This window comes from Hyphomicrobium sp. CS1BSMeth3, assembly GCF_900117415.1.
Classification (GTDB): Bacteria; Pseudomonadota; Alphaproteobacteria; order Rhizobiales; family Hyphomicrobiaceae.
Genome location: NZ_FPEI01000003.1, coordinates 225,707 through 282,163, shown reverse-complemented (window position 1 = coordinate 282,163; position 56,457 = coordinate 225,707). Strand labels below are relative to the sequence as shown.

Here is a 56,457-nt window from a genome sequence, read left to right as displayed (position 1 = left end):
TTCGTGCAGGAAGCTCAGGCTGCAATCGGCCAGCAGGTACAGATGCCAGCCGGATACTGGCTCGGCTGGGGCGGCCAGTTCGAACAGCTGATTTCTGCATCCAAGCGGTTGGCTATCGTCGTGCCAGTAGCGCTTGCACTCATAGCTTTGCTGCTGTTCACGAGCCTGGGCTCCATGAAGGATGCTGCAATCGTGTTCACCGGTGTTCCTCTTGCGCTAACGGGAGGCGTAGCTGCCTTGGCGTTGCGGGATATTCCAATGTCGATCTCAGCCGGTGTTGGATTCATCGCCCTTTCAGGTGTCGCCGTGCTGAACGGGCTTGTGATCATCGCCTTCATCAAGAACCTGCGTCGTGAGGGCATACCACTCGATCAGGCCATTCACGACGGCGCCATGAAGCGATTGCGACCAGTGCTCATGACCGCGCTTGTGGCGTCACTAGGCTTCGTCCCCATGGCAATTGCAGTAGGGGCGGGCGCGGAGGTGCAACGACCGCTGGCCACGGTAGTGATCGGCGGCATTGTCTCCTCGACGCTACTGACACTCCTCGTGCTTCCCGCACTCTATCGGATGTTCCATCGCGAGGGCGATCTCGCGATGGAAGAAGACCTCAACCTCGATGAAGTGGAGACTATCGATGCGCGTTCGTCTGCTCACTAGTGCGTTCATGATCGGCGTAGCCGCTGTCTTTGCGGTCGCTCCTGCAGTCGCTCAGAAGGCTCACGATCATAAAGACGGCAAGCACACGCACGCCAAGCCTCAGCATGGCGGCGTTCTGGAAGATGTCGGCGAATTTCATGTTGAACTCGTGGCCAAGGACGGCAAGATTACACTGTATGTTCGAAGCGAAGACTCGAAGGATGCGGCTACGGATGGCTTTAAGGCCAGCGTCCTGCTGACTGCAGGCTCACAACGCGTTGGCCCCGTTCAGCTCGCCCCCTCGGGCGGCAATAAACTGGAGGGCGCAGCCAGCAGCATTCCTGCGGGAGCGACTGCAATCCTGACGCTGACGGACAAATCCGGCACCACAGCTCAGGGAAGATACAAGCTCAAGTGATCAAGCGCGCGTGTCGCACCTCTGTGCGGCGCGCGCCACTTGCATCATCGCTGTAAGGTCAAGCGTCGTGAATAGAGCAAGCACGGGCATACCAATGGTGGCAGCAATAGCTCTGGCTGCGACTTGGCTGTTACCTTCAGTGACTGTGGGACAAGGCGGAAGCGCCCAGCATTCGCCACCTCACAATCCTGCTCATGCCGAGCGTGCTGTCGGCTGGTGTGCTCACCATCTTGCTCGCGGCGAGCTCGTAGCGGCGCTATCGGATTGCGACTATGCCGTTGCACTCGAACCGCAGAACTTGGCCGCCCTATCCAACCGCGGATCCGTGTACCTGCTCGCTGGAGAGCCTGCTCGAGCCCTGACTGATTTCAATGCTGCAATAGCGCTCGCTCCCGCCGACCCCGACCTACACTTCAACAAAGGGATTGCGCACGGGAAGCTCGGCATGAACGAGCAGGCTGTTGCCGACTATACGCAAGCGATCCAACTCAGGCCCAACTTTGCGATCGCTTACCACAATAGAGGCTATGAGCATGAGGTGATGTCGAGGCCGGACGATGCTCTCGCAGACTACCGACATGCGCTGGCTCTCAGGCCGGGCCTCAAGCAATCCTTGGACGCGATAGAGCGGCTCCAGAAGCAGCGCAAGGGACAGTAGCGCATCAGGCACTGCGTCCGTGCAACATCGGAGCGATCAACGTCGCCCGCGTCGTTACAATCAGATCCACGCGCTGTCGCTTGGCAGAGGATGGCAAATAGTGACACGAAAGCTCCGATTGGACATTCCTGTCTTGCTTCCGGCCCTGCCGGATGACGCAGATGCTTGCGTGTCTCGGCTGATCTCCGAAATTCAAGGCCTCAACGGCGTCGCTGGCGCTCACATCTTAAGAAACGACAGGACGCAGGTTAGCCAGCTTTGCGTCCACTACGATCCCGAACTTCTACCTCTCACTCGAGTTCGCGAAATTGTCGAAAGCGCCGGCGCTCGAATCAGCGCTCGTTTCGGACATGTGCTTTGGAAGGTGGATGGTGTCGCTCATCAGAGACGCGCACGCACTGTGTCTGCGCGCCTGCGCGAATTGCCCGGCGTGCTGGAAGCGGAAACGTCCGCCGCCGGCTTGCTTCGCGTGGAGTTCGACCGAGAGATATCCTCCGAGAACCAGATCCGAGATGCGCTTGGCCAGATCGGGGTGAAGCCAAGCGAAGACATTGCAATTTCTACATCGCAGAAGCACGCGCACGGCGAAGGGGGGCATAGCGAGGAAGATGCGCACGCTCACGGCGGATTGCTCGGCGAAAATACCGAGTTGATTTTCTCCGTGCTGTCTGGCGCACTGCTTGTGGTCGGCTATCTGATCGACGCCTTCCTGGCGTGGCCATCGTGGGTGCCGACGGCTTGCTACGTTGGCGCTTATTTCTTTGGTGGCTTCTACACACTCCGCGAGGCGATCGACAACATTCGCCTCCGCCGCTTCGAGATCGACACTCTCATGCTCGTGGCCGCCGCTGGTGCGGCTGCCCTCGGCGCATTAGCAGAAGGCGCACTTCTGCTGTTCCTCTTCAGCCTCGGTCACGCTCTCGAGCACTACGCGATGGGGCGCGCAAAGAGAGCAATCGAAGCGTTGGCGGAACTCGCGCCACGCACAGCCTCCGTGCGGCGGGATGGCGAGACGCGCGAAGTGCCCGTCGAGCAGCTCGTCGTCGGCGATATTGTTATCGTCAAGCCGAACTCACGCCTGCCTGCTGACGGTTTTATCATCAAGGGTGAGACAAGCATCAATCAGGCCCCAGTCACGGGAGAGAGCGTTCCCGTTGACAAGCGTGCGGTGTCCAATGTGGGCGAGGCTCGAGCCCAAGCAGATAGGGTGAGCGCGGAATACCGCGCCTTTGCGGGTACAATCAACGGCAGTGGCGCCATTGAGATCGAGGTGACGCGCGTCTCATCAGACACCACGCTTGCCAAAGTGGTGAAGATGGTCCGAGAGGCTGAAACGCAGAAATCTCCAACACAGCGCTTCACGGAGAACTTCGAGCGCGTCTTCGTTCCCGCTGTCTTAGCACTGGCGACGGTACTGCTGATGGCGGGCCTAGTAGTCGATGAGCCATTCCGCGATACCTTCTATCGAGCTATGGCGGTATTGGTAGCGGCCAGTCCATGCGCTCTCGCGATTGCAACTCCGAGCGCTGTGCTGTCAGGTGTCGCACGTGCCGCACGAGGTGGTGTGCTCGTCAAGGGTGGCGCGCCGCTCGAAGATCTCGGCTCAATCTCGGCAATTGCCTTCGACAAGACTGGGACACTTACAGAAGGCACGCCTCGTATAACTGATATCGTGACAACCCCGGGAGTTTCCGAAGACGAACTTCTGTCAGTGGCAGTTGCTGTCGAAAGCCTCAGCGACCACCCCCTGGCGGAAGCCATCGCGCAGGATGGGCGGCAGCGACTGGGCACTAAGCCCATCCCCGAGGCGCACGATTTGAGTAGCCTTACTGGTCGCGGTGTCTCCGCACGGTTGGATCAAGACGTTGTGCTGATCGGCAAGGCCGAAATGTTCGGCTTGGATGACGTCGCTCCTCTTTCCGACGCCATGCGGACAGCAATCGAGAATTTGCGAGAGAGAGGACGCACGAGCATGGTGGTCCGCCGCGGCACGCGCGACTTGGGTGCGATAGGTCTGATGGATACGCCGCGCGCGGCCGCGAAGAAAACTTTGGCTAGGCTTCATCATCTCGGCATCAAGCGACTGATTATGATTTCCGGTGACCATCAGAAGGTCGCGGAAGCAGTGGCACGCGAGGTCGGAATCGACGAGGCCTGGGGCGACCTTATGCCCGAGGACAAAGTCGAGGCGGTCAAAAAGCTTCGAGCCGAAGGAAAGGTTGCAATGGTTGGCGACGGTGTCAACGATGCGCCGGCGATGGCTACCGCAACGGTCGGTATAGCCATGGGTGCTGCCGGCTCAGATGTCGCCCTGGAAACAGCTGACGTCGCACTTATGGCCGATGACCTCTCGCACCTCCCTTTGGCGGTAGGGCTAAGTCGGACCACACGCTCGGTGATTCTGCAGAACGTGGTCGTCAGTCTCGGCGTGGTCGCGTTCCTCGTGCCGGCGACGGTGCTTGGCCTGAGTATCGGTGCTGCGGTCGCGCTACATGAGGGCTCAACCATACTCGTCGTCGTGAATGCACTAAGGCTGCTCGCCTACCGTTCCACCGAGTGAGCAATCGCCGACGCGCGCGATGTCGATCTCTGGCGCGGCCATCGTGGCTATTAGAACCGATTTGCGAACCCTATAAATGGATTGATGCGGTCGGAGGTCGGCGTGACGCCAAAATTTATTCCGGCGTCCAGCTGCAGATTGCTGGTGACTGCATAAGTCAGCCCCGTACCAATCATCACGATCTCACGGCCACGGGGATCCGGCACATTGAATCTGGCTCCGACCTCATAGTACGTGCCGAATTTGTCAGTCCAATCGTACGCGAAAGAGGCCGTCATCAAGTGCTCCATATGGTAACGGTCATCTTGGCCGCCCCTCGTCCAGCTCGAGCCGAAACTCAGGCCCAACCTCGCCTCCTTTGTGAACTGCATCGCCAGGGGGACAACAATGCCGCTGTCGACATACTCGGGGCTGATGCCATTCCGACGATCCGTTGGCAGCGACACATAGGGCAGGAGCGCTAACGCCCAGCCAACTTTCTCGAAGTTGTCGTTACCCCAAATATTGAACTTGGCACGCAGATCGATGCCGCCAATACCAGCGTCGCGGCGGCTGCCGCCGCAAGCGGAGCAGCGAGTTTGGATAACTCCGTAGGGCTGCCCGACGACATTGAACTCGGCGCTATTGGTAAGGCCGACCCTCATATTGACAGAGGATAGCTCATAAGAATCGCCGACCACGCCAGCTTGATCGCGCCGCGATCTCGAATATCCGAACAGAGTAGATTCAAACTGTATGTGCCCCGCATCGATCGTGAAGGGGCTCTCCGTCATATCCGGTCGGTCAGTGGTCATCTCGCGCATTTGTCGCTCAGGCGTGGGATTGAGCAGCGAGTATTGACCATTGTCTTGAGCGCTCGCAGCCCTGACCATAGCTAGCAGTGCAGCCATGAAAGTGGTCACGCGTCCCATACGCCCGACTCCCCCGTCAACAATAGTTCAAGCACACGGAGCAGCAATTTGTTAGCCCATGCTAACATTGTTGTCAAATCCGAACTGCGCTGTATATTCTTCGGCGTATGCATCGGAGGCTGGATGAATTCCGACGAGGATCGCGATCGGGTGGCCGCAAAACAAGCTGAGCGCTTTCAGCGTGTTCGTGAGGCGCATCAGACGGAGATGGCAGAGGACTATGTGGAGCTTATTGCCGATCTCATTGACGAGATGGGTGAAGCGCGATTGGTCGATCTTGCCCAGCGGCTGGGAGTATCGAAACCCACCGTGAGCCACGCATTGGCACGCTTGCAGCGCGATGGCTTGGTGAAAAGCGAGCGCTACCGCTCGATCTTTCTGACGCTGAAGGGGCGCAAGTTAGCAATCAGCTCAAGGGAGCGTCATATCACCGTGCGGGAATTCCTTATGGCACTTGGCGTCGATGCTGAGACGGCTGACGCCGATGCGGAAGGTATAGAGCACCACGTGAGCGCGCGGACGATCAGGGCGTTCCGGAAGTTTTTGAGCAGCAAGCGCCAACCGACGTCATCATAGGCGTCGCCGGTTCCATGGCGTCACGCGCGCGGAAGTCGGTGCCCTCACGCGCTGTACCTCGGCGGCATTCCGCTCGCCAACGCGGCCAAGTGCGAACCGTCATTGAATTCAATGCAGGTTTCATCGCCCGCCCGGGGTGAGAGACGCCTATCGGCGTATGGCAGAAGGGGTGGATCAAGGGACAATCGATAGGATGGGCGTGTTCCATCTGTGGCGACTGTGCACCGACGTGCACAGTCGTTACTGTGCGGCCAGTCTAATACTTGACAGGGTGAGTACAGTATTCATTAAGTTCTTCAGACGAGCACAGGCAGCCAGGCTTCGATTCCCCAGCCCCCCAACTCGCACACTCTCGAGCGCCGGTTCCGATCGGCGCCTACAGGGGACAGTTGCGCGATGGCGCACACCAGGGGGCTATATGGCCATAAGCAACGAAGGAAATTGCGTATTCGCGGGTGAGGAGGCTTCTCCTGCCAGCGACAGGAAGCTCGCTACTCAGCTTTCAATTGGCGTCGCAGCATCCATGTTGATGGCTTCGGCCGCATCTGCGCAGACGACACTGCCGCCGCTCGCCGTCGAGACCAAGAAGGCGCCGGCCAAGGCAAAGGCCAAAGCCGCGCCCAAGGCGAAGCAGGCGCCGCCCCCCGTGGCCGAGGCGGCGCCGGCCGGGCCGGTCGATCCTTCAACCCTGCCTGGAAGCTACACGACGAGCACGGCCAGCTCCGCTTCAAAGCAGACGGCGCCGCTTCTCAATACGCCACAGACCGTCTCTGTTATTCCGAGCACTATCATCGAGGAGCGCCAGGCGACTACCCTCGGCGAGGCGCTGCGCAATGTCCCAGGCATCAGCTTCAACGGTGGAGAAAACGGGTTCGGTACTGGGGGCGCAAACTTCCAGCTCCGCGGCTTCGATTCGAGCGCCAACATCTTCGTCGATGGCGTGCGCGACTCGGGCGTCTACACGCGCGACATGTTCAACGTCGATCGCATCGAGGTCTTCAAGGGTCCGGCAGCGGACAACGGTCGTGGCGGCGCCGGAGGCTACATCAACATCGTATCGAAGTCGCCACAGCTCGAGAACTTTGCTCGCGCTGAGGTCGGTGTCGGCTGGGACGAGTACGATTCGGAAATGCGCCGCCGGGCGACATTCGACGTCAATCAACGCTTCGGCACCACGGCCGTCCGCATAAACGGCATGATCGAGGACAGTGGTGTCGCAGGCCGGGATCTGGCTGAAGCGAAAGCCTGGGGTTTTGCGCCGACGATCGCCTTCGGTCTCGGCACCGATACGCGCGCGATCTTCTCCTACTACCGCCTCGATCGCAACGACCGGCCGGACTGGGGTGTCCCCGGCGCCATGGTCAAGGGGACGATCAACTACAATCCGATCGCCGGACGGGCCTCACGCGACAATTTCTATGGACTGCGCTCGGACACCGATGACGCGACGGTCGATGCCGTGACTGCGCGGTTCGAGCACGATCTCGCTCCTGGGATCACGATCAGTAACCAGACACGCTGGTCGCAAGTGGACCGGTACTCGGCGTACACGTGGCCGGGTGCATTCACGGCTCCCAACACGGTCGCGACGATAAGAAACTACTACGACAGGCTAGGCACCAATCTGACCAATCAGACCGAGGTGACAGCCAAGTTCTGGGCGGGCGGCTTCAAGCATTCGCTCGGCGCCGGTATCGAGATTGGCCGAGAGGACTCCGACTCCAATCGCTACGCGAACAATCTTTCGAGCGGATCGCTTCCGACGAATATCTTCGATCCCAATCCTGACCGTGCTGCTTTCGGGCCGCCGACGCTGACACAGCGCGCTGGCATCGGCATCGATACGATCGCCGGCTACGTCTACGACACGGTGGACCTGACCCGGCAACTCCAGCTCACTGGCGGCTTGCGCGTGGAACGCTACAGCGTAAGCGTCGACAGCAAGACGGCCGCTGGCGCCCCGGTCGGAAATTTCGACGGGTACAACGAAGACTTCACGACGCTTGGTGGCAAAATCGGTCTCGTCTACAAGCCGGTCCAGGAAGGCAGCCTGTACGCCTCGTTCGGCACCTCCGGCATGCCGCCGGCAGGCGTGCTCGTGTCGTCGCCCGATATCTCTCGCGAGGGCGACAATGCCTTCCCCGGTTTGGTGAGGGGCGCAGACCCAGTTCAGCTGTACAACTACGAAATCGGCATGAAGTGGAACTTCTTCGGCGGGCGTTTGACGACGTCAGCTGCGCTGTTCCGCACCGAGAAGCAAAAGGTGGCGATTACCGGCTGCACAGTACTCGTTTCTTCGGGCACGTGCGCGGGTAATGGTGGCGCGGAGACACTGGGTTACGGCAAGCAGATCGTCCAGGGATTGGAGCTTGCCGTGGCTGGAAGCCTTACCGAGCGATGGAAATTGTTCGGCGGCCTTGGCCTGATCGACAGCGAACGTCAGCATAGCGCCGAACTGGATGCTCTGCGCAGGAATGCCAATCCGGGCGACTATGGATCAGCTTTGCGTACAAGCGGTGATGAGCTGGCCTTTACACCGCGGTTCACCGCAAACTTCTGGTCGACCTACAAGGTGACAGACGCCTTCACACTCGGAGCTGGCTTCCAGTATGTCAGCGAGGCATGGCTAGGTCGTCCAGACGATGCCTTGCGCCTCATTCCGAACGGCAGGTTTGGCAAGCTTCCCGACTACTTCGTAGTCAATGCCATGGCATCCTACGATGTTACGGACAACATCACGCTCCGCCTGAACGTCGATAACGTCTTCGACGAGCTCTACGCGACGTCGATGAACTGGGCTGGGGTACGCGGACAGCTCGGAAATCCACGCACTTACTGGCTGAGCGCGAGCTTCAAGTACTGATCAGCGCAACAGCGGAGTTTGGAGATTGCCGGGCGTTCCCGGCAATCTTCGCGTTTTGGAGGCACGATGCTTGTAACAATTCCAGACGTCCTTACGCCGGAGGAGATCGCGCAAACTCGCCGCGGGCTCGAAAGAACACCGTGGATCGACGGACGCGCGACCGCCGGCGATCAGGTGGCTGGCGTCAAGAACAACCTTCAGGTGCCGCTCGACGCGCCCGAAGCGCAGGATCTCGGTCAGATCATCTTGCGTGCGCTCAGCCGCAATCCGACTTTCACGACAGCCGTGCTGCCGCTGCGCGTTCTGCCACCGATGTTCAATCGCTATGACGTCGGTATGACGTTCGGCGCACACGTCGACAACTCTATTCGCGCGCTGCCGAACGGTCAGCGCCTCAGGACCGATGTGTCAGCGACGCTATTCCTGACGCCGCCCGAAGACTACGACGGCGGTGAGCTTGTCGTGCACGACACTTACGGTACGCACACCGTCAAGCTGCCGCCGGGTCACATGGTGGTCTATCCCGCGACGAGCCTGCACAGCGTCACGCCGATCACGCGCGGGAGCCGCTGGAGTGCCGTCTTCTGGACCCAGTCCATGGTGAAGGGCGATTGGCGCCGCAACATGCTCTACGACCTCGATATGGCGATCATGCGAACGAGAACGCTCGTGCCGGACGATGATCCCGCCGTCTCTGCGCTCATGGCGCACTACCACAACCTCCTTCGCCACTGGTCGGAGATGTGACGGGCGGGATGCCATGACTCGCGAACCAGTGTTCACATGGGAGACAGTGCCGCAGTTCGAGGCGCGTCCGGGTGTCTTGTGCCGTGTGGATCAGTGCCTTCGACGAGATGCAGCCGACGTTGAGGCATGTGCCGCTGAGAGAGCCGGCTTCGACGAGCACCGTGTTGAGGCCGAGCGGCGCCGCACGGATCGCGCGGACATATCCGCCGGAGCGCAGTCACGAGCGCTCGGCGCGCACTTGGGCCTCACGCCGAAGGTGTACCAATCCGGCCCCATCGATAGGGACAGGCACATCACCAAGCGTGGCGACATCGACGTTCGAACATCGCTTTGCGAGGCGACCGCCAGTCTGCTCATTCGCGTGCAGAAGTGGTCGGAACTCAAGGTTGGGGAGCTGCGTATCGCCAAGCGCTTGATCTTGATGAACGTAGTTGTTGCGGTGGCCCGCAAACTGGCTATCATCCTTCATCGTCTGTGGCTTGAAGATCGCGACTTGCAATGGGCCGCCGAAGAGGCTTGCCGCCAATAAGCGATGACACGCGCCATCGTGCGTCATCTGATCCACGGAACAGGTTCATGCCAGACATGGCGATAGAGATCCGCAAGCGCGGATAGGCGTCCCTTAGGTGGGGTCGCTGAACGAAACAGGTCCGATATCCCGACTGCTGTGCTTTAACGCGACTGCGAACTTAGGATGCTTTGGACGGCTCTGTTGCAGAAATATCTGACGGAGAGAAAGGGGTGGGCCACACCTCGATGCTTGACCATGACGACCCAGAGTAACGCTAGGACACTGCCTAATGAGATACCTTTCACGATGCGCGAAGGAGGCGGCGACGAGCAAATAGAGCGTAGGCGTGGGCCGATGACACTGGATTAGGCGTTGACGCCTTCGCGTTTCCAGTTCCACGGCAGCAGCTCGCCGACGCGGCTTGCCGGATGGCCATCGACCATGCAGCGAAGCACATCGCTCAAGTAGGCATAGGGCTCGATGCCATTGAGCTTCGCCGTCTCGATCAACGAGCACACCGTCGCCCATCGAGCGCCGCCACCATCCGAGCCGGCGAAGAGGTGGTTCTTGCGCCCGAGCGTGATGGGCCGGATGGCACGCTCAACCGGGTTGGTGTCGAGCTCGACGCGGCCGTCGTCCAGGAAAAGGCTGAGCGCCGTCCAACGCGAGAGTGCGTAGCGGATCGCCTCCGCCAGTTTGCCGCGTCCTGGGATACGATTGAGCTCACGCTCGAGCCATGGCTTCATTGCCGCGATGAGCGGACGTGATCGACTCTGGCGCGCGGCCCTGCGCTCCTCGGTAGACTGTCCGCGGATGTCCGCTTCGATCCTGTACAGCGCGGCGATGCGCGCCAGGGCTTCGACCGCGATCGGCGAGCCGGTCGCCTCTGCCAGCTCGTAGAACTTTCTCCGCGTATGCGCCCAGCAGGCGGCGAGCGTAACGCGACCGCTGCCGGCCAGGCGCTCGAAGCCGGCATAGCCGTCGACTTGCAAAGTGCCGCGGAAGCGTTCCAGATGCGTGGCCGGTCGCTCGCCCTTGCGGTCCGGACTGAACAGATAGACTGCAGCCGGTGGATCGAGACCATTCCATGGCCGGTCATCACGCACGTAGACCCAGAGGCGCCCGGTTTTGGTGCGCCCGCGGCCGGGATCGAGCACCGGCACCGGCGTGTCGTCGGCGAAGAGCTTGCTCGAGGCGAAGACGTGCGCCGCAAGCCGCTCCTGCAACGCCTCGAGCCACCAGCAGGCTCCGCCAACCCATCCGGCGAGTGTCGACCGGTCGATCGCCACGCCGTGGCGCGCGAAGATCTGGGATTGGCGGTACAGAGGTGTGTGGTCGCAGTACTTGGCGACCAGTACCTGGGCGAGCAGGTTGGGTGTGGCCAGTCCCTTGGCGATTGCGCGCTCCGGTGCCGGCGCTTGCTGGATGTTACCGCAGCTCCGGCACCCATACTTGGGCCGGCGAATGCGCAGCACGCGCAGCGAGGCCGGCACCCAGTCGAGCATCTCACTGACGGTCTCGCCGATCACATGCAAGGCCCCACCGCAGCATGGGCAGGCCGTTCTGTCGACGTCATGGAGGATGTCGTGGCGCGGCAACTGCTCGGGCATCTGACGCCGCGGGCCACTGTGCTCGCGCACCACCTCGGTCTCCTCGGCCGGCGGTTCTTCATGATGCACCTCGGCACGGCCGATGTCGGCCTCGAGATCCTCGAAGCCGAGCGCCAGTTGATCCGGATCGAGCTTCTCGGAGCGACGCCCGAACTGGTTGCGCTGCAGCTGTTTGACGATCAGCCTGAGCTTCTCGATCTCGCTGTCGCGCCGCTCCATGCCGGTGACGAGCTCGCGCACGAGCCTCTGCAGCAGAGCTGGATCGTCAGGCAGGGCATCGAGATCGAAACGCATGTGCGCAGTCTATGGCGCCCTGCCGATTCGATGAATCCCATCGCCTCACGGTCATCGAGGATTTTCCAGGATGTTGCGGCACGGACTCGTTCAGCCCGCGCGCAGCGGACGCCAGCGCCGCTCCGGCATTCGCCAGTTGATCCCCTCGAGCAGCATGCCGAGCTGGGTGCGGGTGATCACCACAGTCTGACCCGGCGTCTTCATCGCCGGCCACCAGAACTCGCCCTGCTCAAGGCGCTTGGAGAAGAGGCATAGCCCGCTGCCGTCCCAATACAGGATCTTGAGCATGTCCGCCTTGCGCCCACGGAACACGAACAACTGGCCCGAGAACGGATCCTGCCGCAGCATTTCCTGAACCAGCATGGCCAGACCGTCGAAGCCTTTGCGCAGGTCGGTGTAGCCGAGCGCGAGGTGGATCTTCACGCCCGACGGCACAATCATCATCATGATGCTCCTTCCAGAAGGCTCACCAACCGGCGCACCGCCTCCGGATCGGCGCCGGCTTCGACGCGCACGCGCTTGCCGTCCTTCAATGCGATCTCCATGCCGCCACTCTGCTCTTGGGGCGGCGGCATCGGCCTCAATCCGTCGAGATCGAGCTCCGCAATTGGTGTCGGAGCGGCACCGTCGTCGGCGACGGTCACCGACGCGAAGCCGGCGAACGGTGCCGGGCCTTCGCCGAACTCCTTTCGCCAGCGAAACAGCAAGCTCAGCGCCAGGCCGTAGCGCTCGGCGACATCGGAGAACGACGAGCCGGGCTGACTGGCGAGCTCCAGGAAATGGCGCTTCTCCTCGCCCGTGAACCGCCGCCGGCGGCGCACCAGGCGCTCGGCGAGATCCAGCTCATGGGACGTCAATTCCCTGGGCTCGTCTCCCTTAGTCCTATGACCAGCGCCGGCGTAAGTCATAGGACTTGTCCGTCGGCGACGTCGGCACTGGGCGATCTTGATCCGCTCCTCGCGGGCACGGTCTTCGCTGAGCCAGATCCGCCACCTCTGCAGCAACGGCCGCGATATACCGTGGCGCTCGCAATACTCGCGCTGATTGAATGGACTGCGCATCCAGGCAGCCACATGCCGTGACCAAAAAGCCCGCACTTCCGGGTCGTTCCGCTTGCGTCGCGCCATCGCAATCTCCTCGAGCCAGCGACATCGCAACGATCGCGATCTGCGTGGCGGGAAACAAGTGTGCGCTCAGGCCCCGCTTACAATAGAGCTCTCGCACGAACAATCCGCAGGTGACAATCTGCGAAGCGCCGAATAGGGTTCTTTGTGGAAATGACGCCCGATTAGTAACATCAAGATAAAGAGATGGTGCTGGTTGCCTTTTAATTCATTGAATTTATTTGATTTATATGTCGGCAAGCGAATACGCCTTGTCGACAATATGTGCCCATAATCTGGAATCCACTAACTCAAACATGGTATTGAGCTTGCTTCGGGCGGGGAAAATCTTCAGTTCGTCGTTATCAGAATAGCAGTTCGCGATATGTCGTTTCCAGATGCTTTTCTGGGGCGGTCCGCGGCCGAAGGTGGCCGCGGTCGGGTGCTATCGCGCGGCGTTCCGCTGCGCGACCGAGCCCCGCCTGCGGGTCTCGGCCCATTCGGGTGACGCCTCCTCCGCCGGGTCCGCGATGCCTTAGATATTGTGTGCATCCCGCGACCAAGGTGCAACACAACAGGCCGCCAGCAACGCCCTGATGGCCCCCGGCATTTCCCCATCCTGCCACCGTGCTCGTGGCCGTCAAGACCAAGCCTGCGGCGGCTGGGACAGCCGGTCTTGACGGCCACTTGCGCGCGGCGGCGCGCCCTTCGCAGGGTCGGGACGGAAGGATGGCCCAGGTCGAACAAAAGGATTGGGCCTTCCCGCCGACCCTGGATCGGCCGTGAAGCCCAGTAGTCAGACAAAGAGCTTTTTAGAATTTGCCCTGCTGAGGGGAATAGGATCGGGTTGGGTCCGAAATGGAGTCAAAACACGATCCACAAAAGATCTTCCCGAAAATACTGCGATCTACCTGTCATTTACAAAATACCCTATTTACAAAATGGCTCTGAGAACGCATCATGAACGCTGCGTTTGCAATTAATCACGGGGAAAATGTCATGGCGTTCACTCCGTCGTTGCGATCGATCAGCACTGCGGCCTTTCTCGCGCTGTCGGGCGGGCTATGAAAACGAAGATCGGCATATATCTGACCGACGATGTAGCGAGACGTCTCGACCGAGCCGTACGCGCCGGCGGCACCAAGTCCGACATCGTCAACACAGCCCTTGAGCGCTTCCTCGATCCAGCATCCGCGAAGGGACCGTATGCCGAGGTGCTCGCACGGTTGGAGGCGCAGAGGAAACTCCTTCGGCGCATCCGTCGCGAAGTGGAAGTGACAGCAGAGGCCTTCGCGCTGTTCGTCCGCTATTTCCTGATGGTCACGCCACCGCTGCCGGAGAGCGAGCAGGAGGAAGCTCGCCAACTCGGGCGCGCGCGGCTCAAGGTGTTTCTCAAGGAGGTCGGTCGGCGGGTTGCCTCCGACGGCAGTTGGTCAAAGGATGTCCTGCAGACTGCTGCGCGAACGCGTGGCGCCGACGGCTTCAAACCGCGACATTCCGCCAACCCTCCGAGGCCGGCGGACCCGGCCAAGGGCGGGTCGCATGGCTGAGCACGAGTTCTCGCCCACGCGAGGCGTCCTTCCGTTGACGAGCCGGCTCAGCGCGCTGGCGCCCGTTGCGGGCGCCGCCGTCACTTTCGGCACCCTGGGCGCGGTGCACATGGCAGCTGCCGTGCTGATCGGTGTGCTGGCGACATTCGTTGCTTTCGCCGGGCTGCTCATGATCTCCGACTGGCAGGTCGAAGTGCAGAGCCGTCAGGAGTGGGCGCAGCTTGGGCTCACACCGGCTCACCTCAGCCGCGCGGCGGAGTTTGTATGCGAGAGGGGTCTCGATCCACGCTATCTGGCACCCTCGCGCGATGAGGCGCTGCGGCAGGAGTTCCGAATCTATCGGATCGCGGCGCAGACGACGTGCAGCAGGCAAGCGCCTGAGCGACCCACCGGCTTCCCGTCCGCGCAGCTCGCGTCAGACGATGTGAGCGCCATCGGAGCAGCATCGAAAGCGGATGTGGCTGAGGGCGCTTCACCAAAGGTTGTCGGCACGCGGACAGCGGCAACGAGGACCGCCTCCCGGAAAGGCAGAGCGAAGGTCGTGGCTCCCCGAGTGCGCCTTGTCGCCAACGGCAATGCTTGGCCGTTCTGGGCAACGCGCATCGGTCCGGTAGCGCAAGGGCCTGCTGAAGTTGTCGTTCTGGGCGCCGGCCTCGATGAACAGGGTCAGTCCCAGCCGAAGGCCCCCATTGACGCCAGCAAAGCCGAGCGCACTGAACCAGCCAACCTCCACAGCACGACGAACAATTCGGACACGTCCGCCCCGAGGCGGGTAGGTCGTCGCGTCGTCACCGACGATCTCGGCCCCAAGATCCCCATCACCCGCGAAGAACTCGACGCGATCGAGAACTATCTTGAGGCAGACCTGCGCAAACTCTTCACGTCGCGGAAGTCGGGAGGCGCCCCGGAGGATATTTAGGCACAGCCGCCAGCAGGTTCTGTCCGTGCACCCTTGCATCGCCGGCTTTCACGGTTAGCATCCACTCTCGCGGCTCGACATGCGCCAGAGAGGGATCAACATGACCGATATCGAAGCAAAGCGAGAAGCCGCACGGAATGCTCGGCGGCGTGTCACCGCAGAAGCCGATCGGGCCGTTGATCTCGCATCGGCCTCGCGCGCCGCGATCTACCTGCGCGTTTCAACAGGCCGACAGGCCGAGCATGATCTGTCCATCCCGGATCAGAAGGCGCAGACCGAAGCTTGGTCAGCGCAGCGGGGGTGGAGCATCATTGCCGAGTACATCGAGCCCGGCGCTTCGGCGACCGATGATAGGCGTCCCGAGTTCCAGCGGATGATCGAACGCGCGTGTGACGGCGAGCACGCCTTTGATGTCATCATCGTGCATTCGTTCTCGCGCTTCTTCCGCGATGCCTTCGGCCTCGAGTTCTATGTCCGCAAGCTGGCCAAGCATGGCGTCAAGCTGGTCTCGATTACCCAGGAGTTGGGAGATGACCCGGCGCAGGTGATGATGCGCCAGGTCATCGCGCTGTTCGACGAGTACCAGTCGAAGGAGAATGCCAAGCACGTGTTGCGCGCCATGAAGGAGAACGTGCGGCAGGGGTATTGGAACGGATCATTGCCGCCCTATGGATACGTCACGGTCGAGGCCGAGCGACGCGGCGCGCGCGTGAAGAAAAAACTGGCCATCGAGCCCGTGGAGGCTGAGCTGGTCCGGATGATGTTCAAACTGTTCCTGCAGGGGATCGACGGCTCAGGCCCGCTGGGCGTCAAGAAAATCGTGGAATGGCTCAACACGCGCGGCTATCGAACACGCCTGGAAGCCCGATGGGGCACCAGCCGCGTTCACGCCATACTGTCGAACCCCGTCTACGGAGGGCGGTTGCGGTTCAATCGCATCGAGTCGCGCACGCGTCGCCTGAAGTCTGCGACCGAGTATGTCTATTGCGATGTGCCGGCAATTGTCGATCCGTCCGTTTTCGAGCGCACCCAGACGTTGCTTTGGCGGCGCAACCCCCGCGTGACCCCGCCGCGGACCACTAGCGCACCAGTTCTGCTGACGGGACTTGCCGTCTGCGCCCATTGCGGTGGGGCGATGACCATGCGCACGGGAACCGCGCGGTCGGGACAGATCTACCGCTACTACAGTTGCGCGAGCTTTCTGAGCAAGGGACGCACCGCCTGCAAGGGACGGTCGATCCGCATGGACAAGCTCGACATGGTGGTGACTCAGCAGGTGATCGAACGGCTTCTGGAGCCCGAGCGACTTGCCGACACGCTATCCGCGCTCGCCGACCGTCTCGCCGCCAAAGCGGCTGACTTTGCGCAACGCATCGGCGCGCTCCAGAAGCAGGTGTCTACGGTCGAGGACCGCTTGCGCCGACTCTATCGCCTGGTAAAGGACGGAAGCGCGGAGGCAGATGATTTGCTGAGGGAACGCATGGCCGCGCTTCGCGCCGACCGCGATGCAGCCAAAGCAGCGCTGGACCGAGCAGTGAGCGGCAAGGTGCCCGCCTCCAGGATGGATCCGGCCATGCTCGTGCGGTTCGGGCAAATGATGCGCGAGCGGCTGACGACGGGTGAGATTTCCTTCCGCAGGACGCAACTGGCATCGTTCCTCGACAGGATCGAGGTGGACGAGCACGCAGTCCGTATCGTCGGGAGAAAAGACGTTCTGGAACAGGCGGTTATTGCCGGCGGCACTGCGACGCCCGCGGTTCGCAGTTTTGTACCCGGTTGGCGACCCCGGCAGGATTCGAACCTGCGACCATCCGCTTAGAAGGCGGATGCTCTATCCAACTGAGCTACGGGGCCCTTGCGTGCCAAGGCAGTGGCCCCATCGTCCAGTGCCCGCGGAAAAGCGGACGCTGAAACTCGGGTCCATGAGCCGGCGCCAGCAATAACTGAGGGCGGCTCCTGACGCAACGCTGCGCTCTACTCGGCGGCCTGCTGCGAGAGTGCAGGCCGTCCGCCCGTCGAGGCGCGATAGTGCAGCGGTCCGCCTCTGAAGGGCGCGAAGCCGGTGCCGAAGATCACGCCCGCATCGACGAGATCTGCGCTCTCGACAATGCCCTCTTCGAGGCACTTCTCGCACTCGCGGATGAGCGGCTCGACGAGCTCGCGGCCGAGACGCTCGAGCTCGCCCTTGTCATAGGGCTTCTCGGTCTTCACAGGCTTGCCGTCCTTCCAGACGTAGAAGCCCTCGCCCGTCTTCTTGCCGAGCTTGCCGGCCGAGACCAGCCGCTCGAGGCGCGAGCCCTCGGCGGAGAAGCCGAGAATGCGCCCGACGTGCGCGCAGATGTCGAGGCCCACGGTGTCGGCAAGCTCGATCGGGCCCATGGGCATGCCGAACGTGCGCGCCGCCTCGTCGAGCAGCTCCGGCGCCTCGCCTTTTTCGAGGCGCTGCATGGCACTCATCATGTAGGGCGCCAGCACGCGGTTGACGAGGAAACCGGGATTGCTCTTCACGATGAGCGGGAACTTGTCGATTGCGGTGACGAACGCGCAGCCCTTGCGCACCTCGTCCTCGCGCGATTGCTTGCCGCGGATCACCTCGACGAGCGGCATCTGCGCGACGGGATTGAAGAAGTGAATGCCGATGAGGCGCCCCGGATCGCTCAGCCCAGAGGCGATGTCCTCGATCATGATCGAGGAGGTGTTGGTCGCCATGACGGCGCCGAGCTTCATCCTGCCTTCGAGGCTCTTGAAGAGGTTCTGCTTGACCTCGACCTTCTCGACGATCGCCTCGATGATGACATCGGCGTGCGGAATGCCATCGCCGTTCGGATCGGCGATCAGGCGCGCCTTGGCGGCGTCCTTGAGCGCTTTCGTGCGGAAGCGGCGCGAGAAGAGCTTGCTCTGGGCCGCGATGCCCTTGGCGAGCTGGTCGGCCGAGAGATCCTGCAGCGTCACTTCCATGCCTTGGGCCACGCACCAGCCGGCGATGTCGGCGCCCATGACGCCGGCGCCGATGACGTGCACGCGCAGCGGCTTGAAGGTGATGTCCTTCGGCGCTTGGGCCTTCAGCATTTCCATGAGCTTGAACACGCGGCGCAGATTGCGCGAGGTGTCGGACACCATGAGCGGTGCAAAGGCGCGCGTTTCGGCGGCCTTCATGGCATCGAGGTTGCCGCCGTGCTGCTCGAAGAGATTGATCAGGCGGAAGGGCGCAGGATAGTGATCCTCGCGCACCTTCTTGGCGGTCTCGGCGCGCATCTTCGAGACGAGCAGATTGCGGGCCGGCCAGAGCCGCGCGAGATTGCGCCAGCCGCCCATGGGCTTGGAGCGGCGCTTCTGCGTGATGGCCTTGCGGGCCGCCCATGTGAGGTTCGAGGGGCTTGGAACCAGCTCGTCGATGAGGCCCATGCCGCGCGCCGCACTGGCTCGGACCATGGAACCGGAGAGCATGGCCGGCATGGCGGCCAGGGCGCCGGCTTGGCGGATCGAGCGGGCCGTGCCGTTGAAGCCTGGAAAGATGCCGAGGCGGACCTCGGGAAAGCCGACGCGCGTGCTGTCGTCGCGCGTCGCGATGCGATAGTGGCAGGCGAGCGCCAGCTCGAGCCCGCCGCCGAGGCAGAAACCGTGGATGCCGCACACGACCGGAACCGGCATCTTCTCGATGCGGTCGAGCATGTCGAGCACGGGGCGGATCGCTTCGCGGACTTCGTTCTCGCTTGTGAACTGCTCGAATTCGCGCACATCGGCGCCGACAATGAAGCCCTTTTCCTTGCCGGAGAGGATCGCGAGGCCGACGATCGAGCGGTCGCGTGCGCCCGCTTCGACGCGCTCGATGATGAGGCCAAGCTCCTCGAGTGGGCGGCGGCCGAGCGCGTTCTGGCTCTCGCCTTCGCGGTCGAAGATCGCCCAGGCAATCTGCTGCTCGTCGATCGAGAAACGCCAGTCTTTCAGGCTGCTCATGTCGGTCATGGGAGACCTCCCACTCTGATTACTCTGCGGCGCTGCGCTGTGCGGCAGCGGCGTTGTGGCCGGGCTTCATGTAGTGCGGCTTGAGCTCTGCCGGATCGAAATGATCGACGGCAATCACGCGCGCCGTCAGAGTTTCGACCTCACGGAGCTGGTCGACTTCGGCTTTGGTGAGCACGCCGGCCTTCTCGGCATCGGCGAGCCAGTCGATGCCGTGGTAGCGCCGCACGGTCCCGGCGCGGATCGCGCGTTCGAGTTTGCGCTCCGCATCCTCGGACGCGACCACTTTCTCGAGTGTCACTTCGAGAAGCCCCGTCGGATCATTCACGTCACGCGAAACATAGATCTCGCGCGTCAGGCGGTCGCGCACCTCGCCCGGCTCGATGGCGAGCGCCACGACCTGATGGCCGAGACGATCGCCTGCCGGCTTATACGGACGGCCGAACGGGAAGACGATGGCGCGAAGCTTCGCGCGCACGAGCCAATTGGGGAAGTTGTCGATGGTGCCGGCAATGGCCTGCTGGAAGCGGTAGAGGCTGTTGCGCGCACAAAGCTCGACGATCAGGCGGTCGCCGGCGGGCTTGCCGTCATCCTCGTAGCGTTTGAGCACACAGGAGAGCAGATACAGCTCTGAGAGCGCATCGGCGAGACGGCCCGTGATCTTCTGCTTTGTCTTCAGGCCGCCGCCGAGCACGGCGACGGTGACGTCGGCGACGAGCGCGAAATTGCGCGCCGAGCGTCCGAGCTGGCGGTACCACTCCGCCGTGCCATAGGCCTTCTCCGGGACAGATGCGAAGAGGCCGCCTGTGACGTTGTGGAAGAAGGCACCAAAGGCGTTCGACAGCGAGAAGGCAACGTGATTGCCGAAGGCCGTATCGAAGGCGATGAGGCCTTTCCGCGGATCGGGGTTCTGCGCGGCCTTGATCTCGTCGTAGAGATGCGGATGTGAGCGCAGTGCGCCCTGCGCGAAGGTGATCAGCGAGCGCGTGAGAATGTTGGCACCTTCGACGGTGATGCCGACGGGCACCATCTGGTAGGCGGACTGGAGATAGTTCGTCGGGCCATCGCAGATGCCACGACCGCCGTGCAGATCCATGGCGTCGTTGACCGACTGGCGCAGGCGCTCGGTCGACTGATACTTCATGATCGCCGAGATGACCGACGGCTTCTCGCCCGTCGAGACCATGGCCGCCGTGACGGCGCGCCCCGCTTCATTGACGTAGGCCGCCTCGACCATGCGCGCGAGCGGCTCCTCGAGCCCTTCCATCTTGGCGACGGGAAGGCCGAACTGCTTGCGAATGCGGCCGTAAGCTGTCGTCACGCGCAGCATCATCTTGGCGCCTGCTGCACCGGTAGATGGCAGCGAGATCGCGCGGCCTGCGGCGAGGCACTCCATGAGCATCCGCCAGCCCTGGCCGACCATGCGCTCGCCGCCGATGACCCAGTCCATGGGAATGAAGACGTCCTTGCCCCAGTTGGGGCCGTTCGGGAAGCCCGCGCCCGAGGGGAGATGCCGCCGTCCTATTTGGACGTCCGGATGATCGGCCGGGATGAGCGCTACGGTGATGCCGATGTCCTCGCCCTTGCCGAGATGGTTCTCGGGATCGAACAGGCGGAAGGCGAGGCCGACGAGCGTCGCCTTGGGGCCGAGCGTGATGTAGCGCTTCTCCCACGAGAGCCGGATGCCGAGCACTTCCTTGCCCTGATGCACGCCGCGCGTCACCCAGCCGATATCGCGCATGGTCGCCGCATCGGAGCCCGAGGTCGGCCCGGTGAGCGAGAAGCAGGGCACCTCGAGGCCCTTCGCGAGGCGCGGCAGATAGTGGTGCTTCTGCTCCGGTGTGCCGTACTTCTCGATGAGCTCGCCGGGGCCGAGCGAGTTCGGCACCATGACGATCGTGCACACGTCGGGCGAGCGCGAGGCGATCTTGCCGAGGATGAGCGACTGCGCCTGTGCCGAGAAACCGAGGCCGCCGTGCTCCTTGGAGATCAGCATGCCAAGGAAGCCGTGACGCTTGGTGAAGTCCCAGATGGCTTCGGGGATCTCGCGCTCGGCGTGGCGCACCTGCCAGTCATTGATCATGCCGCAGAGCTCGGCGGTCGGCCCGTCGAGGAAGGCGCGCTCCTCGGCCGTCAGCTCGATCGCCGGGACGGCGCGAAGGCGATCCCAGCTCGGCTGACCGGAGAAAATTTCGGCGTCGAACCCGACCGTGCCGGCTTCGAGAGCCTGCTGCTCGGTTTCGGAGACGCGGGGCAGGACCTTCTTGATCTGCTCGTAGATCGGGCCCGTGAGCCATGTGCGTCGGAGAGAGGGTATGGACAACCAGCCGAGCACGATCGCGGGCACCCAGCCAAGGAGGCCGAGCCAGCCGAGCTCCGGCATATGGAACTCGCCGTCGATCAAGCCCGTCTGCCAGACGGCAGCCGCGACTGCCGCCGTGACCGTCCAGGCCACGAGCGAGGCCCGCCGCATGGCCAGGACGAATGCCGCGATGACGCAAGCCAGAACGAATACCAGCTCAACCATAGTGCCCGCCTCCTCGAATCCGACAACGCCCGCATGATGGGCCGGTTGCCTTTCGATCCGGTATCCAAGCCGCCTTAGCTGCGCACGGGGCATCGCGCCCGGTGAAATGGACGCACAAGATGCCGCCGCCGCTCCGCCAAGCGTAGCTGCACATCGCCTGTCTTATACGCGCTCGGCAGCCTCAAGGCGAAGCATTTGACAATAAGAGCAGCAAATACAATGCAAATGGGGGCGCCGAGACGTTCGGCACCCCCAGGTATTTGCTTTGCTAAAACTGCCGTTGCCGGATGCGGCACCGACAATAGTCTTATTTCGCGGCGGCCTTGAGGACCGGCGTGATGCGGGCGACCTCGGACTCCACAAGCTTCTGGAGACCTGCCGGGCCGCGGTCCGCGCCCTTGGGCGCCGTCGAGCCCAGATCCTCGTAGCGCTTGATGATCGCCGGATCGTCCAGAGCCTTGCTCAGGGCATCCAGCAGTTTGTCCTGGATGTCCTTCGGCAGCCCCTTGGGCGCCACCATGGCGTTCCAGGCGCTGAAGATGAAGTCGACGCCGAGCTCTTTCGTCGTCGGCACGTCAGGGAGGGCGGCAATGCGCTCGGGATGCGCGACCGCATAAGCCTTGATGGTGCCGGACGTGATCTGCGGGATCACGTTGAGCGACTGGTCGACCATGTAGTCGATCTGCCCGCCGACGAGGTCGTTGAGCGCGGGCCCGGTGCCCTTATAGGCGACGAGCGCCGGCTTGAAGCCGAACTGCGCATTGAAGACGAAGCCCGACACGTAGGAGATCGAGCCGACGCCCGCATGGCCGTAGTTCAGCTTCTCGCTGTTGGCCTTCAGGTAGGCGAGCAGCTCCTTGAGGTCCTTGGGCTCGAGCCCCTTCTTCGAGACGATGGTCTGCGGCGTGAAGTTGACGACGCTGATCTGGGTGAAGCTCGTCGCCGGATCGTACTTGAGGTTGGGATAGAGCGCGGGGGCTGCTGACTGCGTGCCCATGTTGCCGACCGCGATCGTGTAGCCATCGGGGGCCGCCGCTGCTGCGCGGCTCATGCCGATCGTGCCACCGGCGCCGCCGATGTTCTCGACCACGATCTGCTGGCCGAGTGTGCGCGACATGTGCTCGGCGACGAGGCGGGTGACGACGTCAGTCGGACCGCCGGCCGCGAAGGGGACGATCGCCGTGATCGGCTTCGTCGGGTACTGCTGCGCGACCGCGGGAACGGCCGTCACGCCGAGTGCTGCGATCGCGGCGATTGCAGTGCGCCGTGTGAACTTCATTAGATAAATCCTCCTGTTGCACTTGCTGTGTGGTTTTCTCTGGCCGTCGACCGAGCGGTCGCGGCAGTTTGTCGTTATTCAGTGAAAACGGTCTCTCGCCTCTTGCTGATGGCCGGTAGCGCCGACACGACGAGAATGACGAGCGTGAGGGCGAGCAGCGTCAGAGAGACCGGGCGCTCCATGAACGTCCACAGGCTGCCGCGCGAGATGACCATCGCCTGGCGGAGCTTTTCCTCCATGAGCTTGCCGAGGACGAAGCCGAGCAGCAGCGGCGCCGCCTCGAAGCCGAGCTTGATGAGGGTGTAGCCGAACAGCGCGAAGGCCGCCGTCAGCACGACCTCGGTCGGCGAGTTGTTGATCGAGTAGATGCCGATGCAGCAGAAGATGATGATCGCCGGGAACATCAGCCGGTAGGGAACCTGGAGCAGCTTCACCCAGATCCCGATCAGCGGCAGGTTGATGATCAGCAGCATCAGATTGCCGATCCACATCGAGGCGATCATGCCCCAGAAGAGCTCGGGCTGCTTCGTGATGATCTGCGGCCCCGGCACGATACCGTGGATGGTCATGGCGCCGATCATCAGCGCCATCACGGCGTTGGGCGGAATGCCGAGCGTCAGGAGCGGAATGAAGGCCGTCTGCGCGCCGGCGTTGTTCGCGGACTCCGGTCCCGCCACGCCCTCGATGGCACCCTGGCCGAAGCGCGAGGGATCAGCCGCGATCTTCTTCTCGACGGAATAGGACGCGAAGGGACCCAGCACGGCGCCGTTTCCAGGCAGGAAACCGAGCAGCGATCCGATGCCCGTGCCACGCAGGATCGGCGCGAGCGACACCTTGAGGTCCGCCATGTTGGGGAGCAGGCGTCCGATCTCTCCGCTGACGACGGCGCGCGCCTCCTTGTTCTCGAGGTTTCGCAGAATCTCCGCGAACCCGAACATACCCATGGCGATCACGGCGAAATCGATGCCGTCCGCAACCTCCATCCAGCCGAAGGTCAATCGTTCTTCACCGGTCTCGATGTCGGTACCGACGACCGAGAGCAGGATGCCGAGGAGGATCATGGCGATCGCCTTCGGCACCGAGCCGCGCGCAAGGACGACGGCGAACATGAGGCCGAGCACCATGAGCGCGAAGTAGTCGGCCGGGCCGAACATCAGGGCGAGCGTCGTGAGCGGCTTTGCCGCGGCGGCGATGATGACCGTCGCGATCGTGCCGGCGATGAACGAGCCGATTGCCGCGATGCCGAGCGCGATGCCGGCGCGGCCCTGCTTGGCCATCTGATGGCCATCGAGCACGGTGACGACGGCGGTCGCTTCACCCGGGATGTTGACTAGGATCGCGGTCGTCGAGCCGCCGTACTGGGCGCCGTAATAGATGCCCGCGAGCATGATCAGCGCGCCGACGGGATCGAGCCCGAAGGTCAGCGGCAGCAGCATGGCGATGGTCGCAATCGGACCGACGCCCGGCAGCACACCGATGAGCGTGCCGATCAGGCAGCCGAGAAAGCAAAGGCCAGCGTTTTTGAGTGATCCAGCAACGCTGAGGCCGAGCTGAAGATTGGAAATCAGGTCCCACATAGCGCGCCCTCAGTAACCGAGCAGCGGCGGAAGCAGGGGGATCGGCAGGTGCAGCACGACCTTGAAGAGCAGGTAGCAGCCCGCAGTCATGAACGCCGTGAAAATGACGATCTCGAGCGGGCGGGTATCCGGATCCGCCATCGACGAGATGAGCATCGCGAGGGGACCGGCGACGAGGAGACCGAGGGGGCGCACAGTTGCGGCGAAGGCGAGGATGGCGCCGAGAATGAAGATGGTTCCGCGGAGGGAGAAGCCGTCGATGCGCTCGTGATTGCCGAGAAGGCCGATCACCATGAGATAAACGCCGAAGGCAGCGAGGCCGAGGGAAACAGCTTTTGGCAGGAGGCCCGGGCCGACACCCGACATGGATCCCGCATCGAGGGGGAGCGTTCCAAAGTAGCCGACTGCTGCAGACACGATCAGGAACAGGCCGGCGAAGACCTCCCTGTTGAGCCGTGTCCTCGGTGTAGCTCCGCCGGCCGACCGATCGGCCGGGTCTTCAACTGCCATATTCCCTCCCGGTTTTCCCCTTGGTGGCGGCGATGGCGAGAACTGCCACGCGCCTTCTTATTGCGCCGGCGCATCCTAGCGCCGTTGTTCCGGCGCCGTCTACCCGCTGAGGCACAACGAGAAAGTGCTTAGTTTTCCACAGCGAGGAATAAGCCGGGCACGGACGGCTACTGCGTCGGCGGCGGGCTGCCGCGGTAGGCGCTGAGCTTGGCCCGCAGCTCCTGGAGGGCACCGGCGACGGGTGCGAACTCGAAGCGAATGGCATGGCGGCCGGGGCCGACGGCTACGGCGCGGAAGAGGACATTGGCTTTGAGAATGCGCGTTGGCTTGCCGTCGATGCTGGCGAACCACCACGGGTGCCAGATGTCATTCAGGACGACGAAGCCCGGATTGCTCGCGTCGACCTCGATATCGATTGCCGTGTTCTCGTAACGCACGATTCGCACGGTCGGCGCCTTCCATTCTTCCGGGGCATTGGGCACCGGTTCCGGCGGCACGATCGGCCGCTGGTCGAGGAGTACCGTGTAGCGCGGGTCGGCTGCCGGCCAAGCGCCGTCGCGCATGATGCGGGCGAAGTCGGCGATCTGCCAGTTGTAGACGAAGAGGACGCGCGGCAGGGCTTCGGTGTTCTCGTACACGTAGCCGTCCGGCGTCCGCCCCATGAAGCGGAGGTCGGTCGATTTGACGGTGCGGTCGATCCGATCGATCGGAACCGGCGAGACGATGTAGCGAAGGCCGAGCAGGTTGGCGAGGCGGCAGCGGTACGACGGGAAAAGGGGCGTGAAGCGGCGCTGGTTCGGTCCGATGATCGAGTCTTCGGCGCCGACGGCTCGGGTGAAATCGGCGAGGCGCAGCGGATTGTAGCCGAGCGTGTGGTCGAACCCGTGCACCATGGCCGTGTTCGGCCACTCGAAGCCGAGGCCGGCGAGCTCCACGCGGTCGCGCCGCGGCGAGCCGGGCGGCTGCGTGGCGAGCGACTTGATGAGGCGGATGGTCTCGCTCCGCGTATCGGGGTCGAGCATGGTGAACTGCTCGCGCGGCAGCGCGGTCGACTCGTTCGGGCCGTTGTTGAGGGCGAGATCCACCGTCAGGACGGTGGCAAGCGTGGTCACGATCACCCACGATCGTTGCTGGCCAAGGCGCGTAACCAGCAGAAGGACGCCGACGCTCACGGCGAGCCAGGCAAAGCTGATCACCATCGGGCGGAGTGCGACGTCGAGCCTGTTTTGCGAAAGAGCGACGGCGATGGCCGCGGCCGTAAGGGCCAGAAGCAGGTACACCTTGAGATGCAGGCGCGGGCGATCGGGTGCGGCAAGTGCGGTATTCGTCATCCAGCGGTGCACGAGATAGCCGCTCAGGATCGCCAGCAGTCCTCCGACGAGGAACGTGGCATCAGCCGGGCGGCGGAACAGCGAGACCCCGGGGAATACTTCGTAGAGCAGACGGAAGAACGGTGTGTTCGAGCCGAGTGCGTAGAGCGTTATGAAGACGGTGGCGATCGTATAGAAGCGGATCTCACGAGCGAGCAGCAGGCGCCGGGACAAACCCAACCCGAGCAGGAGAGCGATCGGCAGGGCGCCGATATAGAGCTGGCTCATGTTCTGCGAGAGCGTCACCTCATTGGGGTTCCACGTCCAGCTAAAGGGCCCCCAATACTCGACGGCCTTATCGAATGCTCCATAGAGGTCGCTGAACAGCAGCGTCAGTAGCGAGGCCGGGTGCAGCGAGCCCCGCGTCGCCTCGGCGAAAGGAATGCTGGACCGGCTTGACGACATCACGAAGAGAATGGTCATCAGCAACGGCAGCGCAGACAGAACGACGCAAGTAAGACCTGCGGCGAGCAATGGCCGCAGGCTCGCGCGGAGGCGCTGCTTGCGTTCTGCGCCATCGAGCCAGTGATGGAGCACGTAGCCGATCAGGATGAGGCCCCCGAGATAGGCCACCTGATCCGGCTCGACGATCATCAGCGCCATGGCCGCGCCCGCGGCGATGCCCCACCGGGCCGACCTGCGATCGAGCGCGCGCACGAGGAGCCAGAGGGCCAGCGCAAAGCAGGCAAAGGACTGGATCTGCCCGACATGCTGGACACGCCACGCGGCAGAGGCGCCGAAAGCGAAGGCGAGCGCGGCGACGATGGCGCCGGCCGGGTGCCAGCCGCGATCGCGGAACAGGAGCAGGATCGAGAAGCCGCCGAGCGCGAGCAGGCCGAAGGTGTAGCCGTCGACGAGCTGGAAGCTCGGCGAAGGATCCAGCAAGGCGAGCAGGACGGCCGGCGAGATGACGAGGCTCTGCGGATCGGCAATCTGCGGCGAGCCGGCAAAGATGTGCGGGTTCCAGAAGGGCGATTGCCCCGTGTGGATAGCATTGGCGAGGAACTGCACCTGGGCCTGGAAGTGGGCCTTGGCGTCATAGGGGATGGCGTAGTTGCCGAGCAGCCATGGAGCGCACAGCACCAACCAGCCCGCGGCGAGCGCGAGCGCAGCAATCCCGTAGCCGGACGTCGCCGAATTGGTCTTCACGGAGGTTACACCGCAGGAAGCGGAGCAAAGGGCTGGAAGAGAGAGCCGGAAAAGTAGGCAGAATCGCGGTGGCCGGCAATCCCCGATCGTAGGGCCCGTCGGCAGGCAGGGGGCGGCGGGGGCGATGCGTCCCCGAGGGGTTGCCATGTCGTGAGGTGATAGCGCTGGCCGAGCCAAATGCGGTTAGAGTGCGCCCGCAAGACCGAGGAACGCCCAGGAGCCGACATGCCGACCGAAGCCACGCCCCCGACGCTGCGTACCCTGATCGAGGGCGGCATTTGCACGATCGTTGCCGACAATCCCGCCCGGCTGAACGCATACACGCGCGACATGTGGGAAGCCCTGCCGCGACTTATCCGTGAGGCGGAGGCCGATCCGGCCGTGCGTGTGATCGTGCTGCGCGGTGCCGGCACCAAGGCATTCTCCGCAGGCGCCGATATCTCGGAGTTCGAGGGCAACCGGACGGGCGCGGAAGCGCGGCGCTACGACGAGATCAATCACGAGGCCTTCGAGGCGGTCGGGCGGGCGAAGAAGCCCACGATTGCCATGGTGCACGGCTACTGCTTCGGCGGTGGCTGCGAGCTCGCCATCTGCTGCGACATGCGCTGGGTTGCCGAGGACGCGATCTTCTCGATTCCGGCGGCCAAGCTCTCGATCGGCTACAACCCGCGCTGGATCAGGCCGATGCTGGCGGTTATGTCCGCGGCCAAGGCCAAGGAGATGCTCTTCACGGGGCGGCGCTACTCGGCAGCCGAGGCGCTCGCCATGGGAGTGGCCAATGCGGTTGTTCCGGCGGCCGAGCTCGAGGCGGCCACGCGAAAGGTCGCCGAGGAAATGGCGATCAATGCCCCGCTCTCCATCCGGGCCGCCAAGGAATCCATCGACGAGCTGTTCGCGCACCCGGAGAACCCGGACCTCGCCCGCCTCGACCACTTCGTCGAAGCCTGCTTCGAGAGCGAGGACTATGCCGAGGGCCGGCGCGCCTTCATGGAAAAGCGCAAGCCGCAGTTCAGGGGCCGCTGAGCACAGCGAACCGCTCAAGGAATGCCTGTTGGGCAACGGCGACCGGCGACGGCTCGAGGCGTGATAGCAGCGCTGCGAGATCGGGCGGGACGGCTGGAATGCCAAAGTAGCGGTCGGCCTCTGCCTTGGAGAAGCCGGCGAGCAGCGTCGCCTCGTAGTAGGCGGCAATGCGGTCGGCCTGTTTGATTGCGGCCGTGATCTCGGCGGGGAGCTCTCTCGGCAATCCGAAGCGTTCGTGAATGGCGCCGAGCAGTCGGTTCTCGATGCTCTTGTAGTCGAAGCCGATTGCCGCCTTGAATGGGCTGATCAGGTCGCCGATCACGTACTCGGGCGCATCGTGGAGCAGGGCTGCGAGCTGCCACCGCATTTCCCACTCGGGATTGAGAGCGCAGGTAATCTGCTCGACCACGACGGCGTGCTCGGCAACCGAGAAGGCGTGATCGCCGCGCGTCTGGCCGTTCCAGCGCGCCACGCGCGCAAGGCCATGGGCGATGTCCTCGATGGCGATGTCGTCCGGCGAGGGCGCAAGCAGATCGAGGCGGCGGCCGGACAGCATCCGCTGCCACGCGCGCGGCTTGTCGTCGATGTGCGGCGCGCCGCTCATTTCTTCGGTGCCTTGAACTTGCGCTGCAGCTCGGCGCAGGGACCGTACCGGTGGCAGTCGACGACGTGGTCGTTCACGAAGCCCGAAGACTGCATGAAGGCATAGACGGTCGTCGGGCCAACGAAGCGGAATCCCTCCTTCTTGAGTGCCTTGGAGATGGCCTTGGACTCGGGGCTCTCGGGCGGGATGTCGCGCATGGTGCGCCGCTCGTGGATCTGCGGTTTTCCATCGAGGAAGTCCCAGAGGAATTTGGCGAGACTCGTGCGCTCTCTGATGCGCAGGTAGGCCTGCGCATTCTCGATCGTCGCCTCGATCTTCGCCTTGTTGCGGATGATGCCCGCATCGCCCATGAGTCGCTCGACGTCACGCGCCCCGAAACGCGCAATGCGCTCGGCATCGAAGGCGTGGAAGGCCTTGCGGAAGTTCTCGCGTTTCCGAAGGATCGTCAGCCAGGAGAGGCCGGCCTGGAAGCCCTCGAGGATCAGCTTTTCGAAGAGCGCGCCGTCATCGGACTTCGGCACGCCCCACTCCTCGTCGTGGTAGCGTGTGTACTCGGTATCGGAAATGCCGACCCAGCCACAGCGGACGAGTTCTGCTTTTGTCATGGTGCGGAGGCCCTCGCGGCAGCGCTCGCGCGGTAGCGATCGAGCGCTGCGGTATCGACGACGATCGTCGCTGCGCCGGCAGTCAGCGGCTCGCCTTTGTCCGCGGCCTCGGCAGCACGATCGATCCTGAGAAGGGCGAGCCCGTGCGGGCCGGCGACAGAGCCGACGGTGCCGATGACCGCCGCACCGATTTTGATTTCGGCACCCGTCGTCAGTGGCTCCGGCCCGGTGACGAGCGTCACGCGCTTGCGCACGACCGTCTTGTTCTGCATGCGCGCAACGACCTCCTGGCCGACGAAGCAGCCCTTGGTGAAGGACACGCCATGCAGCCGGTCGTAGTTCGCTTCATGCGGGAATGTATCGCCGAGCGCATAGTCGAAGCCACCTTCGGCGACACCAAGCGCGACGCGGCGCTCGTGATAGAGCGCTTCCGGTACAACCTGGCCCGGGAGGCTCTTGAGCTTCGCGCGCGGGACGATGAGCCGCCAGCCGAGGTCAGCATTGCGCGGGTCAGCATAGCACCAGCCATCCTCGATGGACGGCGCCTCCGGTCCCCACGCCGCTGCGACGCCATAGTCCGGCGAGACGTCGGCGAGCGTGATCTTCGCGCGCAGCTTATACATCGTGAGGCGCTTGAGGAGGTCCGCAGCGCGATCGGCGCGCGTATCGAGCAGAAAGCCCTCTTCGGTTCTCAGCGCGAAGAACTCGAAAAGGATCTTCCCCTGCGGCGTCAGCAGACCGGCGAAACGCGCCTCCCCGACACGGATGCCCGAAAGGTCGTTCGTGACGATATTGTCAAGGAAGTCGGCGGCATCGGTGCCCGACAGCGACACGACGCCGCGATCGGGGAGCAGCGCGACAACAGTGGTGCTCATTTCATTGCAACTCCCGCTCTGCGGGGCCTACCGCGCGATATCGGGCGGCTGGCGCACCCCACTCTTCTGCGGTATCTCGCGCCCGGGGGAAGCCGCGTTCCTGGAGGCCGTCATGGCAGATCACTTCGACCTTATCCTCAAGGGAGGAACCGTCGTCAATCATGACGGCGAGGGCGTCCGCGACATTGGCGTCGTGGGGGGGCGCATTGCGGCGATTGGCGATCTCTCGGGGGGGAGGGCGGCCGAGGTCATTGATGCCAAGGGGCTCCACGTCCTTCCAGGTGTGATCGACACCCAGGTCCACTTCCGCGAGCCCGGCCTCGAGCACAAGGAAGACCTCGCGACGGGTAGTCTCGCGGCGGTCAGTGGTGGTGTCACCGCCGTCTTCGAGATGCCCAATACGAAGCCGCTGACGACGACGGAGGAAACGCTTGCCGACAAGGTTTCGCGGGCACGGGGGCGTATGCACTGCGATTTCGCCTTCTACGTCGGCGGAACACGGGAGAACGTGCCCAATATCCCGCATCTGGAGCATCTCGAGGGCTCGGCCGGTATCAAGGTGTTCATGGGGGCCTCCACCGGCGACCTGCTGATCGAGGACGAGGCGACGCTCGAGCGCGTGATCGCAGGGATCTCGCGGCGGGCGGCCTTCCATGCCGAGGATGAGGCACGGCTCAGGGAGCGCGCAGGCCTCCGCCGGCCGAACGATCCGTCATCGCATCCCGTGTGGCGGGACGAGGTGGCGGCCATGATGGCGACGGACCGCCTCGTGCGCCTTGCCGAGCGCTATCACAAGCGGGTCCACGTGCTGCACGTCTCGACGGCGGAGGAGATGGCTCACCTCGGCGAGCACAAGGCCTGGGCAAGCGTCGAGGTCACGCCGCACCACCTCACGCTCATGGCGCCGGACTGCTACGAGCGGCTTGGCACCTACGCTCAGATGAACCCGCCGGTGCGCGATGGCCGGCACCTGCAGGCGCTCTGGGCGGGCATTGCCGACGGCACGGTCGACGTCCTCGGCTCGGATCATGCCCCCCACACGCGCGAGGAGAAGGACCACCACTACCCCGAGAGCCACTCGGGCATGACGGGCGTGCAGACGCTGGTCCCGGTCATGCTGGACCACGTCAATGCCGGCCGTCTGACGCTACAACGTTTCGTTGATCTGACGAGCCACGGCCCGGCGCGGCTGTTCGGGATCGTCGGCAAGGGCCGCATTGCGGTCGGCTATGACGCCGATCTGACGGTCGTCGATCTCAAGCGGACGATGACGATCACCAACGACTGGATCAAGTCGCGTTGTGGGTGGACGCCCTATGACGGTGGCAACGTGCGCGGGTGGCCTGTCGGCACGTTCGTGCGCGGTCATGCGGTCATGTGGGATGGCGAGATTCTGACCCCCTCGATCGGCGAGCCGGTGCGCTTCTACGAAGGCGGATAGTCAGCGCGCGACCTGCGACCGATTAACCAATAGGATAAACAAGACCTTAACATCGCCCCAAGTTGCCCCTACCCCTGGTTACGTCAGCGGGGGCTGCACACGCACGGACCAAGCAGATCGGCAGCGGACCGGTCTGCACCCCACGGTCCGTCGCCACAGGGGAGTACGCAAGCAATGCGTGCATTCATCGAGAACTGCCGCCGTATGGCGGCGGTCGCGGGCACAGTCGTGCTCGGCGTTTGGATCATTTCCGCTCTATCGGTCCGTCCGGCTTCCGCGGACGAAAACTACCAGTTCCCGGGGCGAGCCTCGTCTGAAGGCGTCCGCACCGGCGGAGCCAAGAAAATGCGTCTCGGCGCCTACGATCGCAAGGAGCGGCGCGAGAGCTTGAGCGGCGGCAGCCGATCTATTTCGCGCGCCAAGACCTCGAAGACGAGGACCGCCAAGTCGAGGAGCAAGACAAGGAAAGCGAGCACGGCCAGGCGCAGCCGCGGCATTCAAGTCGCGAGCCTCGGCGATACCTACGTGCCGAAGCCCGAAGTCGGGACGAACCTTGCCGGCGGCGGCGTGAAGTGGGTCGCCAACTCGGGGTGTCTGAATGCAAGCCTGCGGTCGGTCATCCATCAAGTTGCGAGCGCGTTCGGTCCGGTCACCGTGAATTCGACCTGCCGCAGCCGCAGGCATAATGCGCGTGTGGGCGGTGCGCATCATTCGCACCACCTCTCCGGCAATGCCGTCGACTTCAGGGTGCATGGGCGAAACAACCGTGCGGTGTTCGCCTTCCTGCGCAGCCACGGATCGGTCGGTGGGCTCAAGCTCTATCGCGGCGGCTACTTCCACATCGATACGGGCTCACGCCGCTCCTGGTAGGAGCTAAGGTGCTGCCAGGCGGCGCTGATCTGCTTGGCAGATGCCAATCATATGCTACGTTGCGCTCATGACCGGACGGGCCCGGGGGCCCGCCCGGCACAACTGTTTGTGCACACCCAAAAAATGGGGGGAGGCCACTGTGTCTCTCTCGTGGCGGAGGGAATACCTGATGAGACGATCCAAGACATTTCTGACGGCCGTTGCAGCGGCGGGCCTGGCTCTCGCTGCGCCGATTTCGGCATCGGCCAAAGATCTCAGGATGGCGCTCTCTGCCGAGCCGTCGGCTATGGATCCGCATTTCCACAATCTGACGCCGAACAACGCGCTCACGTCGCACGTCTTCGAGCGCCTCGTCCATTTCGACGAGAAGCAGACGCCAATTCCTGGCCTCGCCACGAGCTGGAAAACCATCGACGACAAAACCTGGGAGTTCAAACTCCGGACCGGCGTCAAGTGGCATGACGGCTCGCCCTTCACGGCTGACGATGTGCTCTTCACCATGGGGCGGGCGCCGAACGTCGAGAACAGCCCCGGCAGCTTCGCGCTCTACGTGCGCGGCAAAACCTTCACCAAGGTCGACGACCACACGGTTCGCGTGACGACGAAAGAGCCGTATCCCCTCATGCCGAACGACTTGGCGACGATCGCGATCATCTCGCAGAAGGCCGCGACGGGCGCCAAGACCGACGATTTCAACTCGGGCAAAGCCGCGATCGGAACGGGGCCCTTCAAGTTCTCGGAGTTCGTGAAGGGCGATCGCTATGTCGTCGTGCGCAATGACGACTATTGGGGCACCAAGCCCACGTGGTCCAAGGTGATCATCCGCCCGATCAAGACCGGCCCGGCGCGCGTTGCGGCGCTGCTTGCCGGCGACGTCGACGTGATCGAGGAAGTACCGACGACGGATATCGCGCGGCTGCAGGGCGATGCGAAAGTCTCGCTCGGCCAGGGCCTGTCGAACCGCGTCATCTTCTTCCATATGGACCAATGGCGTGACGAGACGCCGTTCATCACGGCCAACGACGGCTCGAAGATCAAGAATCCGCTGAAGGACGTGCGCGTCCGCAAGGCGCTCTCGAAGGCCATCAATCGTCCGGCGATCGTCGATCGTCTCATGGAGAAGGCCGCCGTGCCGGCGTCGCAGTTCCTGGCTGATGGCTTCTTCGGCGTCTCGAAGAAGCTGAAGCCCGAAGCCTTCGACCCGGATGGAGCGAAGAAGCTGCTCGCGGAAGCCGGCTTCCCGAATGGTTTCAAGATGACGCTGCACGGTCCGAACGGCCGCTACATCAATGATGCACGCATGGCCGAGGCCGTCGCGCAGATGTTCACGCGCATCGGCGTAGAGACCAAGGTGGAGACCATGCCGCCGGCCGTCTTCTTCAACCGCGCGTCGGCAGGTGCCGGTGGCAACCCCGAGTTCAGCTTCATCCTTGTTGGCTGGGGCTCGGGCACGGGTGAGGTGTCCTCGCCGCTGAAGTCGCTGGTCGCCACTTTCGACAAGACCAAGGGTATGGGCACGGCCAACCGCGGCCGCTACTCCAATCCAGTCCTCGACAAGGCGATCGACGAGGCGCTTGCGACGGTCGACGATGCCAAGCGGGCGGAGATGCTCGCCAAGGCGAGCGAGATCGCCATCGAGGACGTTGGCGTCATCGTCAGCCACTATCAGCTCAATACCTGGGCGACGCGGAAAGGGCTGAAGTACACGCCGCGCACCGACGAGTACACGATCGCGACGAGCGTGAGCGAGCAGTAAGGCTGCGCGTAGCGCACGCCGTCCCCGCTTGAGTGCGGGGGCGGTGTCATCTCTATTCGGAGCCTCGTGTGATGATCGAGAAATTCACCACATCTCGGGACGCCGGCATCGAGGTGGGGCGAACTTCGGCATCGGGACACTAGCTTGACCGCGTACATCATCCGCCGCCTCATGCAGAGTGCTGCCGTCGTGCTGGCGATGTCGATCATCGTCTTCCTCGGTTTGCACGTCGTCGGCGATCCGATCTATCTGCTGATAGATCCTCAGGCCGATCAGGCCGAGATCGAGCGCACGATCCGGCGCCTCGGCCTCGACCAGCCGATCTACATCCAGTACTTCAACTTTATCGGGAACGCGCTGACCGGAAATCTCGGCACGTCCTTCGTCCACGGCACATCTGCGCTGAAGCTGATCGTCGATCGTATGCCGGCGACGCTCGAGATCGCGATTGCCGCGACGCTGATGTCGATCTTCATCGGCATTCCCCTCGGCCTCTATGCCGGCCTCAAGCCCGACGGCTTCATCTCGAAGTCGATCATGGCGACGTCGATCCTCGGCTTCTCGCTGCCGACCTTCTGGGTCGGCATCATGATGATCATGGTGTTCGCCGTCATGCTCGGCTGGCTGCCCTCGACCGGGCGCGGGCCGACGGCCACCTTCCTCGGCATTACATCGAGCCTCTTCACGATCGACGGCCTGCGCCACATAGCCATGCCGGCGCTCAACCTCGCGCTGCTCAAGATCAGCCTCGTGATCCGCCTGACACGCGCCGGTACGCGCGAGGCCATCCACCAGGACTACATAAAGTTCGCCCGCGCCAAGGGCATCTCGACGAGCCGCATTGTCGGTGTGCACCTCCTGAAGAACATCATGATCCCGGTCGTGACCGTGCTCGGCCTCGAGTTCGGCAATCTGGTCGCCTTTTCGGTCGTCACCGAGACGATCTTCGCCTGGCCGGGCATGGGCAAGCTGTTGATCGATTCCATCCAGAGCCTCGATCGGCCCGTGATCGTCGCCTACCTCATCATTATCGTGCTGCTGTTCGTCATCATCAATCTGGTGGTGGACATCCTCTATTCGATCTTGGATCCGAGGGTACGCATCGGGGAGAAATCCGCATGAGCGTGACCGATGCAGGCGCCGTGAATGCCACCGTCCGCCGCCCCGCAGCGCAGACGCCGTTCCAGAGGTTCGTCGCCGACTATACCGAGAGCAGGCTCGCCACTATCGCCTTCATCCTGCTCATCGCGACCATGGTGCTGGCGCTGATCGCGCCCTGGATCGTGCCGCAGAACCCCTACGACCTCGCTCAGGTCGACATCATGGACAGCCGCCTCAAGCCCGGCACACCGGCGTCGAGCGGCAAGTACACACATTGGCTCGGCACGGACGGTGCCGGCCGTGATCTCGTGAGCGCCATGCTCTATGGCCTGCGTATCTCGCTCGCCGTGGGTGTCATGTCGGGTCTCATTGCCATGGCGCTGGGCGCAGCCATCGGGCTTGTCGCGGCCTATGTCGGCGGCCGCACCGAGAGCCTCATCATGCGCATCGTCGACCTGCAGCTCTCGTTTCCCGCGATCCTCGTTGCACTCATGCTGATCGCTATCCTCGGCAAGGGCGTCGACAAGATCATCATCGCGCTTGTCACCGTGCAATGGGCCTACTACGCGCGCACGGTGCGCGGCTCGGCGCTCGTCGAGAGCCGCAAGGAGTACGTGGAAGCCGCGCGCTGCCTCGGGCTTTCGAATGCGCGCATTCTCTTCGGCCACATCCTGCCGAACTGCCTCCCGCCCCTCATCGTCGTCGTGACGGTGCAGACCGCGCACGCGATCTCGCTCGAAGCCACACTCTCCTTTCTCGGCGTCGGTCTTCCGCAGACCGAGCCCTCGCTCGGCCTGCTCATCTCGAATGGCTTCCAGTACATGCTTTCGGGTGAGTACTGGATCAGCTTCTTTCCCGGTCTCGTGCTGCTGATGACGATCGTCGTGATCAATCTTGTCGGCGATCAGCTTCGCGATGTCCTCAATCCGAGGCTCAGCAAATGACGGGGCCTGATCAGGGGGCAACAGAGCCGACGCTCGCCGTCGACGGGCTCAAGACCCACTTCTTCACCAAGGCCGGCGTGGTCAAGGCCGTAGATGGCGTGTCGCTGCACGTCAATCCGGGCGAGATCCTCGGCCTCGTCGGCGAGTCGGGCTCGGGGAAGTCGATCACCGGCTTCTCGATCCTCGGCCTCATCGATCCGCCGGGGCGCATCGTCGAGGGCTCGATCCGCTACAAGGGCCGCGAGCTCACGACAGCAAGCTACGAGGAGCTGAGATCGCTTCGCGGTGATCGCATTGCGATGATCTTCCAGGACCCGATGATGACGCTCAATCCGGTCCTGCGCGTCGACACGCAGATGATCGAGACCGTGCGCGTGCATCATCGCGTGAGCAAGGCTGAGGCGCGCGAGCGCGCACGGGCGGCGCTTGCCGAGGTCGGCATTCCCTCGCCGGAAAGCCGCCTCAAGAACTATCCGCACGAGCTGTCGGGTGGTATGCGCCAGCGCGTGGCGATCGCCATCGCCTTCATCAACAAGCCCGATCTCATCATCGCCGACGAGCCGACGACCGCGCTCGACGTGACCATCCAGGCGCAGATCCTCGCCGAGGCCCAGGCACTGTGCGCCCGCACCGGCACGGCCATGATCTGGATCACGCACGATCTCGCTGTCGTCTCCTCGCTGGCCGATCGCATCGCGGTCATGTACGCCGGCCGCGTCGTCGAGACGGGCCGGACAGCCGACGTCGTGAACGCGCCGCGCCACCCGTACACGCGGGGCCTCATCAACTCCGTGCCGAGCCACAATGCGCGCGGCAGCCGCCTTGCCCAGATCCCCGGCATGACGCCGTCGCTGATGAACCTCCCGAAGGGCTGCGCCTTCCGCACGCGCTGCTCGCAGGCCATTGATGCCTGCCTCGAAGCACCGCCGATCCGCGAGATCGGACCGGGGCGCGAAGTGCGCTGCTTCAATCCCGTCGCTGTCGCTCAATCCGCCACGGTGGAGGCCACGCCATGAGCGGAGAGGCCCTCGTCAGCGCGCGCGGTCTGTCGAAGCGCTTCGTGAAGAAGCCGGATCTCGCGGGGCGCATCGCCGGTCATCTCGGTGCGGAGGTGCGCGAGGAGACGGTGCACGCCGTCGATCACGTCGATCTCGAGATCAAGAAAGGCGAGGTCGTCGGGCTGGTCGGCGAGTCCGGCTGCGGGAAGTCGACGCTCGGCCGCATGATCGCGGGCCTGCTCACGCCGACCGAGGGCGAGGTGCGCTTCAAGGGCAAGCTGCGCGATGCGCTTTCCAGTGCCGAAGCGCATGCCGCACGCCTCGCCATCCAGATGATCTTCCAGGATCCGTTCGCCTCGCTCAATCCGCGCGCGCGCGTCGAGTCGATCGTCGGCGAGGCGCCGGTCGTGCATGGCATCACGACGCGCAGCGGCATGGCTTCTTACGTGGATGATATGCTGCGCCGTGTCGGTCTCGATCCCGAGTTCAAGCGGCGCTATCCGCACCAGTTCTCGGGCGGACAGCGCAGCCGCATCGGCATTGCGCGCGCGCTGGCCGTCAACCCCGAGTTCCTCGTCTGCGATGAGGCGATAGCTGCGCTCGACGTGTCCATCCAGGCCCAGATCATCAACCTGTTCATGGATCTGAGGTCCGAGTTCGATCTGACATACCTCTTCATCAGCCACGATCTCGGCGTCGTCCAGCACATCACGGACCGGGTCGTGATCATGTATCTCGGCCGGGTGGTCGAGGCGGCCTCGACCGACGTGCTGTTCAACGGCCCAAACCACCCCTATGCCCAGGCGCTCCTGGCGGAAGTCCCGCGCATTTCCACGAGCAAGCGGACATTTCATCCGATCAAGGGCGAAATTCCTTCCCCGCTCGACCCGCCGAGCGGCTGCCACTTCCATCCCCGCTGCCCCCACGCCTTCGACCGCTGTCGCAATGAAGTGCCAGTGCTCAAGGAAATTGCACCGGGGCGCATTTCCGCCTGTCATCTAAACGACGGCTAGAGTGTTATGCTCGCCGGGCGGCTGCGGGGTGGGGCCTCGCGGTGCGAGCCGGCGCGAGTCCGGCCGCTCGACGCGTTCATGTGCCTGTTTCGTCGGGGGGTGGGATGGCTGAAAAGTCTCCGATTGAGAAGCTCAACAGCGGCGAGATGCCCGGTCTCGTCGGCTGGTACGAGCCGCGCCTTCTTGCGCGTGTCGGCATGCGCACGATCATCTCGTCGGTCTTCGGGCAGTATGCCGACCAGCGCCTCATCCAGGCGGCGACGGACGTCGCGCCGATCGAGACGATCATCAACCGCTACAACTATTCCGACATCCGCAGCGAGGATCCGGAGCGGCGCGTCGCGCTCGGCGAGAACGGCGCCTTCTGGATCGACTACATCGCCGACATCGGCGACGGCTTCGAGCCGACCTACACGACGGCCTACCTCCTCGCGCAGCCCCATATCAAGATCGACGGTGTCGAGGAGCCGCTGACGGCCGGCTCCATCCTCATCATGGGCGGCGACCAGTGCTATCCGCAGGCGACGCGCGAGGAGTACAAGGCTCGCCTGCAGACGCCGTACGACTGGGCCTACAACGTACCCGCGCCCGAACGGAAGCTGTTCGCGATCCCGGGCAATCACGACTGGTACGACGGCCTCTCCGCGTTCGACAGCCTGTTCTGCTCGGCGCGCGATCGCATGTCCCAGCAGAACGGGAACAAGATCGGCGGCTGGCAGTGCAAGCAGCACCGCAGCTATTGGGCGATCGAGCTGCCGTATCGCTGGTGGATCTGGGGTTGCGACATCCAGTTCTCACAGTACCTCGATATCTCGCAGGTCAACTACTTCGAGGCCATCGCGGGCCTGATGGGACCGGGCGACAACCTCATCATCTGCCTTGCCGAGCCGACCTGGATGATCGCCGATGATCAGGGTTTCGACGAGGACACCAACTTCTTCAAGATCACGTCGATCGCGCGCCGGCGCGGCGTCAACATCTGCGCCGTCATTGCCGGCGACTGGCACCACTACAACCGCTACTACGCGCCGGGCATCGACGTGCATCTCTTCACGGCGGGTGGCGGCGGGTCCTTCCTGCATCCGACCCACACACTGAAGAACGAGATCTCCATCACCTGGCCCAATCCGACGGCGCAGGCGGCCGAGGGCCTCGAGACGAAGTTCGCGCCCGAAGCCGGCATGACGGCCGAGCGCCACGACCTGCGCCTCAAGAACAACACGCCCAATGCGGAAACCTCCGAAACGACGGAGGCCGAGCCCGAGCAGCCGTCGCGTCGGGAAGCGCGCCGCCGGCGTGCCCAACAGCGCACGGCCAAGGTCTATCCGAGCAAGACGACGAGCTTCTTTCTCAGCCTCAAGGGCCTGTTCTTCCCCTTCACGAACTACTTCTTCGGGGTCGGCATCGGCTTCATCTACTGGATGATCACCTGGCAGTTCTATTCCGTTGCCGGACAGCACAACATTTCGAACGGCCAGATCGATGTCGTGAAGCCGGAGACCTACTGGGGCCTCATCGCCTATATGCCGCTCTATCTGATCCAGGCTCTGCTGGTCTCGATCTCGCTCGTCGCGATGATGGGTGGTCTTTGGATCCTGCTGTGCTCCTACGTCGACTCCGTCGAGCGACCGCGATGGAAGCACTATTTCGTCAAAATCTTCGTCGGTAGCGCGCACTTTCTGGCGCACACGTTCGCGATGTTCTCGCTCGGCCTCGCGTTCGTGCTCTTCCACAACGAGATCACGCCGACCATCAAAACCCAGGTCGACAAGATCTGGCAGGATCGCGCGCAGCAACCCAATATCGTGCGCGACGTCATTACCGAGACCTTGGAGCCGATCACGCGCCAGGCGATCGAGCAGCGCCAGATCATCGAGCGCGAGGACATCTCGCGCCGCACCGGTCGCCCAATACCTCTTCCGCGTGACAAGGAGCTGCCGCCGCTTCGGCCCATCACGGAGACGGTCACTCAGGCCGAAGAGGGCGGTGGGCTGCCCTACAAGGAGATCCGCCAGATCGTGGGCTTCGTGATGTACCCGATCGAGATGATCTTCATCGGCGGGTTCATCGGCGCCTTCCTGTGGGGGATCTACTGGGTGCTCGCCGGCTGTCTCATGCGCATGCACACGGAGGATGCCTTTGCGGCGCTCCGCATCGGCGACTACCGCAATTTCCTGCGCATGAAGTTCGAGCCCGACAAGGTGACGATCTACCCGATCGGGCTCGACAAGACGCCGAAGCGCAATTTCTGGATGGCGCCGCCCAGAGGCAAGACGCCGCCGCCGCACAACCCGCAGCTCGTCGCGACGCGCCAGATCCCGGCAAAGCTCATCGAGGAGCCGATTGTAATTTATTCCGTCTCCGAGTATCGCCCCTAAGGGCAAACCGGGAGACGAGGCATGACGACGTGGCTCGAGCCGCATGGCGGCACGGCAGAGCGAATGGGCGAGAAGCTCCGGCAGCGTCTTGCCGGGGGCGGCAGCATTCTGCGGGCGCCGGGCGCGCACGACGCCATGGCCGGCCTCATTGCGCGGGATGCCGGCTTCGATGTGCTCTACGTCTCCGGCGCGGCAGTGACGGCAAGCCGGGGTCTGCCCGATCTCGGCGTGCTCACCATGGAGGAGCTGACTGGCACCGTCCGGTCGATTGCGCGGGCGACGGGCCTGCCGCTGATCGTCGATGGCGACACCGGGTATGGCGAGGCGCTCAATGCCATGCGTCTCGTGCGTGAGCTCGAGGATGCGGGCGCTGCGGCCGTTCACATCGAGGATCAGGTGCTGCCGAAGAAGTGCGGCCACCTCAATGACAAGACTCTCGTCCCGACCGACCAGATGGCCGCCAAGGTCGCGGCCGCACGCAAGGCGCGACGGCATCTCACGATCATCGCGCGCACGGATGCGGCCGCTTCGGAAGGCCTGCAGGGTGCGATCGCACGTGCGCGGGCCTATGCGGCGGCGGGTGCCGATGTCGTGTTCCCCGATGCACTGACGAGCCTCGAGCAGATCCAGGCCTTCGCATCGGCCGTGCCGGTGCCGACCATGATCAACATGACGGAATTCGGTCGCACACCACTGATCGATGCCGCGACGCTCCAAGCGGCGGGCGTCAGCATCGTCATCTGGCCGGTGTCATCGCTGCGCATTGCTGCGCACGCCATGGAGGCGTTCTTTACGGAGCTGGCGCGCGACGGCACGACGGCGCCGCAGCTCGACAGGATGCAGACGAGGAAGCGTCTCTACGAGGTGATCGGCTATCACGAGTACGAGGCGCTGGACGCGTCCATCGTGCGGAGCATCGTGCCAGAACAGCCGGATTAGCAGCCGGGCTGATCCGCGCCTCAGCGCGTGCGCACTTTGCGCAGGTGAATGTAGAGCGCGCCGCTGCCCCCGTGACGGATATGCGCCGGCGCGATGCCGGCGACGCAATCCCGCAGCTCCGGCGCTTCGAGCCATAGGGGCACACTGCGGCGAAGGACGCCGCGGGCGCTGCGCTCCATTGCGGCATGATGATCGTCGGTGTCGCGCTCGGTGCCCTTGCCGGTGATGATGAGGACGGTGCGCAGGCCGTCGGCGCGCGCGCGGAGCAGGAATGTGCGCAGGCGCCGCTCGGCGTCGGCTTGCCGGAGGCCATGAAGGTCGAGGCGCGCGTCGATCTCCACATGACCGCGGGCAATGCGGCGATGCTTTCGGCGCTCGATGGGAACGAGGGGCGGCGGTGCCTTCGGTAGCGCGGCACGCGGCGCAGGGGGCGGTGTCTTCGGGGCGTGCGCTTGCGGCTGTACTTTGGGTGCCGTCGTCCCGACAGGAGTAGGCTGAGGCTTGGGCTTTGCTTCGCCCGGGGCGCCGACCTCAGGTACGCGCGCCTTGGCCTTTTTCAGGGGCGTTATCGAACGCGCGGTGTGATGCCAGAGCGCGAGGTCGTCGGGGAGTGAGGGCTTTTTGGTAGGGCGGCTCGTGTCCGGGCCGGTGTCCGCCGTCCGGCCGTCGCGTGGCCGCTTGGTCATTGCGCCGCCTGTCGCGAGCGGGCTTTGGCCCCGGCTTCGATCGTCTCTGGCGCGCGCGGCAACAGCACGAAGAAATGGCCCGGATGCTTGGTGATGCCGGCGAGTCTGCCGGCTTTGTCGCCGGAGCCGAAGTAGATGTCGCCGCGCTCGGGACCGCGGATGGCCGAGCCGACATCATGCGCGATCATGAGCCGGTGGAAGCCGCCCTCCTTCTTCGTTCGCGAGGCGTGCGTGAGCGCGGGCGAGGACACATAGACTGGCGTGCCGATCGCGTGCGTTCCGGCATCAACGGCGAGGCTGCGGCCCGCAACCAGCGGGATCGAGAGCACGCCGAGTGGGCCGCTGGCTTCCTCGCCCTGAAGCTCGCGGAAGAAAACGAACGAGGCATTCTGGTGCATGACGTGGCGGCCGCGATCGGGATCAGCGCGCAGCCAGCGCCCGAGTGCCCCCATGGTGATCTTGTCGGCGGCCAGCATCCCGGTATCGATCAGATAGCGGCCGATGGAGGTGTAAGGGTGCCCGTTCTTGCCGTCGTAGTGCACGCGGACCGTTGATCCGTCCGTGAGACGGATGCGGCCGGAGCCCTGGATGTGCATGAAGAAGGTATCGACCGGATCGGCGAGGTAGAGAAGCTCGAGGTTCTGGCCCTTGAGCGCGCCCGCTTCGATCTCTGTGCGTGTCGCATAGGGCTCGGTGCCCGTTGCGATCTTGCGGGCGTGCGTGAGCTGGTTGGCCTTGGCGCCGCGCTCGGCCTCATGCACTAGATTCACGAGATCAGGCGGGCGTCGGTAGATCGGTGTTGCGAATTTCTCGTCCTTCGTGCGCGAGCCTTCGAGCACGGGCTCGTAGTAGCCGGTCAGGAGGCCTTGCTTAGCCGGGTGGACAACGCGATGGGGCGTGAACTCGCGCTCGAAGAAGGCGCGGGCGGCGGCGCGCGTCACCGGCTCGGGGAGTGCAGCGGCGGCATCGCAGGCGGCCAGCAGTTGGGTCGGAATGGCGATGGTGCCGGCCCCGTTCCCGGCGCGCGCGGCGGCCTTGAGGCGCGGACAGGAGACGCGGAAGGCCCTGAATGGTGCGAGATGATCGTCCGTCTCCCAGCCGGGGAGATCGGCGAAGGCTACGGGCTCGAAGCTTGTTGTGGCTGTTGCGGTCGAGCTGACTGGCGCTCCGCGCGGCACTTCGGCGCTCCCATTCCACCAAGCTGAATCCGAGCCGAGACATGCGCCGAGCCCGGTGGCGCACAACGCGTGGACCGCGCGACGGCGGCGTCTCCGGGAGGCGCCGGCCAGCACGGCACATTCGTCCGGCTGATGCACGAGCCCCCTCGCACCTCTACTCCCGCACTCGGCGGTCACTCCCCACGCGGCGCACGGCCTTACAACTCAGAAGAGTGAGCCCTTCAGCTCGGCGCCTGCGTGGCGATCAGACGCCAGTTCGGATCGCGCGAGGCGACCTCGCGCGCGAACGTCCAGATATCCACCACTTCCTTGATCTTCTTCGCGTCGCCCGAGATGACCGCACCCGCGCGGTCGCGGGTCGCGGAGATGAGCTCGCTCACGAACTTCACAGTCACGTGAGCCGTGCCGTTCTTCAGCTCGGCCTCGAGCAGGTCGGCCTTGTTGATGCCGACGAAACTCTGGTCGATGATCTCGCCGCGCGCCTCGCGGTCGCTGATCGCGCCGGAAAAGCCGTCGAAGACCTCCTTGCTCAGCAGCGAGCGGAGTGCCTTGCGGTTGCCTTCGGCAAAGGCCGTGACGATCATCTCGTAGGCTTGGCGGGCGCCCTTGAGGAAGCCATCGGGGTCGAAGCTGCGGTCGGCACGCACGATCGAGAGCAATCCCTCCTCGAGATTGCTGTCGCCGCCCGCAAAGGTGCGCACGCGTTCCTCGGCCGCCGCGGCTGCAGCGCTCGCTGCCGCCGTTGCCTCGCCGCCCTGCTCGGGGCGATCGCGGCGCGGGAGTGCGACGACCTTGTCGTCCGTGGTGCTCTTACCGGCAGCTCGCGCGCGCTCCAGTGCCCGGTTGCGATCGATCCGAGCCTCGTCGTCGCCCGTCCGCCGTCCCAGCACGCTCCTGAGCTTCAGGATGATCACCACCGCCAGCACCAGAAACATGATGGTGAAGATATCGATCTTGCCGTCCATAACGTCAGCCGCTTTCCATCGATAGGCCTCGCCTGCGGGGGCCACCGCCATATGATGTAGGAGTAACCAAGTCTCGGGTCCAGGCCTCTACCTGCACTAATGCAGGGCGCTCAACGACCGTACGGGACCGCCGCCGCTGGTATTCTCAACGAACTTACGGCATTCATGAGGTGAAGCCAACCGGAATGCGACGCCCAATGACGGCCGTATTTCCGGCTATTCGCGGCCCAATGGCCAGCAAGGATCTGCCCATGCGCCTGGTACTGTTCGCGCTGCTGACCGTACTGCCGCTCATCGAGATCGCCCTGCTCGTCAAATTCGGACAATTGGTGGGCGTCTGGCTGACGCTCGTGGTGGTGGTCGGCACGGCCATCCTCGGTGCGGGCATCCTTCAGCGTCAGGGTTTCACGACCATGATGCGCACGCAGGAAGCCATGATGCGCGGCGAGCCCCCTGTCGGTGCCATGATGGACGGTGCCATGATGGTCATGGCCGGTTTCTTCCTGATCCTGCCGGGTCTGATCACCGACACCATGGGATTGCTGCTGCTCATCCCGCCTGTCCGGCATTTCGTGGCGAGACGCCTCGTTGCGGGCATGTTCGGCGGGGCTGACGTGCATGTGGAAGTGTTCGAGCGCGAGAGCCGCCAAGAGCGCAGACCCGGGAGCGGTAGCCGTGGCGTCGAGAATGGCGGCCCCGTCATCGAAGGCGATTTCGAGCGCCTCGACGAGCGCACGGTCGATCCGCGCAACAAGGATCGTCCGAGCGATAAAAGCTGATCACCCCCATCCAGTGCCGGCGCTGAGCCGGCCTTCTGACGAGCCGGAGAAGAAACGCCATGCCGACTGCGGGGCCCCTTGCGTACGTCCTGCCGATTGTTCTGCTCGTGATGTCGAACGTCTTCATGACGCTCGCCTGGTACGGGCACCTGAACTACAGATCCAAGCCCTTGATCGTGGTGATCCTGGTCTCGTGGGGAATCGCGTTCGTCGAGTACTGCCTTGCCGTACCCGCAAACCGCTATGGATATGCGGTCTATTCAGCCGCGCAGCTCAAGACCATTCAGGAGGTCATCACCCTCATCGTCTTCGCCGGTTTTGCCGTCGTGGTCCTCAAGGAATCGCTCGGCTGGAACCACCTCGTCGGCTTCGCGCTGATCGCCGCGGGCGCTGCGTTCGTTTTCATCGGCGGTAAGGGCTGACTCCATGGACGCGAGCGCATTGGCGCTGCTGGCGCTGGGGACGCTTGGTGGTGCCGTGGTGCAGGCGGCGACCGGTTTCGGCTTCGCCATCATTGCCGCGCCGCTGTTCCTCGTGGCGATGAATTCGCACGCGGCGTTGCAGGTGCTCGTCGTCATTCATCTCGTGCAGACGGTGATGATGCTGAGGGGCGTCTGGGCGCTCGTACCGATGGGCGCATTCAAGGCGCTCGTGGCCGGCGCCCTCGTCGGCAGCCCGCTCGGGCTCCTCGCCTTCATGCGGCTCGACGTCAATGGGCTCAAGCTTGCCGTCGGCGTGCTGATCCTCGTGTTCACGTCGCTGTTGATCGCGCGCGAGGCGGGCTGGTTCGCGCGCAGGCCGCCGGAGCAGTCGGCCGGCGCTGCGAGCGCAGAGGGCGAAGCGTCGTCGCCTCTCGCCTACCTAACGGGTGCCGCATCGGGTGCCATGACCGCGCTGCTCGTGATGCCGGGGCCGCCGCTCATGCTGCACCTCTCGCATACGCCGCTGCCGCATGCGAATGCCCGCGCCCTGGCCGTCTCGTTCTTCGGTCTCTGCTATCTCTTCGTGACCGGTCTCAACACGTTCTGGGCGGGCATGGGCGAGGGCGTGTGGTCGCTGTCGCTCGGCCTCGCGCCGGTCGTCTATGTCGGCACGCTCCTGGGCCTCAGGCTCTCGCGCTTTCTCACGCAAGGCGCGTTTCGCGCTGCGGTACTGCTGCTGCTCGTGCTTTCAGGGGCCGGCGCGATCCTGTCGGCGCTCTAGTGAGGTGGCCGAGAAACTCGCCACAAGCGAACTTCGGCATCAAAAGGGAACATCCGCGCGCCTCGGGCGTTTGGCGATCGATGATCCATTCCCCGCCCTATAAGCCCTTCGCGATGTTGCCGATCAGCAGCACGAAATAGGCGCTGATCGCCAGCCAATATTCCTGATGGGGCAGATAGCGCGGGATGGCGACGAACCCCGTCTTCATGAGCATCGCGAGGGTCGCCAGCACCAGCGCGATCAGGAAAACGGGGAGTGACGGAGGATTGAGGCGCATGGCGAGCCCTTGTGGTCGGTCGTCGCCCCCGATGCAGGAGGGACACTTCGCAACGGATAACGGTGTTTCGTGCCCTGCAGTGCGGGGAGGTCACCATACCATGACCGAGGATGGTTCAGTTTGGAATGGGTTGTTAATCAAATGGTGGCACCGTTAACCACGACACATATTCGACGTAAACGGCGCCTACCTCATATCTCTCCGTGGTGTGTGCGTTAGCGTCGTTCGGTTCAGTGGATTTAGTCGCGGGGCAGCGTCAATGGCCGCTTGGGTTGCGTGGAAGTCAGTACGAGGGCCGATCTGCACCGCGCTCGGCATTGCGGCCATTTCGAGCATTTCGCTCGCGCCCCCGGCACACGCCGCCGAACCCTGGCCGGCCGAGGTCCAGGCCAACTACCGCATCCAGTTCAACGGCTTCGAGGTGGGGCAGTTCACGTTCAATTCGAGCGTGCACGAGCGCACCTATGCCATCTCGGCCAATGCCGATATCTCGGCGCTGCTCGGTTTCGTGCGTTGGAATGGGGCCACGCGCGTTTCGGGTGCGCTTGCGGGCAATGGGCCTCGCCCCGCCGGTTATAACTTCGATTTCCGCGGTGCCTCCAAGGCCGGCTCCATTCGCATGTCTTTCGGCAGCGGCGCCGTGACGACCATCAACTTCAATCCTCCGATGCCCGATCCGCCGGGCACGGTTCCGGTCCAGCCGGCGCACATGCGCGGCGTGCTCGATCCGCTGAGCGCGGTCCTGTCGCTGAGCCGCCCCAAGGACGGCAATCCCTGCAACCAGCGTGTTGCGGTGTTCGACGGCAAGGCTCGGTTCGATCTCGCGTTCCTGCCCAAGGGCGAGGTTCCCATCGCGGAGGGTAAGCCGACCGCCGCGCCCGAGATGCTGACCCTCTGCCGGGTTCGCGTCGTGCCCATCTCCGGCCATGTGGACGACGAGAAAGCTCAGGAGCTGAAGCGCAATCTCGGCATCGAGGTCGCCTTTCGCGCCGTTCCGGGGGCCGATCTCTTCGTGCCTCACCGCATTACCGTGCCAACCTTCGCCGGCTCGGCGGAGCTCGTGGCGCAGAGCCTGACCATTCGGACGCATCGCGAGCAGATCGCGCTCGTGAACTGAGCGTGTCGTGAGCCTTCTGTCAGGACCGTCGGTGCCCTGATCGGCAATTGGAATGCTGGAAGCGCGCGGCCGGGTCGGCTGGTCGCAGCCGGCCTGTTCGGCGTCGGGTCAGCCCGTTCCCGCGCCACCATAGGGCGGGAATATTTCGGTCCTATGCCGAATTCACCGCTTGATTGCCGAACACCGCTCTGCGATGCCTGCCCGTGGCACGGGAATGTTCCCCAGGAGTGGATATGCCGCTTGAGACCCGCATCCGTAACGTGACGGCCGTCCTTGGACCGACCAACACAGGCAAGACCCATCTCGCAATCGAGCGCATGCTCGGCCATGAAAGCGGAATGATCGGCCTGCCGCTGCGGTTGTTGGCGCGCGAGGTTTACGATCGGATCGTGACCCGCGTGGGCGCCGGCAACGTGGCGCTGATTACCGGCGAGGAAAAGATCAAGCCGGAGCGGCCGCGCTACTGGGTCTCGACCGTCGAGGCCATGCCGCGCGACGTCGAGGTGGACTTCCTGGCCATCGACGAGGTGCAGCTCGCCGCCGATCCCGAGCGGGGTCATGTCTTCACGGACCGGCTGCTGCACGCCCGCGGCCACTCCGAGACGCTGCTGCTCGGCGCCGGCACCATGCGCGAGGCGATCAGCGACCTGATCCCGGGGGCGAACTTCATCTCGCGCCCGCGCCTCTCCAAGCTCACCTATGCCGGCCAGAAGAAGCTCACGCGCCTGCCGAAGCGCACCGCGATCGTCGCCTTCTCGGCGAACGAGGTCTATGCGATCGCGGAACTGATCCGGCGCCAGATCGGTGGCGCTGCGGTCGTACTCGGAGCGCTCTCGCCGCGCACGCGCAATGCCCAGGTCGCGCTCTACCAGTCGGGTGATGTCGACTATCTCGTCGCGACCGATGCGATCGGCATGGGCCTCAATCTCGATGTCGATCACGTGGCCTTCTCGGCGACGCGGAAGTTCGACGGCCAGAACCATCGTGACCTCACGCCCGGTGAGCTCTCGCAGATTGCCGGCCGCGCAGGCCGTTACATGAACGACGGTACGTTCGGCGTCACCGGCGATGCCGAGCCCTTCTCGGCGGACGTCATCGACCGGCTCGAGACGCATTCATTCGACAGCGTCAAAGTTCTCCAGTGGCGAAACCGCGATATCGATCTCGCGACCCTCGAGCGGCTGCGCGACAGCCTCCGCGAGGCGCCGCGTGAGGTGCGCCTGCAGCGCGCGCGTATGGCCGACGACGTCCTCGCGCTCGAGACCGTCAGCGCCGATGCGGAGGTGCGCGCGAAGGCGTTGGGACCGGCGGCCGTCGGTCGGCTCTGGGAAGTCTGCCAGGTGCCCGACTATCGCAAGATCTCCTCGCAGAGCCACGCCGATCTCGTCGCGACGCTCTACAAGTTCCTCATGTCGCCCCTCGAGCGCATCCCGACCGACTGGTTCTCCAATCAGGTCGCGCTCAATGACCGCACGGATGGCGATATCGACACACTTGCGACGCGCATCGCCCACATCCGCACCTGGACGTTCGTTGCCAACCGCGCCGACTGGCTCGAGGACCCGGCCCATTGGCAGGAGCGCACGCGCGCCATCGAGGACGCGCTCTCGGACGCGCTCCACGAGCAGCTCACGCAGCGCTTCATCGACAAGCGCACGAGCGCGCTCATGAAGGGCCTGCGCGACAAGGACGAGATGAACGCCGACATCGCTGCGGATGGCGCGATCACGGTCGAGAACCACTACGTCGGGCGGCTCAAGGGCTTCCGCTTCTCGCCCGATGCCAACGCCGAGGCGCAGGGCATCCATGGCAAGACCGCGCGCAATGCCGCGGCTCACGTGCTGGTGAAGGAATTCGCCATGCGCGCGCGCCGCGTCGCCTCCGCGCGGACAGATGCGTTCCGCCTCACGCGCCACGGGCGTGTGCTCTGGCGCGACGAGGAGATTGCACGGCTCGAGCCCGGCGAGGATCCGCTGAAGCCGCAGGTCGTGCTGCTCGCCGACGACAATCTCACCGGCCCCGACAAGGAGCGGGTGCAGACCCGGCTCGATACCTGGATGGGCGAGATCATCGGCGAGCGTCTGAAGCCGCTCATCGAGCTTTCGACGGCCGAAGATCTTTCCGGCATGGCGCGCGGCATTGCCTTCCGCCTCAAGGAAGGGCTCGGCATTCTCGAGCGCCAGACGGTCGCGGACGATATTCGCGCGCTCGATCAGGCTGCCCGCGGGCAGCTCCGCAAGTACGGCGTGCGTTTCGGCGCATTCAACATCTACCTGCCGCTGCTGCTCAAGCCGGCGGCTGGCGAGCTGCGGCTCGTGCTGTGGGCGCTCAAGCACGCGAGCGAGAACAACCTCGCGCTCGATACGCTGCCCGAGCCGCCAAAGGCTGGGCGGACGTCGATCCCTGCCGATCCGGCGCTGCCCGCTGCCTTCTATCGCGCGACGGGCTACCATCTCTGCGGCCAGCGGGCTGTGCGCACGGACATCCTCGAGCGCCTCGCGGATCAGATCCGCCCGCTCATTGCCTGGAAGCCGGGGACCGGTGGTGGTGCGCGTCCCAAGGGCGCAACGGGCGATGGCGGCTTCGTCGTTGTGCCGGAGATGCTGTCGATCCTCGGTTGCTCGGCGGAGGAGTTGGGTGGCGTTCTGCGCGCGCTCGGCTTCCACGTGGATCGGCGCCCGGCACCGAAGACGATGATCGATCCGGCCCCGATCACGCCGGTCGCGCAGGCTGAGCCGACACCCGAGGCCGGTGCCGAAGGCGAGGCAACGGCGCCCGCGGATGCAGGAGCCGAGGACGGGGCCATTTCCGAAGCGGACAGTGCCGCGGTGGAGGCCAGTGAGGCGACGCCGGCGCCCGCGACCGCTGCGGCCGAGACTGCGCCGTCCGAAGAGCCTTCTGCGCGCGAGGTCGAGGCACCTGCTGCGGCTCCCGAAGCGGCCGATGCTCCTGCCGAGGCGAGCGCAGAGGCCGCGCCTGCGGACGCGGCTGAGGCAGCCCCTGCTGTAACAGCCGAAGCCGCCGCCGAGGCAGCACCTGCGACTGCTGAAGAGATCCTCATCGAGATCTGGCGCCCGCGCCGGCGCCATCGCGGCGATCATCGCGCCGTGGACGGCCGGCAGCGCCAGGGCGAGCGCCATGGTGATCGCAATCGCCGCCATGGGCGTGACGGGGGCCGCGACGGACGGCGCGAGGGCGGTCGCCAGCCCGATCGCCAATCGGATCGTCCGGGCACACCTGCACCGGCAGCTCAAGCCAGTGGCGAGGCTGCACCCGCGCCAGCGCAGGGCGAGGAGCGGCGCGACGGTGGACGTCGGGACCGCCATCAGCGCGGCGGGCCGCCGCGTAATCGCGATGGCGAGCGTCGCGAGGGCCGCCCGGACCAGCAGCGTGAGCAGAGGCCGCGTGAGGATCGCGAGCGCCGTCATGGCGGCGGCAAGGGCCATGGCGAAGGCCGGCGGGATGACCGGCGTGACGATCGTCGCCCACCGCGCGAGGAGCGCTCGCAAGGCTATATGCGTTCGGCCGCACCGCCGAAGCGCACGACCGTCGATCCGGATTCGCCGTTCGCGGCCTTGAGCGCACTGAAGCTGCAACTCGAAAAGCGGGGCAACGAGACGGGCTCCTCATGACGACAGACGACGGCGAGGGCAGCAGTCCACAAGGCGGTCAACTCCGCCTGGACAAGTGGCTGTGGTTCGCGCGTGTCGTGAAGTCGCGTACGCTCGCAGCGGGCCTCGTCGAGGAGGGCAAGGTTCGCATCAACCGCGAGCGCACGATCAAGCCGAGCCAGAGTGTGCGCGTCGGTGACGTGCTTACCGTCGCTGTTGGTCCGCGCGTCCGGGTGCTCGAGGTGAAGGCGCTTGGTTCACGGCGTGGTCCTGCACCCGAGGCTCAGGCCCTCTATGAGGATCGTTCGCCGCCGATGACTGCGACGGCGTCTCAGCCGACCGGTGGCGAGCGCCCGAGCGGCGCCGGCCGCCCGACCAAGCGCGATCGCCGCCAGATCGACCGGCTCACCGAGCCGGACTGAGCGCCCTTGATGGTGATCAAGGCGTGGCTTGGTCGGAAGGATCATGGACGAGGCGGTAGCACTGGTGCTGTGGCCCCATGTGGCCTCGTGACCCGACGCCCACAGAGCGCGAGAGGATTGATATGTACAAGAACCTTCTGATTGCGACAGACGGCTCCGAACTTGCCGACAAGGGCGTGACACACGGCCTCGCACTCGCCAAGGCGCTGGGAGCCAAGGTCACGATCGTGACCGTCTCGGATCCTTGGACGGCGTTCGTGACCGGCGAGGTCGGGGCGTCCTTCCCGATCGACGAGTACGAGAAGGCCTGCGAGGTTAATGCCTCGGCGATCCTCGCCGCGGTGGCCAAGCGCGCGGAGGCCGCGGGCGTCCCGTGCGAGAAGCGTTACGTGAAGGATGAGTTCCCGGCCGAGGGCATCATCGAGACCGCCAAGAAAGAGGGCTCGGATCTGATCGTCATGGCCTCTCATGGCCGCAGCGGCGTTCAGCGTCTCCTGCTGGGCAGCCAGGCCAACAAGGTCGTCACGCAAAGCACGGTCCCAGTGCTCATCTGCCGCTGATCCTTAACTTATTCCGCCTCTTAGGGGAGCCGTGCGGCTCTCCTGCCGCTTGCGGGCCGACACGTAAGCGCGTTAGGTCCCGCGAGCCGGAGATGGATCCGGGCCGAGAGGGGTAGGAAACATGAATCCTTGGATGCTGCTCGCCGCGTGTATTCTTGCGGAAGTGACCGCGACGTTGCTGCTCAATAAGTCGGAAGGCTTTGCAAAGCCGCTCTACGGCTTCGCCTCGCTGGCGATCTTCGGCGGTTGCTTCATCGGCCTCTCGATCGTGCTGACGCGCATTCCCGTGGGCGTCACCTACGCCATCTGGGCAGGCTCGGGGATCGCGCTGATCGCGCTCGCCGGCTGGCTGTTCCTGCGCCAGACGCTGTCGCCGGTACAGATGCTGTTCATTACCATGATCGCCGTCGGTGCTGTCGGCCTCAAGCTTTCGACGCACACGGCTTAGCAGGCTGCACGGAGGCAATTGGCTGGGGCGGGAGGGTTCGAACCTCCGCATGGCGGAATCAAAATCCGCTGCCTTACCACTTGGCTACGCCCCATCAGGCCGCTTTGGGCAGCAGCCTCGCGCTCAGCGCGCGGGCCGGGACGATCCCGGTGCATTGCGGCAAAGCGCGGCGGAACATACGCGGTCAGGTCCGGCCCCGCAACCCGATGTCGCGGGATTGGCGCGACCGCTGTGGGGGACCATCCAGAACCGATGCTTGATATCGCCGGAGGGCTTGCTTATAGCTCTGGGCCACGGAGGCGTGGCCGAGTGGCTTAAGGCGGCGGTTTGCTAAATCGTTGTACTCGGAAACGGGTACCGGAGGTTCGAATCCTCTCGCCTCCGCCACCCTACGCCCTTTAGGGCTTCGGGTGGCAGGCCAGGCGAGAACATGGATTGGGCGTAGGGTGATCTCCCGAAGCTGCGCAGCAGCGCAGGGAGACTGGCGACACCATGTGGTACGTTTATTTCCTTCAGTTGAGGAATGGCGACATTTACGTCGGCTCCACCAACGATCTGACACGACGCTTCGCCTCACATCAGACCGGACGGGTTCTCTCAACCAAAGCGCATTTGCCAGCTGTGCTGAAATCCTATGTCGCTGTGGAGACGGAAGAACACGCGCGGGAGCTTGAAACCTATTTCAAATCCGGTTCCGGGAAAGCCATCGCTCTCAAAAGGCTCGTCAGGAGAGACGTTCGAACGGATTGATCAAAGCGGAATTTAGGGGGCTATGGCGTGCGCGTAGTTCTCATCCGGTTCCCGCACAGCCCGCCATTTTTGTTTGCGGGCAGCCGCCACACCAACTCTGCCCGCATGGCTCCGCGTTCGAACTTCGTCCCGAACGCTCCGCCAGCTAAGTGCCTCTGCACCCCTTTTCCGCCATCGATCTGCAGTCCCGAGCAGCGGGGACGCGTTTTGCTCAGTCCCGGGCGAAGCTGAACTGCCTGTGTCCGAAGAAATTGCTCACGGCCCCCGCGCCGATGCCGATCGCGTGGGATATGGCTTCGACCTGCCAGTGGAAGCCGATCGATGGAAGCACATAGTCGGCAAAGGCGACCGACACCGCGACGACCACCGCCATGCTGAACAGGTTGACGACGATGAAATCGCGCAACTGGTGAGCGAGCAGCCTCTTCGAGCCGGGAAATACGAAATGGCGATAGGCCACGAAGCCGAACACCATGCCGATGATGTTCGCGATCGTCACCGCGGCCGGGAACGGCATGACGAGTGATAGCGGAAAACGCACGAGCCAGTTGAGCAGGGCCGCCGAGCCGCCGGCCACGAGAAATCGGGCCGTCTGGGGCATATTCGTGATGACGAAGCGCGCTTCAGGGGCGCTCACAGCGGTACTCCAAGCCACGCGAGGATGAATGCCGCTGCCATTACGGCACCAAGCGCGAGGCTTTGGCGGTCCTTGATCGCGAATGCGACGGGATCGTCATTCAGTTCGCCGCGCTGACTGACGAGCCAGATCCGCCCGAGCCAGAGGAAGATGATGATCGGGAACAGCCAGAGCCAGTGCGGGTTGGTGTAGATGTCCCGCTCGAGAGCATCGAAGATGAGAAAGAGAACCAGAATGACGACGGATGCGGTGCCCGTCGCCAGTCCGAGCCCAAGCACGAGAGGCGCGTCGGCCGTGACGTAGCCGCGACCGGCAACCTCGGTCTCGCCCTTGATCGCGGTCCTCTGGATCTCGGTATTGCGCTTGGCAATGGAGAGCGACGTGAACAGTGCCATGGAGAAAACCAGAAGCCACGGCGATGCAAAGACACCAGCAGCGGCAATTCCGATCGCAAGGCGGAGCGTGAAGAGCGTAGCGAGCACCGTCACATCGAGTATCGGCACGCGCTTGAGGTGCACCGAGTACGCCAGCGTGAGAACCAGATAAGCTCCAAGCCCCGCCAAGACGCCGATACCGACGGTGCTGGCGATTGCGAAGCCTCCTGCGATCGAAGCAAGGGCGGCCGCAAGTGCAGTACCTATAGGAAGATCGCCGGACGCGATCGGTCGAAAGCGCTTCGACCAATGGCGCCGATCATGCGCGATGTCGAGCATGTCGTTGATCAGATAGGTTCCGACCGCCACAAGTCCGAGGGCCAAAAAGGCGAGCAGGCAACTGATCAGCTTCGCGGGATCGACGATCGTGCCGCTCAAAACTGCAGGCACGAATATGAGTGCATTCTTGGCGAGCTGGTGCAGTCGCGAGGCCTTGATCAGCGCCGAGAGGCGAGAGCGTCTTGGGATGACGGTCGTCGGCTTGTCGTGCGCCTCGATCGACTGCAGGACGGCTTTGGTAGGCGCCACGACGAGGGCTTCCCGCGCGTTGCGCCATATTTCGGGGTCCGTAGCTCTGCCGCCCACATAGTCGTAGCCGTCGGGAAAGCGCTCCACGATCACGGTGGACTTAGGGTTGTCGGTCTTGGCGCCGCTGCAGCAAATGACGTCGGTAAAGTGTGGGATGCGCAGGCAGAGCTCTCTTGCGAGCAGCTCATCCTTGTTCGTTACGAGGAAGACCTGGCGGCCCTCGCGCTTGGCTGCAGCGGCGAGCTCGATGATCTCCTCGCTGACCGGCATCAGCTCGGGATCAGGCTCCACGGCCTCGAGGAGGTTCTTTTCGATCGTCGCACGGCCCCGCCAAGCCCATCCGGCCAACGGATAGGCAATACGCAGAGGATTGGCCGCGACATAGGCGAGCGCCGCCTCGGCGAGCGGATCGGTCCGCAGCAACGCTTGCTCCAGGTCGATCAGAAGCGGGACGGCCCGAAGTGCGCTCTCCCCGATGTCCTGCTGGTCGGCAGGCACGTTGCTATTGCCGACGTTCACCCATGCGAGGCTTGGCGCGTGATCGGATTGCGGGCGTGGGTCAGCGGATGGACGGCGCATCA

Annotated in this window: 49 protein-coding genes, 3 tRNA genes and 1 pseudogene (2 of these 53 only partly in view); 31 read left to right on the top strand and 22 right to left on the bottom strand. The window is 64.1% G+C overall.

Annotated features, from left to right (window positions below; translation table 11 throughout):
• The 4 genes from CS1BSM3_RS02920 to CS1BSM3_RS02905 all read left to right on the top strand — a co-directional run.
• Positions 1–660, top strand: partial view of an efflux RND transporter permease subunit gene (locus CS1BSM3_RS02920; protein WP_072385465.1) — the final stretch only. The gene continues 2,574 nt to the left of window position 1, outside the view; the window shows 660 of its 3,234 coding nt (coding positions 2,575–3,234); its start codon lies beyond the left edge, outside the window; it ends in the stop codon at positions 658–660.
• On the top strand, positions 638–1,057 hold the full coding sequence (locus CS1BSM3_RS02915) for a hypothetical protein (protein WP_083528189.1): 420 nt from the start codon (positions 638–640) through the stop codon (positions 1,055–1,057). The genes CS1BSM3_RS02920 and CS1BSM3_RS02915 overlap by 23 nt, the downstream gene beginning before the upstream one ends.
• A 94-nt stretch (positions 1,058–1,151) precedes the next feature.
• On the top strand, positions 1,152–1,715 hold the full coding sequence (locus tag CS1BSM3_RS28760) for a tetratricopeptide repeat protein (protein WP_083528188.1): 564 nt from the start codon (positions 1,152–1,154) through the stop codon (positions 1,713–1,715).
• A 100-nt stretch (positions 1,716–1,815) separates the two neighbouring features.
• A complete protein-coding gene (locus CS1BSM3_RS02905; RefSeq protein ID WP_072385463.1) occupies positions 1,816–4,275 on the top strand; it encodes a heavy metal translocating P-type ATPase in 2,460 nt (819 codons plus the stop codon).
• A 50-nt stretch (positions 4,276–4,325) separates the two neighbouring features.
• Here CS1BSM3_RS02905 and CS1BSM3_RS02900 read toward each other — a convergent pair whose 3' ends face one another.
• Positions 4,326–5,186 (bottom strand): transporter, encoded by an 861-nt coding sequence (locus CS1BSM3_RS02900; RefSeq protein WP_072385462.1) that lies wholly within the window; start codon positions 5,184–5,186, stop codon positions 4,326–4,328.
• Positions 5,187–5,309: 123 nt separating this feature from the next.
• On the opposite strand from CS1BSM3_RS02900, the gene mntR reads away from it, so the two are divergent.
• The 4 genes from mntR to CS1BSM3_RS28510 all read left to right on the top strand — a co-directional run bounded on the left by mntR (position 5,310) and on the right by CS1BSM3_RS28510 (position 9,901).
• On the top strand, positions 5,310–5,762 hold the full coding sequence (gene mntR / locus CS1BSM3_RS02895) for a manganese-binding transcriptional regulator MntR (RefSeq protein ID WP_072385461.1): 453 nt from the start codon (positions 5,310–5,312) through the stop codon (positions 5,760–5,762).
• A gap of 418 nt (positions 5,763–6,180) precedes the next feature.
• Positions 6,181–8,625: a TonB-dependent receptor gene (locus CS1BSM3_RS02890; RefSeq protein WP_083528187.1), complete on the top strand. Its 2,445-nt coding sequence runs from the start codon at positions 6,181–6,183 to the stop codon at positions 8,623–8,625.
• Between the two features lie 66 nt (positions 8,626–8,691).
• Positions 8,692–9,372, top strand: coding sequence for a Fe2+-dependent dioxygenase (locus CS1BSM3_RS02885; RefSeq protein WP_072385459.1), 681 nt, complete (start codon positions 8,692–8,694; stop codon positions 9,370–9,372).
• A gap of 256 nt (positions 9,373–9,628) precedes the next feature.
• Positions 9,629–9,901, top strand: a complete 273-nt coding sequence (locus CS1BSM3_RS28510) for a hypothetical protein (RefSeq protein ID WP_244540416.1) — start codon at positions 9,629–9,631, stop codon at positions 9,899–9,901.
• A 347-nt stretch (positions 9,902–10,248) separates the two neighbouring features.
• On the opposite strand, the gene CS1BSM3_RS02875 is transcribed toward CS1BSM3_RS28510, so the two are convergent.
• The 3 genes from CS1BSM3_RS02875 to CS1BSM3_RS27665 form a co-directional block, all read right to left on the bottom strand.
• Positions 10,249–11,787 carry an IS66 family transposase gene (locus tag CS1BSM3_RS02875; protein WP_072385457.1) on the bottom strand — a complete coding sequence of 513 codons (1,539 nt, stop codon included), beginning with the start codon at positions 11,785–11,787 and terminating at the stop codon, positions 10,249–10,251.
• A 90-nt stretch (positions 11,788–11,877) separates the two neighbouring features.
• Positions 11,878–12,231 (bottom strand): IS66 family insertion sequence element accessory protein TnpB, encoded by a 354-nt coding sequence (gene tnpB / locus CS1BSM3_RS02870; protein ID WP_072385719.1) that lies wholly within the window; start codon positions 12,229–12,231, stop codon positions 11,878–11,880.
• Positions 12,231–12,914 (bottom strand): IS66-like element accessory protein TnpA, encoded by a 684-nt coding sequence (locus CS1BSM3_RS27665; protein WP_083528185.1) that lies wholly within the window; start codon positions 12,912–12,914, stop codon positions 12,231–12,233. The genes tnpB and CS1BSM3_RS27665 overlap by 1 nt, the downstream gene beginning before the upstream one ends.
• Positions 12,915–13,954: 1,040 nt before the next feature.
• Here CS1BSM3_RS27665 and CS1BSM3_RS02860 point away from each other — a divergent pair.
• The 3 genes and pseudogenes from CS1BSM3_RS02860 to CS1BSM3_RS02850 all read left to right on the top strand — a co-directional run.
• Positions 13,955–14,440, top strand: a complete 486-nt coding sequence (locus CS1BSM3_RS02860) for a hypothetical protein (RefSeq protein ID WP_072385455.1) — start codon at positions 13,955–13,957, stop codon at positions 14,438–14,440.
• Positions 14,433–15,359, top strand: coding sequence for a hypothetical protein (locus CS1BSM3_RS02855; protein WP_072385454.1), 927 nt, complete (start codon positions 14,433–14,435; stop codon positions 15,357–15,359). Before CS1BSM3_RS02860 ends, CS1BSM3_RS02855 begins: the two co-directional genes overlap by 8 nt.
• Before the next feature lie 79 nt (positions 15,360–15,438).
• A pseudogene (locus CS1BSM3_RS02850) lies at positions 15,439–16,626 on the top strand (recombinase family protein); the annotation flags it as partial.
• 51 nt (positions 16,627–16,677) lie between these two features.
• On the opposite strand, the gene CS1BSM3_RS28505 reads toward CS1BSM3_RS02850, so the two are convergent.
• The 8 genes from CS1BSM3_RS28505 to CS1BSM3_RS02815 all read right to left on the bottom strand — a co-directional run bounded on the left by CS1BSM3_RS28505 (position 16,678) and on the right by CS1BSM3_RS02815 (position 27,734).
• Complete coding sequence (locus CS1BSM3_RS28505; RefSeq protein WP_244540406.1) at positions 16,678–17,043, bottom strand: hypothetical protein; 366 nt, start codon at positions 17,041–17,043, stop codon at positions 16,678–16,680.
• A 93-nt stretch (positions 17,044–17,136) separates the two neighbouring features.
• Positions 17,137–17,213: transfer RNA gene (locus CS1BSM3_RS02845), tRNA-Arg, on the bottom strand.
• A gap of 120 nt (positions 17,214–17,333) precedes the next feature.
• Entirely contained in the window at positions 17,334–19,325 is a 1,992-nt protein-coding gene (locus CS1BSM3_RS02840; RefSeq protein WP_072385453.1) for a 3-hydroxyacyl-CoA dehydrogenase NAD-binding domain-containing protein, read from the bottom strand.
• Positions 19,326–19,344: 19 nt separating this feature from the next.
• Positions 19,345–21,849, bottom strand: a complete 2,505-nt coding sequence (locus CS1BSM3_RS02835) for an acyl-CoA dehydrogenase (RefSeq protein WP_072385452.1) — start codon at positions 21,847–21,849, stop codon at positions 19,345–19,347.
• 307 nt (positions 21,850–22,156) lie between these two features.
• Entirely contained in the window at positions 22,157–23,128 is a 972-nt protein-coding gene (locus CS1BSM3_RS02830) for a tripartite tricarboxylate transporter substrate-binding protein (protein ID WP_072385451.1), read from the bottom strand.
• A 74-nt stretch (positions 23,129–23,202) separates the two neighbouring features.
• Positions 23,203–24,705: a tripartite tricarboxylate transporter permease gene (locus CS1BSM3_RS02825; RefSeq protein ID WP_072385450.1), complete on the bottom strand. Its 1,503-nt coding sequence runs from the start codon at positions 24,703–24,705 to the stop codon at positions 23,203–23,205.
• Positions 24,706–24,714: 9 nt separating this feature from the next.
• Positions 24,715–25,215 carry a tripartite tricarboxylate transporter TctB family protein gene (locus tag CS1BSM3_RS02820; RefSeq protein ID WP_083528184.1) on the bottom strand — a complete coding sequence of 167 codons (501 nt, stop codon included), beginning with the start codon at positions 25,213–25,215 and terminating at the stop codon, positions 24,715–24,717.
• A gap of 167 nt (positions 25,216–25,382) precedes the next feature.
• On the bottom strand, positions 25,383–27,734 hold the full coding sequence (locus CS1BSM3_RS02815) for a glycosyltransferase family protein (RefSeq protein ID WP_072385449.1): 2,352 nt from the start codon (positions 27,732–27,734) through the stop codon (positions 25,383–25,385).
• A gap of 225 nt (positions 27,735–27,959) precedes the next feature.
• On the opposite strand from CS1BSM3_RS02815, the gene CS1BSM3_RS02810 reads away from it, so the two are divergent.
• Entirely contained in the window at positions 27,960–28,757 is a 798-nt protein-coding gene (locus CS1BSM3_RS02810) for an enoyl-CoA hydratase (RefSeq protein WP_072385448.1), read from the top strand.
• Here CS1BSM3_RS02810 and CS1BSM3_RS02805 read toward each other — a convergent pair.
• Genes CS1BSM3_RS02805 through CS1BSM3_RS02795 form a run of 3 tightly spaced genes read right to left on the bottom strand, consistent with a single transcriptional unit; the run spans position 28,744 to position 30,841 of the window.
• Positions 28,744–29,361 (bottom strand): YfbR-like 5'-deoxynucleotidase, encoded by a 618-nt coding sequence (locus tag CS1BSM3_RS02805; RefSeq protein WP_072385447.1) that lies wholly within the window; start codon positions 29,359–29,361, stop codon positions 28,744–28,746. The two genes, CS1BSM3_RS02810 and CS1BSM3_RS02805, sit on opposite strands and share 14 nt — an antisense overlap.
• A complete protein-coding gene (locus tag CS1BSM3_RS02800; RefSeq protein ID WP_072385446.1) occupies positions 29,358–29,966 on the bottom strand; it encodes a DNA-3-methyladenine glycosylase I in 609 nt (202 codons plus the stop codon). The genes CS1BSM3_RS02805 and CS1BSM3_RS02800 overlap by 4 nt, the downstream gene beginning before the upstream one ends.
• Entirely contained in the window at positions 29,963–30,841 is an 879-nt protein-coding gene (locus tag CS1BSM3_RS02795) for a CAF17-like 4Fe-4S cluster assembly/insertion protein YgfZ (protein ID WP_072385445.1), read from the bottom strand. The genes CS1BSM3_RS02800 and CS1BSM3_RS02795 overlap by 4 nt, the downstream gene beginning before the upstream one ends.
• A 112-nt stretch (positions 30,842–30,953) precedes the next feature.
• Between CS1BSM3_RS02795 and CS1BSM3_RS02790 the strand changes: the two genes are divergently transcribed.
• The 9 genes from CS1BSM3_RS02790 (at position 30,954) to prpB (ending at position 42,281) form a co-directional block, all read left to right on the top strand.
• Positions 30,954–32,282 carry a dihydroorotase gene (locus tag CS1BSM3_RS02790; RefSeq protein WP_072385444.1) on the top strand — a complete coding sequence of 443 codons (1,329 nt, stop codon included), beginning with the start codon at positions 30,954–30,956 and terminating at the stop codon, positions 32,280–32,282.
• Between the two features lie 174 nt (positions 32,283–32,456).
• Positions 32,457–33,152 carry a YcbK family protein gene (locus CS1BSM3_RS02785; RefSeq protein WP_072385443.1) on the top strand — a complete coding sequence of 232 codons (696 nt, stop codon included), beginning with the start codon at positions 32,457–32,459 and terminating at the stop codon, positions 33,150–33,152.
• 169 nt (positions 33,153–33,321) lie between these two features.
• The gene (locus tag CS1BSM3_RS02780) at positions 33,322–34,908 is read left to right on the top strand and encodes an ABC transporter substrate-binding protein (RefSeq protein WP_072385442.1); all 1,587 of its coding nucleotides are present in this window, start codon (positions 33,322–33,324) and stop codon (positions 34,906–34,908) included.
• A 144-nt stretch (positions 34,909–35,052) separates the two neighbouring features.
• Positions 35,053–36,030, top strand: coding sequence for an ABC transporter permease (locus CS1BSM3_RS02775; RefSeq protein WP_143149053.1), 978 nt, complete (start codon positions 35,053–35,055; stop codon positions 36,028–36,030).
• Positions 36,027–36,953, top strand: coding sequence for an ABC transporter permease (locus CS1BSM3_RS02770; protein ID WP_072385441.1), 927 nt, complete (start codon positions 36,027–36,029; stop codon positions 36,951–36,953). The genes CS1BSM3_RS02775 and CS1BSM3_RS02770 overlap by 4 nt, the downstream gene beginning before the upstream one ends.
• Positions 36,950–37,969 (top strand): ABC transporter ATP-binding protein, encoded by a 1,020-nt coding sequence (locus tag CS1BSM3_RS02765; RefSeq protein WP_072385440.1) that lies wholly within the window; start codon positions 36,950–36,952, stop codon positions 37,967–37,969. Before CS1BSM3_RS02770 ends, CS1BSM3_RS02765 begins: the two co-directional genes overlap by 4 nt.
• Positions 37,966–38,964 (top strand): ABC transporter ATP-binding protein, encoded by a 999-nt coding sequence (locus CS1BSM3_RS02760; protein WP_072385439.1) that lies wholly within the window; start codon positions 37,966–37,968, stop codon positions 38,962–38,964. The genes CS1BSM3_RS02765 and CS1BSM3_RS02760 overlap by 4 nt, the downstream gene beginning before the upstream one ends.
• A 104-nt stretch (positions 38,965–39,068) precedes the next feature.
• Positions 39,069–41,342, top strand: coding sequence for a hypothetical protein (locus tag CS1BSM3_RS02755; protein ID WP_072385438.1), 2,274 nt, complete (start codon positions 39,069–39,071; stop codon positions 41,340–41,342).
• Between the two features lie 63 nt (positions 41,343–41,405).
• Positions 41,406–42,281, top strand: coding sequence for a methylisocitrate lyase (gene prpB, locus CS1BSM3_RS02750; RefSeq protein WP_083528230.1), 876 nt, complete (start codon positions 41,406–41,408; stop codon positions 42,279–42,281).
• A gap of 20 nt (positions 42,282–42,301) precedes the next feature.
• Here prpB and CS1BSM3_RS02745 read toward each other — a convergent pair whose 3' ends face one another.
• The 3 genes from CS1BSM3_RS02745 to CS1BSM3_RS02735 all read right to left on the bottom strand — a co-directional run bounded on the left by CS1BSM3_RS02745 (position 42,302) and on the right by CS1BSM3_RS02735 (position 45,110).
• On the bottom strand, positions 42,302–42,967 hold the full coding sequence (locus CS1BSM3_RS02745; RefSeq protein WP_072385436.1) for a Smr/MutS family protein: 666 nt from the start codon (positions 42,965–42,967) through the stop codon (positions 42,302–42,304).
• Positions 42,964–44,145: a murein transglycosylase A gene (locus tag CS1BSM3_RS02740; protein WP_072385435.1), complete on the bottom strand. Its 1,182-nt coding sequence runs from the start codon at positions 44,143–44,145 to the stop codon at positions 42,964–42,966. The genes CS1BSM3_RS02745 and CS1BSM3_RS02740 overlap by 4 nt, the downstream gene beginning before the upstream one ends.
• A 221-nt stretch (positions 44,146–44,366) precedes the next feature.
• Entirely contained in the window at positions 44,367–45,110 is a 744-nt protein-coding gene (locus tag CS1BSM3_RS02735; protein ID WP_072385434.1) for a Tim44/TimA family putative adaptor protein, read from the bottom strand.
• 251 nt (positions 45,111–45,361) lie between these two features.
• Between CS1BSM3_RS02735 and CS1BSM3_RS02730 the strand changes: the two genes are divergently transcribed.
• Genes CS1BSM3_RS02730 through CS1BSM3_RS02720 form a run of 3 tightly spaced genes read left to right on the top strand, consistent with a single transcriptional unit; the run spans position 45,362 to position 47,092 of the window.
• Entirely contained in the window at positions 45,362–45,889 is a 528-nt protein-coding gene (locus tag CS1BSM3_RS02730; protein ID WP_174263609.1) for an FxsA family protein, read from the top strand.
• Between the two features lie 59 nt (positions 45,890–45,948).
• Complete coding sequence (locus tag CS1BSM3_RS02725; RefSeq protein WP_072385432.1) at positions 45,949–46,311, top strand: DMT family protein; 363 nt, start codon at positions 45,949–45,951, stop codon at positions 46,309–46,311.
• 4 nt (positions 46,312–46,315) lie between these two features.
• Complete coding sequence (locus CS1BSM3_RS02720; RefSeq protein ID WP_072385431.1) at positions 46,316–47,092, top strand: sulfite exporter TauE/SafE family protein; 777 nt, start codon at positions 46,316–46,318, stop codon at positions 47,090–47,092.
• Between the two features lie 97 nt (positions 47,093–47,189).
• Here CS1BSM3_RS02720 and CS1BSM3_RS02715 read toward each other — a convergent pair whose 3' ends face one another.
• Complete coding sequence (locus CS1BSM3_RS02715; RefSeq protein WP_072385430.1) at positions 47,190–47,369, bottom strand: hypothetical protein; 180 nt, start codon at positions 47,367–47,369, stop codon at positions 47,190–47,192.
• 259 nt (positions 47,370–47,628) lie between these two features.
• On the opposite strand from CS1BSM3_RS02715, the gene CS1BSM3_RS02710 reads away from it, so the two are divergent.
• The 5 genes from CS1BSM3_RS02710 to CS1BSM3_RS02690 all read left to right on the top strand — a co-directional run bounded on the left by CS1BSM3_RS02710 (position 47,629) and on the right by CS1BSM3_RS02690 (position 53,527).
• Complete coding sequence (locus CS1BSM3_RS02710) at positions 47,629–48,486, top strand: DUF3108 domain-containing protein (RefSeq protein WP_072385429.1); 858 nt, start codon at positions 47,629–47,631, stop codon at positions 48,484–48,486.
• Positions 48,487–48,719: 233 nt separating this feature from the next.
• A complete protein-coding gene (locus CS1BSM3_RS02705) occupies positions 48,720–52,118 on the top strand; it encodes a helicase-related protein (RefSeq protein ID WP_072385428.1) in 3,399 nt (1,132 codons plus the stop codon).
• A complete protein-coding gene (locus CS1BSM3_RS02700) occupies positions 52,115–52,519 on the top strand; it encodes an RNA-binding S4 domain-containing protein (protein ID WP_072385427.1) in 405 nt (134 codons plus the stop codon). Before CS1BSM3_RS02705 ends, CS1BSM3_RS02700 begins: the two co-directional genes overlap by 4 nt.
• A gap of 122 nt (positions 52,520–52,641) precedes the next feature.
• A complete protein-coding gene (locus tag CS1BSM3_RS02695) occupies positions 52,642–53,079 on the top strand; it encodes a universal stress protein (RefSeq protein ID WP_072385426.1) in 438 nt (145 codons plus the stop codon).
• A gap of 121 nt (positions 53,080–53,200) precedes the next feature.
• Positions 53,201–53,527 (top strand): DMT family transporter, encoded by a 327-nt coding sequence (locus tag CS1BSM3_RS02690; protein WP_072385425.1) that lies wholly within the window; start codon positions 53,201–53,203, stop codon positions 53,525–53,527.
• 19 nt (positions 53,528–53,546) lie between these two features.
• Here CS1BSM3_RS02690 and CS1BSM3_RS02685 read toward each other — a convergent pair.
• Positions 53,547–53,621 (bottom strand) — tRNA-Gln (locus tag CS1BSM3_RS02685).
• 201 nt (positions 53,622–53,822) lie between these two features.
• Here CS1BSM3_RS02685 and CS1BSM3_RS02680 point away from each other — a divergent pair.
• Both CS1BSM3_RS02680 and CS1BSM3_RS02675 read left to right on the top strand, forming a co-directional pair.
• A tRNA-Ser gene (locus CS1BSM3_RS02680) sits at positions 53,823–53,914 on the top strand.
• A gap of 105 nt (positions 53,915–54,019) precedes the next feature.
• The gene (locus CS1BSM3_RS02675; RefSeq protein ID WP_072385424.1) at positions 54,020–54,277 is read left to right on the top strand and encodes a GIY-YIG nuclease family protein; all 258 of its coding nucleotides are present in this window, start codon (positions 54,020–54,022) and stop codon (positions 54,275–54,277) included.
• 211 nt (positions 54,278–54,488) lie between these two features.
• Here CS1BSM3_RS02675 and CS1BSM3_RS02670 read toward each other — a convergent pair whose 3' ends face one another.
• Together CS1BSM3_RS02670 and CS1BSM3_RS02665 are read right to left on the bottom strand one after the other, a co-directional pair.
• Positions 54,489–54,914 carry a GtrA family protein gene (locus tag CS1BSM3_RS02670; RefSeq protein WP_244540405.1) on the bottom strand — a complete coding sequence of 142 codons (426 nt, stop codon included), beginning with the start codon at positions 54,912–54,914 and terminating at the stop codon, positions 54,489–54,491.
• Positions 54,911–56,457, bottom strand: partial view of a UbiA family prenyltransferase gene (locus CS1BSM3_RS02665; protein WP_083528182.1) — the 3' portion only. 1 nt of this gene lie beyond the right edge of the window; the window shows 1,547 of its 1,548 coding nt (coding positions 2–1,548); its start codon straddles the right edge of the window (only 2 of its three bases are visible, at positions 56,456–56,457); the stop codon is at positions 54,911–54,913. Before CS1BSM3_RS02665 ends, CS1BSM3_RS02670 begins: the two co-directional genes overlap by 4 nt.

What these genes read in the sequence shown, in the direction of transcription:
- CS1BSM3_RS02915 (WP_083528189.1), top strand. Translation starts at nt 638, where the DNA reads ATGCGCGTTCGTCTGCTCACTAGTGCGTTCATGATCGGCGTAGCCGCT.
- CS1BSM3_RS28760 (WP_083528188.1), top strand. Translation starts at nt 1,152, where the DNA reads ATGGTGGCAGCAATAGCTCTGGCTGCGACTTGGCTGTTACCTTCAGTG.
- CS1BSM3_RS02900 (WP_072385462.1), bottom strand. Translation starts at nt 5,186, where the DNA reads ATGGGACGCGTGACCACTTTCATGGCTGCACTGCTAGCTATGGTCAGG.
- mntR (WP_072385461.1), top strand. Translation starts at nt 5,310, where the DNA reads ATGAATTCCGACGAGGATCGCGATCGGGTGGCCGCAAAACAAGCTGAG.
- CS1BSM3_RS02890 (WP_083528187.1), top strand. Translation starts at nt 6,181, where the DNA reads ATGGCCATAAGCAACGAAGGAAATTGCGTATTCGCGGGTGAGGAGGCT.
- CS1BSM3_RS02885 (WP_072385459.1), top strand. Translation starts at nt 8,692, where the DNA reads ATGCTTGTAACAATTCCAGACGTCCTTACGCCGGAGGAGATCGCGCAA.
- CS1BSM3_RS02875 (WP_072385457.1), bottom strand. Translation starts at nt 11,787, where the DNA reads ATGCGTTTCGATCTCGATGCCCTGCCTGACGATCCAGCTCTGCTGCAG.
- tnpB (WP_072385719.1), bottom strand. Translation starts at nt 12,231, where the DNA reads ATGATGATTGTGCCGTCGGGCGTGAAGATCCACCTCGCGCTCGGCTAC.
- CS1BSM3_RS27665 (WP_083528185.1), bottom strand. Translation starts at nt 12,914, where the DNA reads ATGGCGCGACGCAAGCGGAACGACCCGGAAGTGCGGGCTTTTTGGTCA.
- CS1BSM3_RS02860 (WP_072385455.1), top strand. Translation starts at nt 13,955, where the DNA reads ATGAAAACGAAGATCGGCATATATCTGACCGACGATGTAGCGAGACGT.
- CS1BSM3_RS02855 (WP_072385454.1), top strand. Translation starts at nt 14,433, where the DNA reads ATGGCTGAGCACGAGTTCTCGCCCACGCGAGGCGTCCTTCCGTTGACG.
- CS1BSM3_RS02840 (WP_072385453.1), bottom strand. Translation starts at nt 19,325, where the DNA reads ATGACCGACATGAGCAGCCTGAAAGACTGGCGTTTCTCGATCGACGAG.
- CS1BSM3_RS02835 (WP_072385452.1), bottom strand. Translation starts at nt 21,849, where the DNA reads ATGGTTGAGCTGGTATTCGTTCTGGCTTGCGTCATCGCGGCATTCGTC.
- CS1BSM3_RS02830 (WP_072385451.1), bottom strand. Translation starts at nt 23,128, where the DNA reads ATGAAGTTCACACGGCGCACTGCAATCGCCGCGATCGCAGCACTCGGC.
- CS1BSM3_RS02825 (WP_072385450.1), bottom strand. Translation starts at nt 24,705, where the DNA reads ATGTGGGACCTGATTTCCAATCTTCAGCTCGGCCTCAGCGTTGCTGGA.
- CS1BSM3_RS02820 (WP_083528184.1), bottom strand. Translation starts at nt 25,215, where the DNA reads ATGGCAGTTGAAGACCCGGCCGATCGGTCGGCCGGCGGAGCTACACCG.
- CS1BSM3_RS02810 (WP_072385448.1), top strand. Translation starts at nt 27,960, where the DNA reads ATGCCGACCGAAGCCACGCCCCCGACGCTGCGTACCCTGATCGAGGGC.
- CS1BSM3_RS02805 (WP_072385447.1), bottom strand. Translation starts at nt 29,361, where the DNA reads ATGAGCGGCGCGCCGCACATCGACGACAAGCCGCGCGCGTGGCAGCGG.
- CS1BSM3_RS02800 (WP_072385446.1), bottom strand. Translation starts at nt 29,966, where the DNA reads ATGACAAAAGCAGAACTCGTCCGCTGTGGCTGGGTCGGCATTTCCGAT.
- CS1BSM3_RS02795 (WP_072385445.1), bottom strand. Translation starts at nt 30,841, where the DNA reads ATGAGCACCACTGTTGTCGCGCTGCTCCCCGATCGCGGCGTCGTGTCG.
- CS1BSM3_RS02790 (WP_072385444.1), top strand. Translation starts at nt 30,954, where the DNA reads ATGGCAGATCACTTCGACCTTATCCTCAAGGGAGGAACCGTCGTCAAT.
- CS1BSM3_RS02785 (WP_072385443.1), top strand. Translation starts at nt 32,457, where the DNA reads ATGCGTGCATTCATCGAGAACTGCCGCCGTATGGCGGCGGTCGCGGGC.
- CS1BSM3_RS02780 (WP_072385442.1), top strand. Translation starts at nt 33,322, where the DNA reads ATGAGACGATCCAAGACATTTCTGACGGCCGTTGCAGCGGCGGGCCTG.
- CS1BSM3_RS02770 (WP_072385441.1), top strand. Translation starts at nt 36,027, where the DNA reads ATGAGCGTGACCGATGCAGGCGCCGTGAATGCCACCGTCCGCCGCCCC.
- CS1BSM3_RS02765 (WP_072385440.1), top strand. Translation starts at nt 36,950, where the DNA reads ATGACGGGGCCTGATCAGGGGGCAACAGAGCCGACGCTCGCCGTCGAC.
- CS1BSM3_RS02760 (WP_072385439.1), top strand. Translation starts at nt 37,966, where the DNA reads ATGAGCGGAGAGGCCCTCGTCAGCGCGCGCGGTCTGTCGAAGCGCTTC.
- CS1BSM3_RS02755 (WP_072385438.1), top strand. Translation starts at nt 39,069, where the DNA reads ATGGCTGAAAAGTCTCCGATTGAGAAGCTCAACAGCGGCGAGATGCCC.
- prpB (WP_083528230.1), top strand. Translation starts at nt 41,406, where the DNA reads ATGGGCGAGAAGCTCCGGCAGCGTCTTGCCGGGGGCGGCAGCATTCTG.
- CS1BSM3_RS02745 (WP_072385436.1), bottom strand. Translation starts at nt 42,967, where the DNA reads ATGACCAAGCGGCCACGCGACGGCCGGACGGCGGACACCGGCCCGGAC.
- CS1BSM3_RS02735 (WP_072385434.1), bottom strand. Translation starts at nt 45,110, where the DNA reads ATGGACGGCAAGATCGATATCTTCACCATCATGTTTCTGGTGCTGGCG.
- CS1BSM3_RS02730 (WP_174263609.1), top strand. Translation starts at nt 45,362, where the DNA reads ATGCGCCTGGTACTGTTCGCGCTGCTGACCGTACTGCCGCTCATCGAG.
- CS1BSM3_RS02725 (WP_072385432.1), top strand. Translation starts at nt 45,949, where the DNA reads ATGCCGACTGCGGGGCCCCTTGCGTACGTCCTGCCGATTGTTCTGCTC.
- CS1BSM3_RS02720 (WP_072385431.1), top strand. Translation starts at nt 46,316, where the DNA reads ATGGACGCGAGCGCATTGGCGCTGCTGGCGCTGGGGACGCTTGGTGGT.
- CS1BSM3_RS02715 (WP_072385430.1), bottom strand. Translation starts at nt 47,369, where the DNA reads ATGCGCCTCAATCCTCCGTCACTCCCCGTTTTCCTGATCGCGCTGGTG.
- CS1BSM3_RS02710 (WP_072385429.1), top strand. Translation starts at nt 47,629, where the DNA reads ATGGCCGCTTGGGTTGCGTGGAAGTCAGTACGAGGGCCGATCTGCACC.
- CS1BSM3_RS02705 (WP_072385428.1), top strand. Translation starts at nt 48,720, where the DNA reads ATGCCGCTTGAGACCCGCATCCGTAACGTGACGGCCGTCCTTGGACCG.
- CS1BSM3_RS02700 (WP_072385427.1), top strand. Translation starts at nt 52,115, where the DNA reads ATGACGACAGACGACGGCGAGGGCAGCAGTCCACAAGGCGGTCAACTC.
- CS1BSM3_RS02695 (WP_072385426.1), top strand. Translation starts at nt 52,642, where the DNA reads ATGTACAAGAACCTTCTGATTGCGACAGACGGCTCCGAACTTGCCGAC.
- CS1BSM3_RS02690 (WP_072385425.1), top strand. Translation starts at nt 53,201, where the DNA reads ATGAATCCTTGGATGCTGCTCGCCGCGTGTATTCTTGCGGAAGTGACC.
- CS1BSM3_RS02675 (WP_072385424.1), top strand. Translation starts at nt 54,020, where the DNA reads ATGTGGTACGTTTATTTCCTTCAGTTGAGGAATGGCGACATTTACGTC.